The organism is Sphingobium sp. YR768 (assembly GCF_900111125.1).
Taxonomy (GTDB): domain Bacteria; phylum Pseudomonadota; class Alphaproteobacteria; order Sphingomonadales; family Sphingomonadaceae; genus Sphingobium.
The window spans coordinates 56,974-107,589 of sequence record NZ_FOGE01000018.1 but is presented as its reverse complement, the minus strand read 5'-3'; the positions used below and the strand labels follow the sequence as shown (position 1 = coordinate 107,589).

Here is a 50,616-nt window from a genome sequence, read left to right as displayed (position 1 = left end):
CCTTGTCCACGCAAACCACGTCATGGCCAAAGTCCGCAAAACAGGCCCCGGACACAAGCCCAACATAACCCGTGCCGATCATCGTGATTTTCATGTGTAGGTCCGCGTCCTTGCAGGAGGTGAATGACGGTGGTTGCGACGGCTAACAGAGCGCCGCATCATTGTGAAGCGGCTTGCACCCCGGCGATCATCGCCCGCAAATGGGTGCGCCAGTGCGGCGCGGGGCCGCCCAGTGCCGTAAAGGTTTTGCCCTTGTCCAGCACCGAATAGCTGGGCCGCCGGGCCGGCGTCGGATAATCGGCCGTGGCGATCGGCAGGATGCTCACATCCTTGTCCAGCAGGCCCGCCGCGCGCCCTTCCTCATAGATGGCGACGGCGAAGTCGTACCAGCTCGCCGCCCCACTATCGGTATAATGGTGGATGCCCGTAGCGCCCACATCGATCAGCTTCCAGATCGCCGCGGCCAGCGCCGGCGCATAGCTGGGCGTGCCGATCTGATCGGCAACGACGCGGATTTCCGGCCGCTCTTTCATCAGGCGCAGCATCGTATGCACGAAATTGCCGCCAACCGGCGCATAGACCCAGGCGGTGCGCACGATCAGCGCATCCTCACCGGCCAGGCTTTCGCCCGCCAGCTTGGTTTCGCCATAGACGCCCAGCGGGCTGGTCGGCGCATCCGGCGCATAGGGCGTGCCAGCCGTGCCATCGAACACGAAATCGGTCGAAACATGCACGAACCGCGCACCCACGCTGCGCGCCGCATCCGCCAGCGCGCCAACGGCCGTGCCATTGACCGCCATCGCCCGGTCCGCATCGCTCTCCGCCTTGTCGACCGCCGTATAGGCGGCAGCGTTGATGATGACGTCCGGCCGCACGGATGCGACGAAAGGCGCGATCAGATCAGGCTGCGACAGGTCCAGTTCGGCCGATCCGACACAGACTAGAGTGACGCCTTCCGGCGCCGTGGCCTGCAATCCCCGCCCCAACTGCCCGTTGCAGCCGGTGATGAGCGCCTTCATGCGAAGGCCTCGATCTCGTCCAGCGCCTTGCCCTGCTGGTCCTTGCCCGACAGTTGCGGCTCCAGCCCCTCCAGCGGCCATTCGATGCCGACCGCCGGATCATTCCACATCAGCGAATGTTCGGCCGACGGATCATAGGGCGCCGTGCATTTGTAGAGGAAGTCGGTGCCGTCCTCCAGGCTCACAAAGCCATGGGCAAAGCCCGGCGGCACCCAGAACATGCGCTTGTTGGCAGCCGACAGTTCGACGCCTGCCCATTTCCCGAAAGTCGGGCTGGACCGGCGCAGATCGACCGCCACGTCCCACACCCGGCCGGACACGACACGCACCAGCTTGCCCTGCGGATTGGGATTCTGGAAATGCAGCCCGCGCAGCACGCCTTTGGCCGATCGGCTGTGATTATCCTGCACGAAATTCAGGTCCAGCCCCGCCTCGGCAAAGCCCGCCGCATTCCAGCTCTCCATGAAGAAGCCGCGATCGTCACCAAACACGCGCGGTTCGATGATCAGCAGGCCTTCAATGCCCGTCTCGATGATGTTCATGCGAACGCGCCCTTGCCTTCCAGCAGCTTGACCAGATAATTGCCATAGCCGCTCTTCCGCAGCGGCGCCGCCAGCACCTCAAGCTGGGCGTCATCGATAAAGCCCTGTCGCCAGGCGATTTCCTCGGGGCAGCAAATCTTCAGGCCCTGCCGCTCTTCGGTGACGCGCACATAGAGCGACGCATCCAGCAGCGAGCCATGCGTGCCGGTATCGAGCCAGGCATAGCCACGGCCCATGATCTCGACGTTCAGGCTACCCTCTTCCAGATAGAGGCGGTTGAGATCGGTAATTTCCAATTCGCCACGCGGCGAGGGCTTGAGCGAACGCGCCAGTTCGACCGCCCGACCATCGTAGAAATAGAGGCCCGTCACCGCATAGTTGGACTTGGGCTCTTCGGGCTTTTCCTCGATCGTCTCGGCCCGGCCGTCTGCATCGAACGACACCACGCCATAGGCCTTGGGATCATTGACATAATAACCGAATACCGATGCGCCGCTGGTGCGCTGGTCCGCCTTGGTCAAAAGATCGCTCAGACCATGACCGTAGAAGATATTGTCGCCCAGAACGAGGGTCGACGGACTGTCGCCCACGAAGTCCGCGCCAATCAGATAGGCCTGCGCCAGACCACCCGGATCGGGCTGCACCGCATAGGACAGGGACAGGCCCCATTCTTCGCCAGTGCCCAAAAGCGCCTTGAAGGCAGCCGCATCATGCGGCGTCGTGATGATCAATATTTCACGAATGCCCGACAACATCAGCGTTGACAAAGGATAATAGATCATGGGCTTGTCATAAACAGGCATGAGCTGCTTCGACACGCCCTTCGTCAGCGGATAGAGCCTGGTGCCCGATCCCCCGGCCAATATTATACCTTTGCGCAATGTATGCCCTCCTGAATCAAGCGATCTCTAGAGCCAAACTAGATGGACGAAAACTAAGCCCCCGATTTCATCGCCATAGGGCATAGCGGATGGATTTCGCACATGCAAAAACAATCCGGAGGGACCAGCCTTCATTTCGGCGACGCAACACGACGCTTGGTCGCATCCCCCGTCCGCGACGTAAAGCGCGCCCTTCCCTTTCCCTATCAACGCCTTTCGCTTTAGGATGGCGCAAGCCCCGTTCCTGATCGGAGACCATGATTGATGAAAAGACGTGAATTGCTGCACAGCAGGCTCAGCAATGGATCGGTCATGGTCAATGAAGGGCATGGCTTTGCGGCAAAGTTCGCACTTGCCCTCTATCGGCGGCGCGCCATCTATTCCTTCATACCCAAAAATGCCTGCTCGACGATGCGTTTCACCCTGGCGGTCGATAATGGCTTCCTGCGCGCGACGGATTCGATCCAGTGGATTCACGCCAATAATGGCGCCTTCATCGCGCCCCAGCCGGATCTGGCCACGGCCGACTTTACCTTCACCATATTGCGCTGTCCGTTCGACCGACTCGCCAGCGCCTATCTCGACAAGATTGTCGGCATGCATCGCGACGCCTGGGATTTCCGGGAGGAAGGCCATGCCAGCGGCACCGCGATGGACGCCTCCTTCACCGATTTCATCCGCACCATCACCAGCCACAAGAGCAAGCGGCAGAATATCCACTGGCGCCCGCAAAGCGACTTCATGCTCTATGCCGATTATGATCGCTATTATGCTTTCGCTGACATTCCCGCGATGACCCGCGACCTCAAGGCCGTGCTGGATCTCGACATTCTCGACGCCCGTTCGATGACCGGCCATGGCCGCGGCAGTCTGACCAAATTGGACGGCGATTATGCGGATATGCCCGCGCTCGACATCGCCCTGCTCAAACGGGATGGGCAATGCCCGTCGACCCAGTCGCTCTATACGGACGAAACGATCCGGCTGGTCAGCAAATGCTATAAGGACGACATCCGTCTTTACCGCAAGCGCACCGGTCAGCCTTGCCTGTTCATCGACTGACGAGCTTCAGCGCCTTCAACACATCCGCCGTCGTCTCATCCCACCCCCGGCGCACTACCGGAGGCTGGGGGTGATCACAGGGCAACGCCGCCATCAACACCGTCGCCAGGTCCGCCGGGGCATCCGACGGGAAGAAATGCAGGCCGGGCCGCTCCAGTTCGCGGAAAACCGGTAGATCGCGCGCCAGCACCTTTCGCCCCTGATCCAACGCTTCGATGACCGGTAGGCCGAAACCCTCGCCATGGGACGGCACCAGAACCAGCGCGGCCCTGCGGTACAACTCCGTCAGCAATTCGTCGGACACGTCGCTCAGCCAGTGCAGTCGCTCGCTCTTCAGCGGATGCTCCAGCAACCGCTGCTGCAACGCCTCGGTCCGCCAGCCGGGACGACCGGCAATCACCAGCATCGGCGCATCGCCATCGTGCCGCCACAGCCACTCCATCGCATCCAGCGCCTTGTCATGCGCCTTGCGCGGCTCGATCGTGCCGACCATCAGCACCGTCGGAACCGTCGCCATATGATCCAGCAGGGCACGGGCCCGTTCCGCAATGCCCTTGCTTGGCGCGCTGGCCGACAGATCACCGCTCAGCATGATGCGGGCGATCCCGATCTCGCTTGCCCTGCGCCCGCCATGGTCGCCCAGCCAGAGACGAACCTCATCGGCGACATGGGCCGATATGCCGATCAACTGATCGGCGTGGCGCAGCAATATCTTCATCCAGCGCCGAAAATGACGACCGGTGCTGTCGGGAAACCAGCGCGGATGGGTCAGCGGCAACATGTCATAGACGATGATGTGAACCCCCGCCCCCTGACGCTTCCATCCGGCGATTTGCCGCCGGTGTCGCCAGAGGCGATGCGCAGCCAGGTCGAGGCCCAGGAAGATATCGCCCGCCCCTACGCGCACTGGCAGTGGACGATCAGGCATACCCGTGGTCAGAAAATCCGACGCAGCCTCGCAATAGCCACGCTTGACGGTCGCGAATACCGGCACCAGCCGCACGCCGGGCAGATCGGTCGCCAGCAATTGCAGCCAGATCGCCCGCACCACACGCTGGATGCCCGTCCTGGCATCATGCTGGATGATCGTGGAAACATCGACCAGCAATTGCCGATCTTGCGAGCCATCCGCTTGACGGAGGGTGCGCCCGGCAAACAAGCCGCGCACCCACCGCAATGCATCCATCATTCGCTCGCGTGCGCCATGTAAAAGCTATAGGCTTCATCGACATCGTCGAACATAGTCAGTTGCCCGCCAGTCAAAACCCCCGCCTTGTGACAATGCTCGCGTACATAGTTGGCGTCATGCGACACCATGATCATGGCACGATCACCACGCTTTACGTGCAGTTCCTCATGGCAACGGTCACGAAAACGGGCATCACCTACCGCCGTGATTTCATCGATCAGAAAACAGTCGAATTCGATCGCCATCGAAACGGCGAAACCCAGTCGCGCGCGCATGCCGGCAGAGTAGGTCCGAATAGGCTCCCAAAGAAATTTGCCCAATTCGGAAAAGGCTTGAACTTCGTCGACCTTCTCATCCGGATCGACGTCATAAACGCGACAGATGAAGCGCAGATTATCGTAACCCGTCAAAGAATGCTGGAATGCACCAGAAAAAGCGAGCGGCCAGGACACCGTCATATTCCGGGTCACTTTGCCACGTGTCGGGCTCTCGGCGCCGCCAATAATTCGGACCAGAGTCGATTTCCCCGCCCCGTTTCGACCGAGAATGCCCACCTTCTCGCCTTTGGCGATTTGCAGATTTACATCCTTGAAAACCAGATGCCGTCCATAACGGGTCGCGTAGCTTTTCCCTACATCTTCCAGGGCAATCATTGCGGCACCAGATCATTCTCGACTGCCCGGATCTGGATCAAGGCCAAGCCAGTCAACACGGTACACACCACCGCCACATAGCCAAGGTCATAATGGGCCGTGAAATGCGATCCAAAAAAACCATCCCGCACGCACTCAATCCCATGCACCATCGGCAACCAAAGCACAAAAGTCTGCATGCTGGGTGGAAGCGAGTCGACCAGAAAGGCCGCCCCGGAAAGGGGAAAGAGAATGTAGGAACAAGGATGCCAGAATTTGTCGATCAGTTCATGCCGATGCGACACTCCACCCAGGAACATGGCCAATGACACACCGAACCAGGCCAGCATAAGCCAACCCTCGACCACTTTAAGCGGGTCTTCCGGCATCGACAGCCATCCCAAGGCGCCGAAGAAAAGCGTCAACACCACGAAGGACGTCGCGACACCGGACATTTCCAACACTAGGCGCGACAGGAAGATATCTATTACTTTCACGTTGCGATGATACATTAACGACAGATTTGGTTCGATCGAGCCAATCAGGCGCGAAGCCATGTTCCTCCAAACCAGCACGCTGGAATAGCCGGTCACGGCAAAGGCCGTGATCGGCAGATCAGACCCATGAACAGTCTTTGTCAGTGTCCAGAGCGTGGTGACGCCCAACGTAAAAATCATCGGCTCGACGAAAAGCCACAGAAAGCCGATATTATGGCGCCCGTACCGGGTAATCATCTCGCGCCGCACCAGCGCCCAGATCACCCGCTGCTGAACCGCCCAAGCCCGAAGCAGGCTGCGACCGCTTGATCGGCCCTCGATCGCCATCAGTCGTGGTGCTCCCGTACACCTGCGGTCAACATGGTCAGGATGCCCCAAGCAACCAGGCCAAGAACAAAGGTGCTCAAAATGCCGCGCAGCCGCTTGGGCTCATCGGATGAGTCAGGCAGACTGGGCTGGGCGATCCGTTCGATATAGGCACGCTTGCGACGCGCCTCATTGCGCGCGTCCTGATAGGATGCGATCGCGGCGCCCAATTGCTTGTCGGCAACCTCGCTTTCGAGCTGCAAGCGCTGATATTCGGCCGCCGTTGCCGCCAGCGACGTGCGATTGCCGACAACCTGCCCCATTTGCGCATCGATCTCACGACCCAATTCGGCAATGCGTGACGTTAGGACCGGAATTTGGGGATTTTGCGGCGTAAAAGCACGCAACTGCACCAGTTCGGTCTTGGTCGAGATCAATTCGTCCTGCAATTTGGAGATCATCTGCAACTGCGTCGACGCCTGCCGCTCAGGATCCACGACGCCGCTACGGTTCCTGTAATTGGACAAGGCAACAGCCGCGTCACGCGCAACCACCTTTGCCTCCACCAACTCCTTGTTGGCATAATCGATCAGGTCGGTACGCCCACGCAGATTGAGGCGATTCACCATATCCTCGGCGCGTTCCAGAAGACGCTCGTTGATCGCCTCAGCGTCCTTGGGCGTAAATGCCCGGACACGCAAAGTCGTGATCGAAGACGCAGTCTCGTTGGCCACTTCCAGCTTGTTGACATAGAAGCGATACAAACGTTCACCGATCGCCTGCTGCCCCAAAGGGTTGAAGCGATTGAAGATCGATGCGCCGCCACCGGTGGTGTAGGCGCGCGTCACCAGCCCATCCTTGTTCACAGCCGCCAACGCATCACGCGACAGGATATAATCGCGCGTGACAAGAGCTTCGCTATTGTCATTGGAAAAGCCGCTAGCCTTTAGCAGCATCCCCAAGCCCGCAGAACCGCTACCCTTGTCGGGACTCCGGACGACAAAGCGCGATTCGGACATGTAAACATCCGAAGCGAACAGGCCGAAATAGAGGATGGAGAGAAAGGTGGGCACAGCCACCGTGACAAGGAACAGAGGGCTTTTCAGGCCAGCTAATTTTTCGGTGATATTGCTCATCAAGCCCCAGCAAGCCGAGTTGTTTCACAGGGTGGTAAGCGTGCGCTGCAACAAAGTCCAGCGCCCAATCGCTGCGGCTCATCGCAGCAAAGAGGCATTCAACGGCACAAACCCCACAACCAATAAAAAAAGGGCGATTGTTGCAGATGCAACAATCGCCCTTTTTATGCGGATGGAGAATGCGGCACTGACCGCACCCCCTTCTATCAGTCGACAGGTATTTCAGGACCCAGATTGGTCTCGACATTATTGCCCTGAAAGAAGCGGACGAAGCGGTTATAATAATGGACCTGCTTCCGATTGAAGGCATCGAAAGACGCATCATCATAAAGCTGCTGCACGTCCACGCCCTCCTTCAGCAGCTTGCGCGCCGAAACATGGGGAATGCCGGCCTGATTCGCCATTTCGACCGTTCGGGTATCATGCGTCACCAGCATGGCGGGGGTACCGCCCAACAAGGTTGCAATCACGCCGTGAAGACGCGTGCCAATGGCAAAGTCCATGGTCGATGCATAATCGGTCCAGGTGCCAACATCGGTGAAAATCTTCAGGTTGGACTTGAGATAGTCGACGACCGCACCCTTGTCCTCGCTGCCATAGACCTGCGCCAGATAGTCCAGTTCATCCGGCGCCGTCTCAGCCGTCAGTTCGCCACGCGCAAACTGCATATCCAGCCGCTCGGTCTGGGCGACATAATCATAGCCCTTTTCCATCGCCAGACGCATCATCACCAAGCCGATATGCGACTTCGCCTTGGCACTGAACATATTGGGTTCGTCATCATAGCGCGTTCCGCTGATGCTGACCTTCGAGATGGGGCCGCTTTTCTTGTCGATCTGGGGCGGGCCGTCAATGCGCCACAAAAGCGACGGGCATCCGGTGACCGTAACGTTGGTGACGCCCGCGCTGGCAACTACGTCAGCTGTAAACGCGCCGCGAACCGACAGATTCTTGCAACGCTCCGACACCACCTTCAGAAAACGCTGGGTACCGGGCAGCAATTCGGGGATAGCGCTGTCAAAGGACTGCGCACCCAGCCCCAATATAACAGTCGGCAGGTTCGCGCGCTCAATCAGGGCGGCCAGGCCACCCAGATCACGGCGGCCGGTCAGCCAGTTGGCGGCCGGAATGATGATGCCGTCATGATTCTCCCGAACGTAGTTCGGATCAAAACCCATGCCAGCCGAAGGCTTCTCATGCTTCGCGACGCGACGCGACGCGGAAAAGAACATGAGGTTACCGGTATTCAGCCCCGTTTCGGTCAGAATTTCATCGACCGTCTTATCCGCTGCATTTTCAACTGAACCAGGACGCGAGGAAAAATAGGGATTTTTCATTACTATCCACAATCGTTGAGTGGGAGGAGCGGTATCAGTAGCCTGATATAATGTCCTCTAACCGAGCGTTTTATCGCTTGCAACCGCGATACTTTCCCAGCACGATTTTGCAGTGCGGCAAAAATGTCGCATCGAAGCGGCATCATCCCCGACAACGGACAGAAAACCGCGATTTGCCGCCGCACCTCCCGGAGAAGGATATGACAAACCCCAGCCGCGACACAAAACTCCATGGCTTGAGGAATCTTTTCTGCCGTTCGGCTCGAATTCATCTGAGATGGGCGACGATAGGGCAGTAAATGGAGTTCAACCATGATCGCCATTCTGATGAACATGCTCCTGCCCATGGGCGCCCCACCATCCCGCCCCCTTCCCCAACCAACCGCGCCACTCGCCATCACGAGGCTCCTGCCGACCAGCGCATTGTCTTTTCCTGGCCCAGCCAGCGCTGCCCGGACAAGCGCATGCTGCCCGATGCCCCGGTCCGCGCCTTCCCCGTGCCGACGGCCAGATCAGCCTCATCGCGGCTTCCTATGTCAACTGGACCATGACCGGCTCCAGCTTCGACACGCTCAAAACCGATTGCCGATCCGTCTTTGGGCCTGACGATGCCGGCGCCGGCGATCAGGCATGGATCGAAGCCACCTATACGCCCGATGGCCGCACCGTAGGCGCCCTGCTCAGTTGCGAGATTTCCGACGATAAACGTTCCGGCAACTGCATCCCCGCAGCGGGCAACAGCTGCTGGCTGGGCGACATCATCGCCGCACGGTCGGCCGACATGGGACAAAGCTACAGCAAGGGGCCGATCGTCGCGAGCCTTGGCAACAAACGGACCCCCAATGGCAGTCGCTACGGCGCCTTCACCACCAGCAATATCGTGCGCGGGGCCGACGGCTTCTACACGCTCGCCTTCCTCGAATCGAAAGGCGTGGTGCGCGGCAATTGCCTGCTGCGCAGCGCCGATCCGCTTGATCCTGCAAGCTGGCGCGGATGGGATGGGCAGGGTTTCACACTGGCCATGGGCACGCCGGAAAGCGCGCAACGCTGCGCGACGCTCAACAATCTGGATCAGCCGGTCCGTTCGATTGCCTGGATACCCGCCAAAAAGCGGTGGATTGCCGTGTTGGCCGCCAGCCAGCCTGGTAATGGCGCCGGCTTCTATTTCTCCGAAAGCCCCGATCTTCGCCGCTGGAGCGGCCTCAAGCTGATTGCCAAGGCATCCATATCCGGCGGGCCGGGCAACCGCCAGAGGCGCTGGATCTATCCCGTAATTCTCGATCCGGACAGCAAGTCACGCAATTTCGATACGATCGGTCATATGGATGCCCTGCTGATCTACACCGATCATTCCCCCTCACAAGGCAAAGGGCCTGATCGCAAAGACCTTGTCGCGGTAAAGGTTCATATCGACTGATCGGCCTGAACCCGGCCTGTTTGGGCCGGGTCCATAACCATCAAAGTCAACTCGTCGGCGTGAACACCAGCATCGGCGAATAGGCATGTTGTACGGCGCGACTGGTGTACAGATATTCGACCCCGCCGTTAAAGCCGCTTCGCACCATAGCCCGCTCGACGATATCGGCCAGTTCTCCCCAACTCGCCCGCTCATCCTTCAACTGGAAGATGGCTGTGCCGCCCTGCGGCTTCAGCAGGCGCTTCAATTCCCGCGCCATCAGGCCGACGTCACCGGCATCGCTGGCATCCATCCGCACCAGCACCAGATGCAGCCCGCCATCCTTGTTCGGCATCCGCCCCTTTGCATAAAGCTCGGACAGCAGACCATCCATCGTCAGGCGCGGTCCCTGGAACTGCTTGGCCCATACGGCGTCCATCTGACCTTCGATGCCAACCGACAAACAGGGCAAGCGGCGGAACATATAGGCCGATTCACCCAGCCAGCGATACAGCGTCCGGTCATTGCGACCGCTGCCGCAACTGGGGCACTCGGCCGCCTCATTCTTGAACGCCTCGCCGAACCAGTCGCAGATATTGCAATGGAACAGCTTGCCCGCACGGACCGCGTCGAACGTCTCCAGTTCGTCCAGCATGCACGGATGCGCGACCACGACCGTTTCGTCGAACCGCTGCGACAGGCTGGGCCGCGTCTTGTTGAACAGGGCGACGATATTTTCGACCGGCCCCATCTTCCAACCGCAGCTTTCGACATAATAGCTATATTCGACGTCGGTATAGTCGTGCGGCACCGTGTAGGAGAAGCCGCCAATCTCGTCATACATGCTACGCCGCATGCCGAACAGGCCGCCCTGTACATGGCCGAACGGCCGGTCGGGATTGTCGGTTGCGAAATTCTTGTTACGGAATTTGTCGAACAGCCGAATGCCCTTGGGATAATCGGCGCCGGTCAGATAGGTGGGCGATTTCTCGACCGTCCCCGCCAGTCCGACCTTGTCATCATGCTTGAAGGCATGGACGAACGGAATTTCCCAGCCCTGCGAGAAGCTGAAGCCTTCCTTGCCGCAGACATAGATCACGACATCGCTGACACCCTGATCGACGGCGGCGTTGGTGCCGGGACCGACCATCGCGTTCGAGTCATTGTGGATGATCGTCACATTGTCGCTGCGATCCCAAACCGCATCGAGATGATCGGCCACCGCCTCGCGGTTCGACTTATTGTCACAGATGATCAGGTGATAGGGCAGCGACGTATTCTGCTGGATGCGCGCGATGACGCCTTCCAGCTCCGTCAGGCCGTTCCAGCTGACGATAACGATGTCGACCGTCCGGTTTTCCCAGACGCGCGTCAGCACGTCGACGGCGCGGCCGACATCATGCTTCTGCAAAGCCTTCTTCTGCGCCGCCTTGATCATGGCCGCGACCTGATTGTCGGGCATGGTGTAATAGCGACGAATGGCGTCGGCCACGGAATGTGGATCGGGTTCGGCCATGATGCCGGTGATGCCATCCACCACCAGATCGGGGATGCCCGCGATGTTGGTGGTCAGGATCGGCACACCCGCGGCCATGCTTTCGACGATGGAAGTCGGAATCCCGTCCATATCGCCATCGTCCGTCCGCACGGAGGGGCAGGCGAACAGGTCGGCCCGCTGCATCACGGCCGGGATTTCATCATGGCTGAGCTTGCCACAGATGAAGACATTGTCGAGCTTCAGTTCATCGATCAGCGCGCGATATTCCGCCTCGCTGTCGCCATAGCCATAAAGCTCGATCCGCAGCCCCAGGTCACGGATCGCCGGCGCCGCCTTGATCAGCAGGTCCAGCCCCTTCTTGGGCACGAAGCGGTGCACCGCGATGATACGGCGCTGGGTCCGCGCTTCCTTGCCGGGCTGGAATGCCGTGGTGAAACGGCTGGTGTCGACCGCATTGGGGTTGATCACCACCTTCTCGCGCGGGAAGCCACGGCTGGTCACGAAGTCCAGATGGAATTGCGACAGGGTGAACATCCGCACGCACAGCGGCGACCGGCCAATTTCGGCCAGACGGTTCTTCTCGTCGTTCGAATATTTGAAGATGTCCTGCGCGTGCGCCATGAAGGTGAAGGGAATATTCGCCTTCTCGCAAGCCGGCCACACCATGTCGGTGACGGTCGGATAGACGAAATGCGCATGCACGATCGTGCGGCCAGTATCGATCAGCTTCTGCGCCAGATCCTCCATGGAGGCGACACGCTCGTAACGGACCTTGAAGCCCGGATCGAAATCCTTGTGCGGGCTCTGGCGACAGAAGACCATCACGTCATAGCCGCGATCGATCAGTTCCTTCACTTCCGACAGGACGAAGGTTTCCGACGGCACCGGGAAATGCCAGCAGAAATAGGCAATCTTGGGTGCCTCATTGACGGTCTTTAGCGTCGGCAGTTTCGCAGGCTTTACCACCGGCCCGGTCATCGTCGCGTGGCGATTGATCTGTTCGAACACGGTGTCATAGGCGACCCGCATCTGCTCGGCATATTTGCCCAGGCCGAACTTGGCATGCGCACGGGTCCGCCCTGCCTCGCCCATCGACTGGACGAGCGAGGGGTCGTTGCAGAAACGCTCGACATGCTCGACCGCCGCGGCCGGCGTCAGATAGGGGATCAGATGCCCGGTCACGCCATCTTCGACCAGTTCGGGGATCGCACCCCACTCATAAGCGATCACCGGACGCCGCGCCGCCATCGCTTCCAGCACAGTCCGGCCGAAGGATTCGGCGAAGTGCGACAGGCTCATGATCACATTGACCTGCGCCATCGCCTCCGCTGGACTCGCGGCATAGCCGGGGAAAACCACATTTTTGGGCACGGTGCCCTCAGCCTGCCCCGCCTTCAGCGCCTTTACCGCTTCGCTTTCCGGCCCGATGATGACGAATTCCGCCTTCGGACAACGTTTCTCGCACAGGCGGGCGACTTCGACGATGTCGGCCAGCCCCTTCTTGGGAATGTTGCTGCTCACCAGCCCGAAGGAAATCTTGCCGTCCCTGACCGGATTTCCCATCTCCAGTTCTTTAAGGTCGACCGTATTGTAAACGGTGAAGGTCCGCCCCTTCTTCTGGAAGACCTTCGACGTGATTTCCGAATTGCCGATGACCCAGTTGGCGCTCGACCGAATCTCGTCGATGATCTTGTCGCAGGACGATCCGATCACATCCACCAGAGCGGCATCATGATCGATCAATTCACGGACATGGACCATGCTCTGCACATCGCACTGCCGCGCGGCACGCAGGCATTCGCGCAGCATGATCGTGTTGCTGTGCACCACCTTGATGTTCATCGCCCGGATCATCTGGCAGAATTGCTCGACCGCGTCGGGATTGATCACCTCGTCCTTCTTCCACCAGCCATAGGTGAAGGTCGACACATGGACGGCATAGCGCCGCAGCATATTGGTGTAATCCGGCGCGTTGCGCGGCAGGACGACATAGACATTATACCCCAGCGACGCGATGCCGCGCACCATGTCGATAAAGCTGCGTTCGCTGCCGAACAGATGCGGAGCGGCGGCGTGCGCCACGACCATCACATTCGGCTTGGCCGCGTCATAGGCGGCATGACCATGGAATTGCTTGAAGTTCAGCTTCGGCCCACGTTCCGGATCGACCGTCAGCATCGGCGAACGCGCATGTTCACGGGGGGCAGGGGCAGGGGCCGGACTGGGTTGGCTGGGCTTCTTCCATGCCATATCGGCTGCGGGCGCACCCGGCGTTTCCGTCAACAGGATCGTGCCTGCTGCGCCGCCCAGGACAATCGCTGGCTGATCGGCAATACGCACCTGCGGAATGCCGCGGCCTACAAGGGGTCGATCAAACCGGAGAATGAAACCGTGCTTGCCCGATCCCTTGCCTGCCGAAGCCAGATCGTCCCGAGGGACATCGGCAACCACGGAAGCGATGATTTCTCCATCCAGTTCAGCCTCGACTGTAACCGGTACATCGGGGGCATCGGAACGCCATGCCCAACCGGTCACGCCACGCCGTGTCACGACTTCAATATAGCCTTCGACCACCGACGGGTCCGGCTGGGTTGCCGGCGCCGGTCCCCCTGCGCGCTCTTGTTCAAGATCGCGCATCTCCAGCGTGCCGGCAGCACCGCCCAGCACCACGCCCGGCTGCGCCGACAAGCGAATCTGCGGCATGATGTCGCCACCCAGCGGCGCCGGGAATTTCAGCACGAAGCCATAGCTGCCGGTACCCAGCCCGGATTGCAGCAAATCTTCACGCAACAAGTCCGCCGTCGCCGTGCTGATCACTTCACCGTTCAGCACGGCCTCGATCGTCAGTGCCGCTTCGGGCGCATCAGATCGCCAGACCCAACCCGTCGCGCCATGGCGTGTCAGCAATTCAATATAACCCTCGACCAGGGCAGGATCGATCGGCTTCTCGCCCACAGACGGAATTGGCAGGCTGCCTTCGACCAGATGCACCTCGCCAGCCGCACCGCCCAGAATCCGGTCCGGATATTCCACCACACGAATTGTCGGGATCACATCCCCCGCAATCGGCGCGTCGAACCGCAGGGAAAAGCCATAGCGGCCACTCCCTATTCCCGCTGCCGCGACATCTTCGCGCAACAGGTCCGCGGAGGCTGAACCAATCACTGCGCCGTCCAGCACCGCTTCCACCCTCAGGGCAAGATCAGGCGCATCCGACCGCCAGACCCAACCGCTTACACCGTCGCGGGTCAATAGTTCGACATAGCCTTCCACCGGCACAGGCGTCGGCGCATCTTGCGCAGCCATATCGATGATACCATGCGGAGTTAGGGCAATCGATGGACGAACCGCCAGGCGAACCACCGGATTGGAATCCTCCCCGACGAAATCGTCATATGGAAGAATGAAGCCATGGCGCCCGTCTCCCTTGCCAGCGGCCGCAAGATCTTCACGCGGAATATCGGCGAGTGTCGTTCCGATCACTGCGCCATCCAGCACCGCTTCAACAGCCAGCGGCGCATCAGGCGCATCGGCGCTCCATACCCAGCCGGCCGCCCCTTCATGGCTCGTATGTTCGATAAATCCTTCGACATGGGTCGGCACGAAAGCAATGGCTGGCGCCGGTTCCGCAACGTCGGGTTCGGCTGCGGTCGCCAACACGAAAACACCGGTCGCACCGATTGAGATCGATCGCTGATCGGCGAGGCGGACCAGCGGCTCCTCCCCTTCCGTTAGCGGGCGCAGCAATTCCATGACAAAGCCGTGGCGGCCCATACCCTTGCCAGCGGCAGCAAGGTCGCTGCGGGGCAAATCGGCCAGCGCCACACCCACAATCTCGTCTTTCACGACTGCTTCGACACGCAGGGGCACATCGGGAATATTGGCACGCCAGACCCAGCCTGCCACCAGTTGGACGTCCACCAATTCGACAAAGCCTTCGACCGTCGAATATTCCCCGTCCCCGTGACCGACTCGCCGCCAGTGCCGGTCCCAATCCCGCAGCGCCATATTCAATCTACTAACCCCCGCTGACATCCAAATGAAATATAGTCACGAATCAAACAAGATGACGTCCAAGCCCCGCAATCATATATTGAAGGAGCCTATTTAAAAGGCAATCTGCTTCCACGCACTAGGATTTCAGAATGCCTCCTCGTTAGTCTATTGTTCGTTTTAGCCAGCACGCCCATCGAACCAGTTCTGCCATAATCGAAACCTAAAATGTCCGCCCCATTTTGAAAGGGGCCATGGCAACGCTGCGCGAGGCGCAACCGAAAAGTACCGAAAAATTCACTTCCTGCGACTCATCTGAGTGCACTGCACAACAAAATGCAACTGAAACCTATTGCGATGCGGTAACAATTGTCTGTCGATCAAACGCCCGCCCGAAGCGACAGTCCGCATCAGCCATTTTCGGGCCCTTATGCCAACGGTCGCACAACCAAAAACGATGCATGGCAAAAAGGGCGCCACCCCCTGCGGAAGCGCGCCCTGTAAGGTACCGAATCGAAAAGCGCGACCGGGTTAGCCCGCAGGCTTCTCCAGTAAGGTCAAGCTATCGAGATTTTCGATCTGGCCCCAGTGGATTGCTTCCCGCTCCAGGACTACCAAGCCGGCACGATCTGCCAGATGCTCGAAAATCGAATCCGACATGAAATTGCGATTATGCGGATTCTGCGTCCAGACATGGGTCGGATGCGCGCTGTAATTGCTATGATGATAAAGCGCCCGGCCACCGGGCGCGAGGATACGAGCCGTTTCCTTCAAATAGCTCCAGACGTCCAGCATCTCGAAATGCACGACGGCATCATAAGAAAAGAGTGAATCGAAACTGGCATCAGGCAGTTCAGACAAATCAGTGCCGTTATTCACATAATATTGGAATTTGGGCGAATCTCCCATCATCTCGCGGCAGGCCGCGACATTTTCCGCCAGAGCATCGACCAGCACCACTTTTGACGCACGATCCATATACATGGGCACGTGCCGCCCCTTGCCCACAGCCAGTTCGACGATGAAATCACATTTCAGCTTGCGAAACATCCTGAGAAATGCGGAATTTCCTTCCCAAAACAGGGCCACCGCACTCGCCTGCGCTGCATCGTCATAATAGCGGGTGTTTTTATGGACATCCAGGATACCTTGCGTCGCTTGCGACTTCTCCATGGCATCACCTCCTAATTTTATATCAACCACATGAAAAATGTATAAGTCTCAATGACATCCGCTTTGCAACCGATATCAAGATGATCTTGTTGCCGCATTCCCACCGACTGGAAACAACCTCCATCGCGCCAATGCGTGCACCGTTCACCGCAATCTGCCTGATAACCGCAGACAGAAGCCAAGCCCGGCTGAACCACATCCGCCCGCATATATCGGCTTGTTGGCCGGAACGCCCATATAGGGTGTTGGACGCCCTTTGGCGAACAGGGTATCGGGGATCAGAACTTGTCGGTCCGACCGAAGCTTCAAGCCGATCCCCTGCACCATCATTCGCAAATCTCAGCAGCGTACAGAAGGGGTCAGAATACCGAAACGGCTCCTGACCTTCTGCGCCAGCGCGCTGCCCGGGCGATCAACGATATCGAACCGTAAAGGCTCATCACAGGACGGAATACGCCCCATCAATTATATAATTTCAAATGGGCTTCCGCACAGTCCGACTGACGGAGGAAAGAAGGCATGTCCCTGACCAGCGCGTCATAGTCGACCTGCCCCTCGGCAATATCCACGATCAGATTCTGAAGACTCAGACTGTCGCGGGCGCGGAAATTCAGGCCGCCACGCCCCGGCTGCACCTTCTCGGCCATGCCGCCGATATCGGGGCAGATGACCGGACGGCCGAACTTGAACGCTTCCTGGATCACCACGGGGGAATTCTCCCACCATTTCGATCCCATCACCACCCAGTCGACCCCTTCCATCAGGCCGCCTAGTTCCTGGCGTTCATAGGCCCCGTGGAAACGCACCATCCGCTCCGCCTGCTTGTCCGCCTGACGCAGCAGCTCATGCACCTTATTGCGGAAATCTTCCTGCTGATATTCCAGGCTGGAGCCGTAGATGTCGAGCGACACCTGCTTGCGCACTGCCTTGGGCAGGCCCAGAAAGGCTTCCAGGATCAGGTCGATGCCCTTGAAATGGTTGATCTGCCCGAAATAGGCGAAGCGTCCCCGCTGCTTGCCCTCCGGCAAGCGACGCAGCGGCAGGCGATGCCCGTCCTCCAGACCATTTTCGATGACGATCACCTTGTCCGCCGGAAGGCCCCAGGTGACATAGCGATCCTTCAGAAAGTCGCTCGGCGACACGAAGGTATCGACCAGATCGAAGAAGGACTTCACATAGACTTCGCGCAGGAAGATATCCTCCATCGACGTCTGTGGGAAACAGCCATGACAGTCACGCGGACTGGACCGATAGCAAAGCCGCCCGTCGGTCTTGATCATCTGGCCGCTGTTCAGACAGATGCCGATGAACTCGTGCAGCGTCAGCACGATCTTCGCCCGCGGGCAAATCCGCTTGGCGGCATGGATCATCTCCAGCCCCAGGAAGACATAATGGTGGAAATGGATCACGTCGGGATCGATCGTGCGCAGCATGTCGGCAAAATCGCTATCCTCGCCCAGCGCGAGGGTCGCCGACAGACGGGGAATATCGGCATTGCTGCCGATCAGATATTCCCGCGCGTTGAGCGACGCGACCGGACTGCCCAGATGCAGCATCTGCTGCTCGGCGCGGCCAATGAACCAGGCCTCATGACCCGGCAACGCATTGATCCCCTCGAACAGGGAGTAAGCGGCAATTTCGCCGCCACCCTTGCTGAAATCGGGGTGAGCGTGACTGAATATCGCGATACGCATCTGGATTAATTCTCCCACGGGTCCGCGAGTTCGGTGCTGTCGATCTTCTTCTTGTACCGCCAGCCATTATAGAGCGTCAGCATGTGCCGGTAGGACGTGATGCTCTGCAAATTCTGCGACTGGCGTTCCAGATGCCATAGCTTGGGCTTGGCGTTCAGCACCAGCTTCAGCTTGCGCTTGCGCAGCTTCAGGCACAGGTCGCTATCCTCGAAATCGCCGATGATATAGCCTTCGTCCAGACCGCCCAGTTCGCGATAGGTCGCGGTGCGCAGCATCAGGCAGGCCGCCGTCAGCAACGGCACGTCATAGCGGTCGTCCGATCCCCACCAGGGCGCACCCTTGCCCGGATGCACGTTCAGCACGAAGCCGGGGAAATAGGGGTCTTCCTTCGGCCGCATGCCAGCATGCTGCACCGATCCGTCGAAAAACTGGAGCAGCGGGCCGACCGCGCCGACGCCCGGTTCATCCAGCGTCTCCATCATGTCGGTCAGCCAGCCCGGCTTCTGCGGAATGACGTCGGAATTGAGCAGCAACAGCTTGGGCGCAACGGCAAAGAGCGCGCCCATATTATTGGCGCCGGCAAACCCCATATTGCGGTTATACCAGACCACACGGAACGGCAGACCATAGAGGTCATATTGTGCGGCCGCCATTTCCAGCGTCGGGCTCAATATATCCGGATCATCGACGACATAGATCAGGTCAGTCCGCGCGAAATCCGCATCATCCTTGAACTTCGCCATCTGATATTTCAGGAAGTCGTAGCGGCCATAGAGCGGCACGATGACGGTCACGTCCGCCACCTGCGGCAGGGTGCCGAACTGCTTGACCTGCGCCTGCGGCCGGAAGCGGCTGATCTCCGGCGAAATCGCACTGATCGGTTCGCCCAATACCTTGTCGAACAGATCGAACAGCGAATAGCGAATACGGTCGGGCGCGGGGACGAAGGTCAGCACATCCTTCACCAGTTGCAGCGGCGATCCCGCCTCCGCTTCCACGTCGACCAGCAGCCAGGCCTTGCCGCGATCGCCGCAATCGAAGCAGAGCGCATGGACTTCATTGGCGTTCACTTCGCCGTCAACCCGCAGAACGAAGCCCGACATTTCCGTGACCTGCGGGAAGCGGGTCTTAAGATTGGCGGCAACGTCCAGACGCGCGAGACGGAAGAATTTGTCGGTCACGTCGACCGTTCCACCACGCTCGCTATGGAAGCTGACCGACTGGACCGACGCATGCAGGTCCGCCATCCAGCCAAAGACGATCAGGCCGCCTTCGCCCATATGAAACGCCTTGTCGATCGCACAAACGATCGACTGCGAATCCTCGAAATAGCTGGGCAGTCCCAACAGCGGCGGCGCAGCATCCAAGGATCCGAATTCGATCGCCAACGGGAAATCGCGTACCAGGCCTGTTCCGCCAAAATTATGGCAGCGCACATGATATTGGCCGGGCCGCGCATTCTGTACCAGAATCTTGAAACCGCTATTCTCATCGGTCAGATGGGGATGGGCGACCTGCACGTCGGGCCGCGGCTCGCGCGAGACGCGCGCGCGCACGCGCTCGCCATCCCGCAGCACCTCGATCTGGTCGCTGCCGGCCAGCCAGCCCGTCAGCGTGAGGCTACGGTTCAGCAAGGCTATCGTATCGAGATTAACACCCGACAGCATTACACCGGCCTGTTCCACCGTGATCGGCAGCCCTCCAGGCAACAAGGCATCTTCCACCATGATCGGCGGTACGCCGGGCGACGGAGCTTCCTGCCCTTCTTCCTGCGCAGCCTCTGGCCCGCCCTGCTTGTTCAATTTCAGGAAACCCACCATTGATCTGTCTTCCCCCTACCCGACCGCCTTGATGGCGGCTCGGGTCCGATATCGTCGGTTCACAGACGATCGGACATGCGTCCGCACGCCCATGCCGACACAGGCCCGGCCAAGCCGGATGGTCGCTCTGTCGATGCGCTGGAAGCAACGATGGAAAGAAATGGTGCCACACCACCCTCAGGGCAGCGGACAATCAAGTCTTTCCACAGCAGCAAGTCCCAAACCCCGCAAATGGTCTTTAGATTACCGGACGTTCAGCCGATAACGCCGGGCGTGTCAATTCAAAAACCCGAAGCGCACCGCAGGTTGACGGACACTATCGACCAATGGAGCGCTACGGCTCAAGCCTTTGCGTTCACACCGCTCACATGCAGCGCACGGTGCGCCTCCATGATCGTCTTGACCTCCTGCGAGCGACTGCGCGGCAGAACCAGGACCGCTTCTGCCGTGGAAATGATCACCGCATCCGAAATACCCAGCGCACCCACGGGCGGCCCGCCGTCGACGAAGATCAGATTGCCCGACCCGTCTTCCACCGCAGCGGGCCCGGTGACGCTGTTGCCATGCTCGTCCTGGCCCCGGATGGCCCACAGCGCGTCCCAGGAACCGACGTCGGACCAGCCGATATCCACCGACACCACCACCGCCCGCCGCGTCTTCTCCATGACCGCATAGTCGATCGACAAATTGGTCGCCCGGCCGAAGCTGGCGGCATCGGGCCGGGTCAGCCCGCCATCGCAGGCCGCCTCCGCCATCGCCTGTGCAATCGGTTCCGCCACATCGGGAGCCAGCGCCTCCAGCTCCGCCAGAAAGGCTGAGGCGGTGAACAGGAAGATGCCCGCATTCCAGCTATGCCGCCCACCGTCCAGATAGGCCTGCGCCACCGGCAACGACGGCTTCTCAACAAATTCGCTGATCTCGTAAATGTCCGCGTCGCCCGCCAGCTTCTCGCCCTTGGCGATATAGCCATAGCCGGTCGCGGGATGATCCGGCTGCACGCCGAATGTCACCAGCCGCCCGGCCTGCGCCACCGGCAGGGCATCGGCGATACGCTGGTGGAAGGCGGCCAGATCGCCGATCACATGATCGGACGGCATGACCAGCATCATCGCATCGGGATCGCGCGCCGCAATCCATTGCGCCGCCATGGCGCAGGCCGGCGCGGTGTTGCGCCCTTCCGGCTCCACCAATATCGCCGATGCCGCCAGCCCCGTCGCCGCCAGCAGATCGCCCAATATCCCCACATGCCGCTCGCCCGTCACCAATATGGGCGGCGCGAAGCCGGGACGATCGGACACCCGCCGCAGCGTTTCCTCCATCATCGTGCGGTCGGACGTCAGCGGGAGAAATTGCTTGGGCCGGTCGGCGGTGGACAAAGGCCACAGCCGGGTTCCGGAGCCACCGACAAGGATTACGGGATAGATGAGCATGAACAGCCCTTAAAGCGAATGCGTAAATATTGCGCGGTCAATATTGCCGGATGCGGCGCGGGGATCAGCTTGCCAGCAGGCTCAGCCGACCATTGCTGGCGGACCGGAGCGGGAACTCCATCACCCCCTGCCCGATGCGATCAGGCCGGGTCAGCCGGTCGACCGCATTGGTCACCAGCAGTTCCAGCCCCTCGTCGCTCAACAATCCGCCCCGGATCAGGCAGCGGTCGATCAGCACGCGCTTGAACGCGGCATAAAGGCCCATGTCCGGCTGATGCGGCGCCCCCCAGAAAGCATCCAGCCCCGTGCCATGGACCACGCCGGGAATCTTGTAGACGGCATGGCCCAGCACCATCACGGACTTGCCGCTGTTCAGCGCCAGCGTCCCCACCGTGCTGTTGACCGTCACCACGCCCAGCGACTTGTCCACCACTTCGGCAATGTCCCAGTCCGCCAGATAGATGACCCGGTCCGCCACGCCATAATGGCGCGCCAGCCGCCGCGTCAGCCCGTTCCAGCCGACCAGCCCCGGATCGAGCGGATGGCGCTTCACCACCAGCGACACGCCCTCGGGCGCATGCCGGGCAAAGCTCTTGATCACGAAGCGCAACGCCGCCCGCATATTGCCGAAGGGCGAATGGATGCGGATCTGATAATCGGAATTGAGCTGCAACGGCAGCGTAAAATAGGGCTGGTCCTTGACCTTCTCCCATTCCTCGCGCGACCGCCGGTCATAGCTTTTGCGCCGCACCAGCTTCCAGCACCAGGCGACCGATTCCATCAGGAAGCTGTGCGGCCGATGCGTGGTGTAGAAAGGGAAATAGGGCCGCATCATTGCCGATGCCAATCCGTTGCGCATGGTGTTGCGCGCACGGTTGCGAAAGGTGGAGGGCACGCGCGGCAAAGCTTCCTCGCCGCCGTCCGGCAGATCCTGCGCCTGATCCCGATACCATTGGGCATCCAGCGGCAGGGTCGAATTGCCGTTCACCCCGTCATCCTGCAACGTCAGGAAGTCCGGGCGGATATAGCCTTCCTCCACCACATGCACGCGCACGTCGCGCAACCGCGCCATGCCATGCGCCGACGCATGATAGGGGCGACAGTCGCCATAGAGGACCAGATCGGTAACGCCCTGATTGACGACGAAATCGTCGAAGAAGAGCGGCCAGTTGCGAAAGGTGCCGCGATAATCGGTCGCCTCGCCCGGCCAGTCGATCTTGTCGCCGCCATTGATGTTGATGCGCAGCGCCTGATGGCCCCGGTCGCGCAGCGCCTGTGCCAGCATCGCAAAATAGGGGCCATGCGGCCCTTGCAGAAACAGGAATGTCTTGGATGGCATTTCAGCCATGAAGGAACTCGGCGGACAAAGTCATAAATCGGCGCAACTTCCCCTGTAGCATCCGTAGCCGGATCAAAAACGTCACCGGCGGCATCGATCCGTTCGCCAGCCGGTCCACCATGATTTCAGGACCACAGGGCAATCGCGTAACCGGATCGATATAGCGAGGATAGAGAATGAGCGCCGCCGCCACAAGTTGATCCACGGTGAGTTGACGGCCGCGGCGACCAGTCGATTTCGCCAGGTCACGGGTCAGCCCCCATCCTGCATAAAATGGCATGCCATGCACCGTTACGGAACGGCCCCGCATCAGCGCCTCGAACCCGGTCAGGGACGACAGGACATGGACTTCGTCCACCGTCTGCACCAACTCCATCAGCGGCGCGCCGGTGTCGATCGCATCGGCATGGACCAGCACCGCCGCGTCGGGCAAATGCCCCTTGCGATGCCCGGCCTGCACGTCGGGATGCGGGCGATAGACGATCCAGGCATCCGGCTCGGCCCGGCGCACCCGCGCCAGGAAATCCAGATTGCCGTCGACGCCGCCACCGCCCAGCCGCACCGACAGGTCATCATCCACCTGCCCCACCGCCAGCACCGTGCGCCGCCCCTTGGGCAGGCCGATCATCTCGCCCGCCTCCGGCCCATATTTGGTCATCCCCGCCGCGCAGATGCGGGTGCGCAGACGCCGCGCCCGGTCGACCAGCGCCGGCGGGAAATCATGATTGGCCAGCAGGCTTTCCAGATCGCTCGGCCGCCGCGCATTATAATAGATGCCACTGCGGTCGACCACGACCGATCCGGGCGGATGCAGCGCCGCCCCCAGCCCGCGCGACCGCAGGAAACCATCCTCGACCCGCGCGACCGTCACCCCCTGCGCGGCGGCATCCTGCGGCAAGGTCGGCGGCACGCGCGATGGCCAGATCGCCAGCGCCCCGCCCTGTTGTCGCGCCCGCCGCATGCCCCGAACCGGCGACAGAAAAGGCGGCGCGCTTCGCCCGTCCCACAGGAAATGGCGAATCGCCTCGCGTTTCCAGAAGGCCATGCCGCTGGCCGCCACGATGCCGCGATTGCCCTCCATATGCCGTCGCCAGTCGGCCAGCTGCTCGACCGCCTGCGCCGCATCGACCGGCGCGCCGGTAAAGCAATCGCGATACCGCACAGCGCCGATCCGGGTTCCCAGCTCCGCCCGCAGCCTCGCGGGATCGATCGGCTCTCCATCCGGCCCGAATACCGGCGCGTCCAGAAGGCCTGCGATCAGCGCCAGTTCGTCGTCAGGCGCCGCATGAACCGCACGCGCCTGCGCCACCAGCGCCCAGGGATCGCAACCAGCCGGCAGCATCCGCCCCTGCACCGCGCTCCCGGCACCGCCGGGTAGGATACCGATTTCCTGCGGCAGCAATCCTTCCAGCGCATGGCCCGAAACCGGCACGCCTGCGCGCATCAACAATCGCACGCCCGTCGGCCGATCGCCCCAAAAATCGCCGCCAACCCGCGCCTGCGCGATTCGCGCGATCAGCGCATCGTCGACCGGCTCGGCCGCGGCATGGCCATCCGCCGCACTGATCGCCGCCACCGACGGCGCGATACCGGCAAAAGGCGGCGATCGCAGGAAGGGCGCAGCCGTCATGGCTGACCGACGCCTGCCGACAGCGCTGTCCGTCCGCATGACGCGGCGTCGATCATGGTGCCGGATGCAGCCCCTGCACGGGCCATGGCCTTGTCCTCCATCGTCGCCTATCCATGTGACTGTCTCACAGGAAAATCAAGAAACAGAGGCTGTTACTTCTTCGATCAGCTCACTGATAATGTCGAAATAGTCCCGCCATGTCGGCGCGCGCCAGACCGCGATCCGGCCCAGTTGCGCCACCCGCTCGGGTGAATCGGCACAGCTATAGGCCTCGATCGCGCGCATCCAGCCGATACCATCAAGCGGATCGAGATAATCGGGCGCATCACCCCCAACCTCGCGATGGGCGATGATGTCGCTGCAAATCACCGGCACGCCCGCCGTCAGCGCCTCGACCACCGGCATGCCGAACCCTTCGATGAAGGACGGCATCAGCATCGCCCGCGCCTGCGCCACCAGCGCCTGCATCCGGTTGTCGGACACTTCGCCCGCCTCGATCACATGGCCGCGCAGCGCCTCGCCGCGTTCCAGCATGTCGATGACATTTTCATTTTCCCAGCCGCGCCGCCCTACCAGCACCAGCACCGGCGCCGCATCGCCCAGCCGGTCGACCAGCCGCCGCCAGATGTTGAGCAGCAGCAGATGATTTTTCCGCGGCTCGATCGTGGAAATATAGATGAAATAGGGTCGCTCCGGCACATCGTCATGCCGGTTGGAAAAGATGTCCGCCGGGTCCGCGCCGAAATGGGCGACGCGAATCGCCCGCCCGTCCAGCCCGCACCGCATATGCGGCGCCAGCGCGTCGATCGTCGCCTGACTGTTGCCGATGATCCCGCTGGCATAGCGGTCGATCGTGCGCACACGCTTGCGATGCTCGTCCGCCCCCTGTGGCCGGGCGAATTCGGGATGGCTCAGCGGAATGACGTCATGCACCAGCGTCACCAGCTTCGCCCCCTCGGCGCGCAGGATCGCGCCGACCTGCGCCTCATCGTCCAGATGGTGCGGCGACACTTGCAGATAGATGCGCGGCCCCGTCGCGCGCGGCACCGGGCGCGGGCGGGTGGCGAACATGTGGCGGATCACCGCCGCCTTGCCTTCCCCTGCATCGGTCGATCGCGCATTGCGCCATTTCGCCGCCGTGAAGGCCAGGAACTGGCGCACCGCCGCGCTGCTCAGCCGACCATAATAGCCCCCGGCCGGATGCACCGCCGCAAAGGCCAGCCGGTCAGGAATCCGCGCCAGCAATTCGCGAGCATAGACATATTCGACCCGGTCGATCCCGGTCGGAGCGGGATGGAAGGCGCGCGACAGCAGGCGCGACACATCCAATATGACCTCGCTCTCGCCCCGCGCACCGGCAAAGTGCGTGCTGGCGCGCTTGGACAGCAGCGCCAGCCGGGCGCCGGGCGCCTGGAAGGGACGCAAAGCCATGTCAGCGCCTGTCCCACAGATTGTTGGCCCGCAGACTGTTGGCCGACAGGCTATTTTCGAAGGAAAGCGCCATCAGAATTGCGCGCGAATCTCGTCGGCCAGCGCCTGCAAATCATCCTTGTCCGCTTGTGCGCCCACACCATGGGCGGCAAACCCCTTGGGATCGCCCTCCCAGCGCGGCAGGATATGGACATGCAGGTGGAAAATCGTCTGCCCGGCCGGCGCGCCGTTAAACTGGGCGATCTGGATGCCGTCGGGGTTCAGCGCCTTGCGGATGGCGGTGGCGACCTTCTTGGTGGTCGCCATCACCTGACCCAGCGCTTCCTCCTCCATCTCCAGCAGGTTGCGCGCCTTGGACCATTTGGAAATGACCAGCGCATGCCCCCGCGTCTGCGGCATGATGTCGAGGAAGGCGAAGGTCGTGTCATCCTCATAGAGCTTCGTCGACGGGATTTTGCCCTGAAGAATCAGGGCAAAGATATTGGCGTCGTCATACGTGCCGTCGAGGCTCATGGATTGCCCTTAGCTGCTATAATGGGCGGTCGTCTTAGCAGCGACTTCCTCCGCCGTCACGCCCGGCGCCATCTCGATCAGCTTGAACGGACTGTCATGGTCGGGCCGCTGGAATACGCACAGGTCGGTGACGATCATGTCGACCACATTCTTGCCGGTCAGCGGCAGGGTGCATTCCGGAATGAACTTCGCGTCGCCATTTTTCGACGTATGTTCCATCACCACGATGATCTTCTTGACGCCCGCGACCAGATCCATCGCGCCGCCCATGCCCTTGATCATCTTGCCGGGGATCATCCAGTTGGCGATGTCGCCATTTTCGGCAACTTCCATCGCGCCCAGCACGGTCAGGTCGATATGCCCGCCCCGGATCATCGCGAAACTGTCCGCACTGGAGAAATAGGCCGACTGCGGCAATTCGCTGATCGTCTGCTTGCCCGCATTGATCAGGTCGGCATCCTCCTCACCCTCATAGGGGAAGGGGCCGATGCCCAGCATGCCATTTTCCGACTGGAGCGTCACTTCCACGCCATCGGGAATATGGTTCGCCACCAGCGTCGGGATGCCGATGCCCAGATTCACATAGAAACCGTCCTGCAATTCCTTCGCCGCCCGCGCGGCCATCTCGTCACGAGTCCAGGGCATCAGTTCAAACTTCCTTCCTGAATGGTCGTTATTTCACCGACCTGATTGCGCAATTCCGCCGATAATGCGGATACGATCGATTCGAGAGCTTGCCCCTCATCGAGGTCCCATGTCGTGGCATAGGCGCGCGCGGCATGTCGGATCGTATCGGACATCAGATAGCCGAAAAATGTCGGGTCTTCCAAAGTCCGAGCGGAAATCCAGATGCTGCTGCCCGCCCCATTTGTCACCCACACCCGCATGATCTCATGGGACTGATCCGTCAGTATGTCGCCCTTATCCAGCGACAGGGCGTTAGGATGCTCAGCTTGCGGTATCGCTTTCTCTGTCATTTCCCGGCTCCATTGGCGGGCAACTCCCACCTTTTGTCCATCGGAAACACATCGTCATAGCCGCCGACCAGCCCGCTGCCATAAACGGGGTTGGGCAGCACGAACCAGCCATTGCCCCACAGCCCCGCAACCGGCGCCTGCATGGTCATGGCGCGGCGCGGGCCGGGGGCTGGCTTGCCCACATTGAACAGGTCGGAAAAATCGCCCAGCTGGTCGCCGCCCATGGCGATGACGCAATAGCTATCCGAAATGCGCCAGCGTCGTGCATCCTTCATGCCGCCTGTATTGTCGTCGCCTTGCAGATACAGCGTCTGGCCATGCACAGCCTCGCCCAGCCCCGCCGCCCTGATCGCGCGCACCGTCGCGTCGGCATTGGCGGCCGACCGGTTGGTGTTGAAGATCACCGTCACGCCCAGCGCCCGCAACGCCGCGACCCCACGGTCCGCGCCCGGCACCGGCCCGACCGCGCCTTCGCCGGTCTTTTCCCACGCATCCCAGTCGGCCGGATTATAGCCCTTGCCGGTCTTCGCATCATGATATTCGAAGCCGGTGTTCAGCATCACCGTCTCATCCACGTCGAACACGGCCGCGAACGGCTTGTCCCCACAGGGCTCGAATGAAGGCGCGGCCAGACTCGCCCCTTCCGCCAGCACCACGCTATTTGCCGGACGCGCCTTCACCGTCACCGCCGCATAGGCCAGCAGCGCATTCCACGCCTGCACCGAAATCGCGGCCCCCTCCCCCGACCCATAGAGATATTGCATCCCTGCGGGCGGATTGGCGCTCGGCGCAGCGCCCGTTACGGCTGGCGGCGTGGTCGTTGCACAAGCCGCCAAAGGCACCAGCAGCAACAGCGTGCTCCTGCGAAAGCAGGAGCCCAGGGCGCCAGAGCGCGTCGTTCGACCCTGGGCTCCTGCCTTCGCAGGAGCACTGACAGCGGCCTTCTCCTGAAACATCAGGCCGCTTCCCGCGCCCGCGTCGTGCGAAACTCGATCTTCTTGTCATAGGGCGCGCCGATGATCATGCGCTTCACATAAATGCCCGGCAGGTGGATCGCATCGGGATCGAGCGTCCCCGTCGGCACCACTTCCTCGACCTCGGCGATGCAGATCTTCGCGGCCGTCGCCATCGGCGCGTTGAAATTGCGCGCGGTCTTGCGGAAGATCAGATTGCCGCTCTCGTCGGCCTTCCACCCCTTGATGATCGCCACATCGGCAAAGATGCCCCGCTCCAGGATATAATCCTGCCCGTCGAAGCTCTTCACTTCCTTGCCCTCGGCCACCTGCGTCCCCACGCCGGTCTTGGTGTAGAAGCCGGGGATGCCCGCCCCGCCCGCGCGGCATCGCTCCGCGAGAGTCCCCTGCGGACAGAATTCGACTTCCAGCTCGCCCGCCAGAAACTGCCGTTCGAACTCCTTATTCTCGCCGACATAGGAGGAGATCATCTTCTTCACCTGCCGCGTGCGCAGCAGCTTGCCCAGCCCCTCGCCATCGATCCCGGCATTGTTGCTGGCGATGGTCAGATCCTTGACCCCCGAATCGCGGATCGCGTCGATCAGCCGTTCGGGAATGCCGCACAGGCCAAAGCCCCCCGCGCACAGATGCATCCCGTCGAACAGCAATCCGTCCAGCGCAGACGCGGCATCGGGGTAGAGCTTCCTGGCCATCGGCATCCATCCTTCCTGAAATTTCGCGCCACCCTATGCAGGCCGACCAATCAATACCAATGATTTGTTTTTTCGGTTAAACCCAAACGATGTCTATCAATCGCATCGCCTTCTACCATCTCGAAACGCTGCTCTGGATCGCTCGCCTAGGCACTTTCGCGGCGGCGGCGGCGCGGCTCAACACGACCCAGCCCGCCATTTCCGCCCGCGTGCGCGAACTGGAAAATCATCTCGGCACCGCCCTCTTCCGCCGCGACGGGCGGACGATGGCGCTCACCCCCGCCGGGCGCGAACTGGTGCGCGAAAGCGAACCGCTCTGGGCGCGCTTTCAGGGCGTGCTGCTGGGGTGCAGCGATATTGCGGGCGCGACCGGCATCATCCGCATCGGCGCGGGCGAAATCGCGGCGGCCAGTTGCCTGCCCGGCTTCGTCGCCCAGCTTGGCCGCGACCTGCCGCAGGTCAGCCTGGAAGTGGACATCGCCCTGACCGCAGACCTGATCCAGCAACTCGCCTCCGGCCATGCCGACATCGCCTTCGCCGCCGGCCGCATCGCCCATCCGATGCTGCGCACCACGCCGATCGGCAGCGTCGACCTGCTCTGGCTCGCCAGCCCCGCGACCGTCGCGACGATGGCCGCCACTCGCCCGCCAATCTGGTCGCTCACCAACCTGTCGCCGCTCTACCGCATCATGAAGGACGCGATCGCCGCATCGGACCTCGCCGATTGTCCGCTCAACCTGTGCAACAATGTCCGCACCATGATCGACATCGTGCAGGAAGGCGGCGGCATCGGCATCTTCCCCCGCCCCATGGCGCGCCAGCAACTGGCCGACGGCACGCTCCTCCCGGTCCCCGGCGCCCCCGCCATGCCCCCCGTGGATTTCCACGCCGCCATCCGCGCCGCCGAAGCCGACCCGCTGGTCCTTGCGATCTTCGAACGCGCCAGCCGACTGGAATTGCGGGGTGAGAGGGGGGCGTGAGGGGCGACAAAAAAGCCCCTACCTTTCAAGGGAGGGGTTGGGGTGGGTGCGAGCGAAGCGAGCCTCCGACCTCTCGACGGCGGAACGCCGCTGCGCGGCGTACCCACCCCCGTCCCCTCCCTAAAAGGGAGGGGAGAAAAAGACCGCTCCCGGTCGGTCATGAGCACCCAACCTGTCCTACTCGCCCAAGCTCTGATCTACTCCGGCGATGGACCCCGATCGCCACCTTTCACCTCCACGCAACGCAAGCGCGCCACGAACGCGCGACAGGCGCCTAACGCACGCCCACCCGTCGCGTGACCATGCCCCAACACGTGCGCAACAGCCGCTCCACAGACGCGCGACCTCTGCCCCCATCGACGCGTCAGTGACGCTTCGCAGGCGCGTCGCGAGCGCTTCACAGGCGCGTTTGCCCCAAAAAGCCCGACAACAGTGTGAACTTCGTAGGAGAATCCCGTCGCCGCGCCTTCATCCAAACGGCAACAGCGCCCCGGCTTCAGATCAGTCCAGCCAGCGGACTCGAAGGATCGGCATACATGCGCTTGCCCATCCGCCCGGCGCGATAGGCCATGCGCCCCGCCTCGACGCCCGCCTTCATCGCGGCGGCCATCAGCACCGGGTCTTTCGCCTCGGCGATGGCAGTGTTCATCAGCACGCCGGTACAGCCCAGCTCCATCGCCACCGTCGCTTCGGACGCCGTACCCACACCCGCATCCACCAGCACCGGCAGCTTCGTGCCCTCCACGATCAAGCGGATCGTCACCCTGTTCTGGATGCCCAGACCCGACCCGATCGGCGCGCCCAGAGGCATGATCGCCACCGCGCCCGCATCCTCCAGCCGCTTGGCCGCGATCGGATCGTCCACGCAATAGACCATCGGCTTGAAGCCTTCCTTGGCCAGAACTTCCGTGGCGCGCAGAGTCTCGACCATATCCGGATACAGCGTCCGCGCCTCGCCCAGCACTTCCAGCTTCACCAGATCCCATCCGCCTGCTTCCCGCGCCAATCGCAGGGTGCGGATCGCATCCTCGCCGGTGAAGCAACCGGCCGTATTGGGCAGATAGGTGATCTTCTTGGGATCGATAAAGTCGGTCAGCATCGGCGCCTTGGGGTCGCTCACATTGACCCGGCGCACCGCCACGGTCACGATCTCCGCGCCGGAAGCGGCAACCGCCGCCGCATTCTGCTCGAAGCTCTTATATTTGCCGGTGCCCACGATCAGGCGCGATCGGAAAATCTTGCCCGCCACGCTCCAGCTATCGTCATCCACGCCGGTCACGTCGCCGCCACCCACAAAATGCACGATCTCCAGTTCGTCGCCATCCTCGACCTTGATCTGCGCCAGCGTCGAACGCGGCACCACCTCCAGATTGCGCTCCACCGCCACCTTTTCCGGCACGAAACCCAGTTCGCTTGCCAGTTCGGCCAGCGTCAGGCCCTCGCGGATGCGGCGATGCTCGCCATTGATATGGATGGAGATGGTGCCGTCTATGCTCACTGCGCTGTCCCGGACAAGAAGGAGTCTCGACTAGGCGAGACGGGAAGGGCTAAGGATTGGCCCGCATATAGAGGCGGCCTTGCCCGCCAAGCAACATCAGAAGGGTTCGCCATGGCCGACACGCGCAAAATCTATGTTCTCAACGGCCCGAACCTCAACATGCTGGGCACCCGCGAGCCGGAGATTTACGGCTATGACACGCTGGACGACATTGCCGAACGCATGGAGGATGTCGCTGGCCGCGCCCATGTGGAGATCGTCTTCCGCCAGTCCAACCATGAAGGCTATCTGGTCGACTGGTTGCAGGAAGCCCATGTGGAAGGCGCCCATGCCGTCATCATCAATCCCGGCGCCTATACACACACATCGATCGCCCTGCATGACGCGATCAAGAGCATAACCGTGCCCGTGATCGAAATCCACCTCTCCAACCCGCACAAGCGCGAGGCTTTCCGCCACAAATCCTATGTCGGCATGGCGGCCAAGGGCACGATCGCGGGCTTCGGCCCCATGTCCTACATGCTGGCGCTGGAGGCCGCGCTGGAATTGTAACGCATCGCATTTGGGCGCACGAAAGTTGCGCTTTGCCGTAAATGCGCATAGGCGCGGGCACCAGAAACGATATTCACCGGCCAGGGACTTCACATGACCGATAAACAAGAAAAGGGCGCAATGCAGGTGGACGTACAGCTGGTGCGCGATCTCGCTGCGCTGCTGGACGACACCAACCTCACCGAAATCGAGGTTGAGGACGGCGACCGCAAGATCCGCGTCGCGCGCAAGGCTGCGTCCGCCGCCGCGCCCGTCTACGCCGCCGCGCCTGCTGCCGCACCCGTCGCCGCGGCCCCCGTGGCCGCCGCAGCGCCTGTTGCGCCGGCCGCCGATTCCGCCCTGCCTTCGGGCACGGTGGTCAAATCGCCGATCGTCGGCACCGCCTATCTCTCGGCCGAACCCGGCTCTCCCCCCTTTGCCCGTGTCGGGTCGCAGGTCGCCGCCGGCGAAACCATCCTGATCGTCGAAGCCATGAAGGTCATGAACGCGATCGCCGCCCCCGTCGCCGGCACGGTCAAGGCCGTGCTGGTCGATAACGGTCAGCCGGTCGAATATGACCAGCCGCTGATCGTCATCGAATAAGGCCCGGACCGCTTATGGCCATCGAGAAACTGCTGATCGCCAATCGCGGCGAGATCGCGCTTCGCATCCACCGCGCCTGCCATGAAATGGGCATCAAGACCGTTGCGGTGCACTCCACCGCCGACGCCGACGCCATGCATGTGCGCCTTGCCGACGAAGCGATCTGCATCGGGCCGCCCGCGGCCAAGGACAGCTATCTGAACATCGCCGCCATTATTTCGGCGGCGGAAATCAGTGGCGCGGACGCGATCCATCCCGGTTACGGCTTCCTGTCGGAGAACGCCAAGTTCGCCGAAATCGTGGAAGCGCACGGGCTGGCCTTTGTCGGTCCCAAGCCCGAACATATCCGCACCATGGGCGACAAGATCGAAGCCAAGCGCACTGCCGGTGCGCTCGGCCTGCCGCTCGTCCCCGGTTCGGACGGCGCGGTCAGCGATGTCGAGGAAGCCAAGATCATTGCCGAAGCCGCCGGCTATCCGGTGATCATCAAGGCCGCTTCGGGCGGCGGCGGTCGCGGCATGAAGGTGTGCACCTCGCCCGACCAGCTCGAAACGCTGATGCAGCAGGCGGGTTCGGAAGCAAAGGCCGCCTTCGGCGACGCGACCGTCTATATCGAAAAATATCTCGGTAATCCCCGCCATATCGAAATTCAGGTATTCGGCGACGGCAATGGCAACGCCATTCACCTTGGCGAACGCGATTGCTCGCTCCAGCGTCGTCATCAGAAGGTGCTGGAAGAAGCCCCCTCCCCCGTCCTGTCGCAGGCCGAGCGTGAGCGGATCGGCGGTATCTGCGCCAGCGCGATGGCCGATATGGGCTATCGCGGCGCGGGCACGATCGAATTCCTGTGGGAAAATGGCGAATTCTACTTCATCGAGATGAACACCCGTCTTCAGGTGGAACATCCCGTGACGGAAATGATCACCGGCCTCGACCTGGTGCGCGAACAAATCCGCGTCGCGGAAGGCAAGCCGCTGTCGGTGTCTCAGGAAGATATTCGCTTCACCGGTCATGCGATCGAATGCCGCATCAACGCCGAAGATCCCAAGACCTTCGCGCCGTCGCCCGGCACCGTCACCAGCTATCACGTCCCGGGCGGCATGCACGTCCGCGTCGATAGCGGCCTGTATCAGGGCTATAAGGTGCCGCCTTATTATGACTCCATGATCGGCAAGCTGATCGTCTATGGCCGCACCCGCGAAGGCGCGATCATGCGTCTGCGACGCGCGCTGGAGGAATATGTGATCGAGGGGATGAAGACCACCATCCCGTTGCATCAGGCGCTGCTACACGATCCGGAATTTCTGGACGGCGCCTATACCATCAAGTGGCTTGAGGAATGGCTTGCAAAGCAGGACGGCCAGTGAAAGCCACCATCTGGCATAATCCCAAATGCGGGACGTCGCGCAAGACGCTGGCGATCCTTGAGGAAACGCCCGGCGTCGAAGTGGAGGTGGTCGAATATTTGAAGACCCCCTTCACCCGCGACAAGCTGGTTCAGTTGTTCGCCGACGCCGGGCTGACCCCGGCCGAAGCGCTCCGCAAGATGGGCACCGATGCCGAAGAACGCGGCCTGCCGGACATGACGGCGGACGCGATCCTGGACGCAATGGCCGCCAACCCGGCCTATGTGAACCGTCCTTTCGTCGAAACCGAGAAAGGCGTCCGCTTCTGCCGCCCGCAGGACAAGGTTCTTGAAATCCTGTGATTATCCAGCCTCTTGTCACGCCAGCGTAACAAGAGGCTGATTTGAGGCCTTGCTTTGACGGCGGGAAGCCGTAGCTTCCCCTTCATGGCAAAGGAACCGGCATTGGCGACCATCGCCGTCTACAGCCTCAAGGGCGGCGTGGGTAAGACCACCTTCGCGATCAATCTGGCCTGGGCGTCGGCCTGCATCTCGAAACGGCGGACGCTACTCTGGGATCTCGACCCGCAAGGCGCGTCGAGCTGGCTGATCCAGACCGACCAGACCAGCCGCGACGCCGCACAGGCGATCTTCAGCAAGGATGTCGACATCCGCAAGCTGATCCAGCCATCCACCGTGCCAGGGCTGGACCTGATCGCCGCCGACACGTCGCTGCGCGGCCTTGATCATCTGTTCCGCGAAATGGACAAGAAGAAGCGGCTCGCCAAGCTGATCGACAGTCTGGGCAAGGATTATGACCGCATCATCCTCGACTGCCCGCCCGGTCTCACAGAAACCAGCGAACAGGTGCTGCGCGCCGCCGACCTGATCGTCATCCCGGTCATCCCCTCCCCCTTGTCGCAACGCGCCATGGGGGAAGTTGCCCGCTATCTCGTGCAACGCGGCGGCAGCCATGCGCCGATCATGCCCGTCTATTCGATGGTCGATCGCCGCCGCAGCCTGCACCGCGCGGCGCTTGAGAGCCAGTCCGGCTGGCACGCCATTCCCATGGCCAGCACGATCGAGCAAATGACGGTGCGCCGCAAACCGCTTGGCGCCTTCGCCCCGGCATCGCCCCCGGCAAAGGCCTTCGCCACGCTCTGGACCTTGGTCGAGCGCCAGCTTCAGGCCGGATAGGACTACCGCCCGATGGCCCGCTGCGGCGCTGCTGGGAACAGCCGCGACGCGTCCTTGGCGTGCATCGGCCGCCCGAAATAATAGCCCTGCACCTTCTTGCAGCCCAGCCGCCGCACCATCTGCAACTCGGCTTCCGTCTCCACACCCTCGGCCGTCGTCGCCATATCCAGGCTATCCGCCAGCGTAACCACCGCGCGTATGATCGCCAGACTCTCGGCGGTATTCTTCGACGCGCCGACCACGAAGCTGCGGTCGATCTTGATCGTGTTGAAGCGCGTGCGGCTGAGATAGCCGAGCGAACTATAGCCGGTGCCAAAATCGTCCAGCGACAATTGGATGCCCAGCGCCAGCAACTGGTCCAGCACCTTCAACGCACCGGCATCCTCGTTCATGAAGACACTCTCGGTCACCTCCAATTCCAGCCTGCGCGCATCCAGTCCGCTCTGCGCCAGCGCCGAAACAACCGCCGTGACGAAGCTGGAATGGGTCAGTTGTTCCGGCGAGACATTGACGGCGATGCGCACATCTTCCGGCCAGTTCGCGGCCTCCAGACAGGCCGTCCGCAACACCCATTCACCGATCGGCGCAATCAGCCTTGCCTCTTCCGCCACCGGCACGAACTTCGCCGGAGAGATCGGGCCCAGTTCAGGATGGGTCCAGCGCGCCAGCGCCTCAAAGCCGACGACCGTTCCCTGCCCCGCATCCACCACCGGCTGATACAGGACATGAAGCTGGTCTTTCTCCAGCGCCACGCGCAACGCCTGCTCCAATTGGCGACGCTCCTCGGCCTGCGCATGCAACTGTGGCTCATAGGCGCAATGCAACCCGCCGCCCTCACCCTTCGCGCGATAGAGCGCCAGGTCGGCGCTGCGGGTCAGCGCTTCGGCTTCGTTACCGTCCGACGGGGACATGGCAGACCCTACCGACGCGCCCACATAGAGCGTATGTTCGTTAACCTGATAGGGCGCCGACAGCGCCCCGATAATCGCCGACGCCAGCCTGGGGATCGCCGCGCTGTCGCGAATATGCGGCAGCACGACGGCAAATTCGTCCCCGCCGATCCGCCCACACACCTCATTTTCGCCGCATACCTGCAACAGGCGCAGGGCCACCTGGCTCAGCAGCTTGTCGCCCGTCTGGTGCCCCAGCGTATCGTTGATCGCCTTGAAGCGATCGAGATCGATCATCAGGAACCCGCAACCGGGCGATCGTCCCCGCGCGGCATCCAGCGCCTTGTCCAGCGCCTCCCGCAAATGGTTGCGATTGGGCAGGCCCGTCAGCGGATCGAATCGCGCCAGCTGGGCGATCTTGTCTGCCGATTCGCGCTGTGCCGTCACATCCGATCCGACGCCGCGAAAGCCCATGAAGACGCCATTTTCGTCATAGCGGGGCGATGCGGACAATTCCCACCAGCGCCAGCGCCCCTGCACCTCAACCGGCAGGACCAGATTGCTGAAACTCTCGCGATGTTTGAAATGATCGGCCAGACTGTGCAGCCCGGCGGCGAAGCGACCGCTGTCCCAGCCGCTGCCGGCCAATATCTGTACCAGCGGCGCGCCTTCCAACTGGTCCGGCGCCATGCCCAGCATTTCGGCGAAGCGCGTGGACACGCCATTGATCCGGCGCATGGCATCGATCTGCCACAGCCAGTCGGAGCCGCCCGCCTCATACTCGCGCAGCAGCAGGCTGACCACTTCGCTCTTCTCCGCAAGCTGGGCCGTCGTGCCATGCTGGCGGGCGAAGGTGCGGGCATAGATGAAACAGCCGACCAGCAGCGACAGGGCATAGCTGGTCGCCAGCGCCCGCAGCGGCAGTTGGCCGCCGCCGTGGAACATGCCGAACAATCCGGCAATGCAGGGCAGCAGGAAAGCCGCCGCCGCCAGCGGGGTCGCCGCATAGCTGATGGCACCACATACCATGACGCAACTGACCAGCGTCCACAGCGCCACCAGCTGCTCCATATGCCCGGATTGCGACAGCAGCGCCATGCAGGCGGCCCAGACCAGCCCCTGCAACAGCGCGCCCAGCGCGTGGCGGCGCAGGTCGACGGCGGTCAGGCCGATATTGTCCGCCCGGCGGCGCTGGCGATCCAGCAAGGCGCCGATGACGATGGCGCCGACCAGAGCGACGGTCCAGCCAATCAGCACCGTCGGCGGGCAGCAACGGGAAAAGACCTGCCACAGGAACAGCAAGCCACAAAGGCTCATGCCATAGCGCAACACGGCCACGCTATCGGCGGAGTGTAGCTGCGCCTTCAGCACGCGGCTGCCGACCGGGCCGGAAACCGGCGACAGGCCCATCATGGCCCGCAACGATGTGCGCGCCTGACGATCCGGATCGGCGACCTGTTTCTCTTTGCTACCCACGCAGCTGCGGTAACAGCTACGGGTTATCAATCAGTAACCTGCCGATAGCGAAACGCTTTTTCGTTTCGCCAGCCCGTCAGGCGGCGATGTCGTAGGGGCGGATTTCGCCGGTCAGATAGAGATTGCGCGCCTTGGAGCGGCTCAATTTGCCCGAAGAGGTGCGCGGCAGGGTGCGTGGCGGCACCAGTTCCACGACGCAGTTCATGCCGGTGATGGCGCGAACCCGCTCGCGAATCTGGTCGCGCAGACGCGACCGCTCCTCATTGTCGGACGTGCGGCAATGCACCAGCACGGCGGGGGCTTCCTCGCCACCGGGCGTGGTGATCGCGAAGGCGGCGATATCGCCCTGCTTGAAGCCCGGGAGTTGCTCCACCGCCCATTCGATATCCTGCGGCCAGTGATTCTTGCCGTTGATGATGATCATGTCCTTGGCGCGGCCGACAATGTAGAGATAGCCGTCGGACAGATAGCCCATGTCGCCGGTGTCCAGCCAGCCGTCAGCCATGCAGGCGTCGGTCGCTTCCTGATCGCGGAAATAGCCGACCATCAGGCTCGGCCCGGTGGTCCACACCTTGCCGATCTGACGCTCGTTCATCAGGCCGCCATCCTCGTCGCGGATTTCCACGATCATGTCCTTGGCCGGCTTGCCGCAATTGACGATCGAACGGAAACGCTGCGGACGGCCTTCGGGCGCGGCGCCACCGGACAGGTCGGTTTCCTCGACCAGTTCCACGATGATGCCCTCGCCCGGCGGCATGATGGTGACGGCCAGCGTCGCTTCGGCAAGGCCGTAGCTGGGCAGGAACGCCTTGGGGCTGAAGCCCGCATCGGCAAAGGCGTCGACGAAGCTTTGCATCACGTCGGGGCGGATCATGTCGGCGCCGTTACCGGCCAAACGCCAGCGGGACAGGTCGAAGCGATCCTGCGCCTTGGTCTGGCTGGACATGCGGCGGGCGCAGATATCGTAACCGAAGGTCGGCGAATAGCTGATCGAGGTGCCGGTATTCCGGCTGATCAGATCCAGCCAGGCCAGCGGACGGCGGGCGAAATCCTCGGTCTTCATATAGTCGGCCGACACCTGATTGGCGACGGGCGACAGGAAGCAGCCGACCAGACCCATATCATGATACCAGGGCAGCCAGCTGATGCAGCGATCGCTTTCCACCACTTCCATGCCATGGCTGTGCGCCGACAGGTTGCTGAGCAGCGCATGATGCGTCACCGCGACGCCATGAGGGAAGCGGGTCGAACCGCTCGAATATTGCAGATAGGCGATTTCGTGCGGCTGCGCCTGCGGCAGGTCGACGGGGATCGCCTCACGCGCCAGAAAATCCTCGAACGCGATGCTTTCGACCGCTTTCTGGCGGCCCGATTCGCCAGCCATCTCTTCCAGTTCCTTGGGGAAGAGGAACAGCATCGGATCACAGCTGGAAAGCTGGACATTGAGCTGATCGATATAGCTTTCCTTGCCGCCGAAGCTGGTCGGCAGCGGCAGCGGCACCGGCCATGCGCCGGCATAGACGATGCCGAAGAACAAGGTCGCAAAGTCCGGGCCGGTTTCGGCGACCAGCGCAACGCGATCCTGCGGCTTGACGCCATGGGCGATCAGGCGGTGCGCGCAGGCAACGGCATCGTCGCGCAACTCGCTGAACGGATAAGGCCGCGCCAGATTGCCGCGCGCGTCATGGAAATTAAGGCCACGTTTGCCCTGCGCCGCATAGTCCAGCGCTTCGCCCAGCGTCTCGAAATCCGAGAAGCGGCGTGGCAGATTATCGGTCGTCGGCGTTGGTGCCATCATCTCTTGCGAACCCGTCATATTGGTTGACCCAATGTCTTCAAAATCGTGAAACCGCGGCCGCTAGCAGCTTTGCGCGCCAGTTGCACCGCCTATTCCATTCCAGTTTCGCTTATTAGCCGACAAGGCGCGGTAAAATTCCGGCCCGACTGTGGCATAAAGATGGCGCGTCCGCCATTAAGAGGCAATATGACCGGCAAACGCCTCCCCCCGCCGCTGGATGAAGCCATATTGCGCGACATGGCGCTGCGCCATGTCGCCCGTTTCGCCACCAGCCGAAGCAAGCTGTTGGCCTATCTGATCCGCAAGATCCGGGAACGCGGCTGGGGCGGCGAACAGCCCGCCGATCCGGAAGGACTGGCCGACCGCTTCGTGGACCTCGGCTATATCGACGATGCCGGCTATGCCGTGATGAAGAGCGCGGCGCTGGCCCGGCGCGGCTATGGCGCACGGCGGATCGACGAGACGCTGCGGGCGGCGGGCATAGCGGAAAGCGACCGCGAACAGGCCGATGCGCAGACCGCGTCCGAAGCCTGGACGGCGGCCGAGCGCTTCGCCCGGCGCAAGCGGATCGGCCCCTATGCGACCGCCCCGCTCGACCCCAAGCAGCGCGAAAAGGCGATCGCCGCCTTCCTGCGGGCGGGCCATGGCTATGCGATCGCCCGCCGCTGGGTGGATGCCGCGCCGGGGGAGGAACTGGCGGAAGAATAGGGCGGCACCATGCGGCAAAGGGTCACATCAGGGTCATAGTTGCGAAGTTCACACTGTCGCTGGCCGAATTTTTCGGGCCAGATGCGGCCTCCATGCGTCGGCCAGGCGCCATCGAAGCGGCAGTCGGGTTACTGAAAGCATCCTGTCGGATCAGAAGGACGCGCCGCCTTCGCATCAGCGACGCGCCTGTTGGGTCCCTATTGTCGGGGCGCCGGCGAAGGGATCGGCCAGACTTTGCGCATAGAGCGCCAGCGCCCGCCCCCATGCCCGGTCAAACGGCGTGCCGACGAGCCGACGGCGCAGGCGATGCGCACTGGCCGCCGACATGCCGACAGCGCGCGCCGCATGGGTGACATTGCCGGTGGCGAGCAGGCTGGCGAGAAAAAGCCGCTGCCGCTCCGGCGTCCAGCGGTTTCGGTCAGCCGGGAGGGTCGCGCCGGGCGCGGGCGGATTGAGGGAGAAGGTCTGTTCCATCCATCAGGATAGATCAGAGGAAATCCTATTAGGAAAGGGCGTTCTGAGGAGACGATAGCCGCATCATTCCCGCATCGCCATCCCCGCGTGGGCGGGGCGAGGAAGAGGCACGCGACTCTGCCTCGACATCTCCCGCCTTTTTACCCCGCAGACAGGTTGGGAGATGGGTTCCCGCGTTCGCGGGAATGACGGAGAGGGGTGGATTTGCGACGGTCTGCTTTTGGGGCGATGACCGGCGATAGCTGACCTTGTGCGAAATAGATCGTTCGGCAGCAATCGCCCCCTTGCGGACGTTGGCATCTCGGTCGTTCCGTGCCAAATGGCTTTGATGGTGGACACCAGCGCCCTCTTCCGTATCGGTGACGCCGCTGAAGAGGCAGGCAATTTCGCACACGCTCGCAAGGCTTTCGAGCGTGGTGCCGCTCTCGGCGACGCGGACTGTCTTTGTCGGTTGGCTTACTTGTTCGACACCGGCACCGGCGTTGAAGCCGACAAAGCTAAAGCGATGCGGTTATACCAGCGCGCTTGGCGACAGGAGCGGAACATTACGGCAGGATCGAACATCGCAATACTTTATCGCGAGCGTAAGGACTGGAGGACCATGTTTCGTTGGTTTCAGCGGGTAGCGGAGACTGGAGACGGAAGCTCGCAGCTTGACATGGCTAAGTGCTACCTAAGAGGGCGTGGAGTGAAGCGCGACTTACAGGCTGCACTCCGTTGCTTGGCAGCTGCCGAAAGTTCGATCTTCATTTCCGAATACGAACGAGGCTTAGCCCGGCGGCTGCTATGGAAGCTACGCATTCGGTCCACATAGAGCCTTTTGGTAAAGTCCGCCTATGTCGACTTCCCACTAAGATTTCGTCATTCAGCCTTCTACGTGCCTCCTGAATGAATGGCGGGTTTCAAGGATCAAGATTATCTAGCGGACTAACCAAAAATAGTCGTTTGCCGATAGACAGCTTATCCTTCGAAAATCGACATGACGAGCAAAATGCCTACGGTCCCGATCCATGTTAGGAATGCTGCACACGCATAAGACCGAATGCTGCCGCCAAACCTGCTCCTCCAGTAGGCGAAGCTAAATACCCCGCCCCAAAGCACAGCAGCGCCCAGCATTATTCCTGCCCAAGTCATCATCGATCCATAGGCTCGAATGTCCGCTTTTGAGAAGCCCTTTGGCGTTTTCCAATGGCAACAAATGGTCGTCTTTCACCCGTCATGCCAGCGAATGCTGGCATCTCAGGCGGTGGCGCGAAACAGTTGAGTGTGGCGCTTGTTCAAGCCTTTCGCGCCATCGCCGGAGACCCCAGCTTCCGCTGGGGTGACGGAAGGAGGAACGGCAACGCACCGCAAGCAATCCCGCCCCTTCCCCAACCCCGTCTCGCCATTACCCGCGAATCGCATTAGGCATCGCATCATGATCCGCTTCCCCGCCCTCCTCGCGCTCGGCCTCCTTGCCGCCTGTTCAAGCCCGCCTTCCGCCGCCGACAAGGACGCACCGGCGCAGGCCGAGGCCACGACTCTGCCGGTCGTCATCCGCGCCGCCTACGGCACCCACCGCTTCGACGTGGAGGTCGCCCGAACCCCGCTGGAGCAGGAAAAGGGCCTGATGTTCCGCAAGGAACTGGGCGCGGATGGCGGGATGCTGTTTCCGATGGAGCCGCCGCGCACCGCCAGTTTCTGGATGAAGGACACGCTGATCCCGCTCGACATGCTCTTCATCCATACCGACGGGACGATCGCCTTTCTGAAGGCCAGCGCCGAACCCTATTCGCGCATCCCCGTATCGGCCGGGGTGCCGGTGGCCGCCGTGCTGGAACTGCGCGGCGGGCGCGCGGCGGAACTGGGCATCGCGGAGGGCGACCGCGTGCAGTGGGGCGGTTGCGCCCTCCCCGGCGGCAAGGTGACTACCGACCTGAATTTCTGCCCAACAACGTAACCTAAAGTTACATCCTCCTTGCCCGCGCCCGTCACAGCGGCTAAGCGCTGGCGCATGGGAATCCTGGCTAACGTCTTCACCTGGTGGAATGGCGCCACCTTCGGCACCTGGCTCTTCACGGCCCGCAAGGGCAAGAAAGTGGGCGAGGACCATCAAGGCAATGTCTATTATGAGGGCGGCACCGACCCCAATGGACTGACGCGCCGCTGGGTGATCTATAACGGGTCCAATGACGCCAGTCGCGTGCCGGCCGAATGGCATGGCTGGCTGCATCACTCGATCGAGGGTGCGCCCGAAAGCTTCCTGCCGCCGCCGCGCATCTGGGAAAAGGAATCGAGCGTCAACCTGACCGGCACGGCCAACGCCTATCGCCCGTCGGGTGCGCTCGAAAAGGGCGGCCAGCGCCAGAAGGCGACCGGCGACTATGAAGCCTGGAGCCCCGACGCGGCATGACCCGGCGTCCGGCGGGGATTTGCCCGCCGATCCTGCATAAGGCGATTCCCGCCCTGTCCTGCGCGCTGGCGCTGGCGGGGTGTGGAAAGAGCGAGGCACCGGCCGCGAATCAGTCCGGCCCGGTGAAGGTCGAAGGCAGCCCGATCCAGACCGCCGGCAAGAATGCCGCGCCCGGCACGCCGATGGCGCAGCGGACCGCCGTGATCGGCCTGCTCAACAAGCGCAACGGCCTGACCCGCGACCTGACGATGAAGCCGGGCGAAGCGCTGCGCGTGGGCGATGCGATCGTCCGCCTTCAGGCCTGCGAAACCACCGCCCCCTGGGAAAATGTGCAGGATACCGGCGCCTTCGTGCAGCTGGACGTGCGCTCCAGCGCGGACGGCAAGTGGCGGCGCGCCTTTTCCGGCTGGATCTTCCGCGAACGGCCCGACCGCAATGTCGTGCAGCACCCGGTCTATGACGTGTGGGTCAGAAGCTGTGCGATGGAATGGCCCGAAACCGGCCCGGACACGGTCAAGATCGGTGGCAAGGGCGATGCGGCGGCCCCGGCCAGCGGCGCGAATGCCAGCTCCGCCGCCGCGCCGGAGCCGGACAGCACCGCCCCCGCGCCCAGCGCCACGCCGCCCACGGCCCCACCCAGCAACTGAAGATAGTCGCGCTGGCTGATCTCCACCGCGCCCATGCTGCGCAGATGATCGGTCATGAACTGGCAATCCAGCAGGGTGAAGCCGCCAAAGCGCATCCGCGCCACCAGCCAGGCCAGCGCCACCTTTGACGCATCGGTCCGGCGCGACACCATCGATTCGCCGAAAAAGGCCCGGCCCAGCGCCACGCCATAGAGGCCGCCGACCAGCTCCTCCCCGTCCCACACCTCGACCGAATGGGCGAAGCCGGTTTCGTGGAGATGGCGATAGGCCTGCTCGATCGCGTGATTGATCCAGGTCGATGGCCGATCATCCGCCGATTCGGCGCATAGCGCCAGGATGCGGGCGAAGGCGCGGTTGGCGGTGACGCGGAAACGATCGCGCCGGATCACCTTGGACAGCGAATGCGACAGGTGGAAACCATCGAGCGGCAGGATCGCCCTACGCTTCGGCTCGACCCAATAGACCTCCTCCGCGTCGCGATCGTCAGCCATGGGGAAGACCCCGATGGAATAGGCCTGAAGCAGGACGAGCGGATCGATCATCATTCGACGGTCAGGATTAAAGCATCGCGCGGCAAAACGGGAACCGGTTTTTGAAAAAAATCGCACGGCGCGGGTCGGGGGAGCGGGAGCGCCGCCGCCCTTTCTTGCGCCTGCCATAACCTGGGGTATCACACAGGGGGCGATTGGCGGGAGAAAAGCCTGTCGGCAGATTGACTTGACCGGTCGTCGCCCTAGCTTCCGGGCCCATGAAAACTCTCCCTCTGGCGCTGCTGCCGCTCCTCCTCGCCGCCTCGTCTGCCCATGCCGCCGACGCTGATCCCTATGCCGCCCGGATCGCGAAGGTCCTCAAGGCCACGCCGCTGATCGACGGCCATAATGACTGGCCCGAAGCGCTGACCGACAAGATGAAGGACGCGCGCTGGACCATGGACCTGCGCCATCTGGACCCAGGCCAGTTCCACACCGATATCGAACGGCTGCGCGCGGGGCAGGTCGGCGGGCAATTCTGGTCGGTCTGGGTATCGGCCGATCTGCCCGAACTGCAACAGGTGCAGGATACGCTGGAGCAGATCGACCTCGCCCACAGTTTCGCGCGCCGCTATCCCAACGACTTCGCCTTCGTCGCCACCGCTGCGCAGGCCCGCGCCGCGCACAAGGCGGGGCGCATCGCGTCGATGATCGGGGTCGAGGGCGGCGGCCAGATCGACGGCAGCCTGGCCGTGCTGCGCGCCTATAAAGACCTTGGCGCCTCCTATTTGACGCTGACCCACAGCCGCACCATCGGCTGGGCGGACAGCGCGACCGACAATCCCCAGCATGACGGGCTGACCCCGTTCGGCGAAAGCGTCGTGACGGAGTTGAACCGGCTGGGCATGCTGGTCGACCTCAGCCATGTGAGCGAAGGCACGATGCTGGACGCGCTGCGGGTGAGCAAGGCGCCGGTCATCTTCTCTCACTCCAGCGCGCGGGCGATCTGCAATACGCCGCGCAACGTCTCGGACGCGGTGCTGAAACAGGTCGCGGCCAATGGCGGCGTCGTCATGGTCAATTACGCCCCGCAATATGTGTCCGAAGCGCGCCGCATCTGGAGCGCGAACCGCAGCGCGGAGATGGCCCGTTATAATGCGCCGCCCTTTGGCGGCCTCTATATCGGCGATCCTGAAGGCGCGAAGAAGGCGCTCGCCGAATGGGAGAAGGCCAATCCCGAACCTGTCGTGACGCTGAGCCAAGTCGCCGACCATATCGACCATATCGCCAAGGTGGCGGGCGTCGACCATGTCGGGCTGGGCAGCGATTTCGACGGTGTCGGCTCCCTGCCGCAGGGCCTGTCGGGCGTGCAGACCTATCCCGCGCTGCTGGCCGAACTGATGCGGCGCGGCTGGAGCGACAAGGATATCGCCAAGCTGGCGGGCGAAAATGTGCTGCGCGTGATGGCCACGGCCGAAAAGGTCGCCGCGCAGATGCAGGCGACGCATGCCGGTTAAAGCTTACATCGTCATTGCGAGCGAAGCGAAGCAATCCACTGGAGCGACCATGGATTGCTTCGCTTCGCTCGCAATGACGTCAGGGTAAGCGCCCCTCCCCGATCAGCCATCGGCAAAGCCGAAGGGCGCGCGGGTCCGGCGATAATCGTCGGGCAGCATGTCGCGCCCGATCGGCGGGGCGGACCGGGCCATGCACTGGGCGCGATGGCATAGGCGACAGGTGACGCCGATCGGCGTCGGCTCCGCTGGCGGCGCATCCTGCGTGTAGATCAGCCGATGGGCATGTTCGGCCGCGCAGCATAGGGCAATGGCGCGCTCCGCCCGTGGCGCGCCCCAGCCGCCGCCGCCGGCCGTCACGGTGCGCGCGATCGAGAAATAACGCTGGCCATCGGGCAGCTCCAGCCATTGCGTCACCACCTCGCGCGGCGTTTCAAACACCCGGTGCACCGACCAGAGCGGACAGGAACCGCCATGGCGCGCAAAAGGGAATCCCGCCCCGTCCAGCCGCTTGCTGACATTGCCCGCCGGGTCGACCCGCAGGAAGAAGAACGGCACCCGCTCCTGCCCCGGTTTTTGCAGCGTGGTCAGCCGATGTGCGGTCTGTTCGAAACTCGCGCCAAACTGGCGCGCCAGCGCCTCCACATCATAGCGCTTCGCCTCAACCGCCTTGGCAAAGGCGGTATAGGGCATCAGGATCGCCGCCGCGCCATAGCTGGCCAGTGCCCGCCGGGCGAGGCGCTGGCCACTCGTCCCGCCGAACTGCCCGTCCTTCAGCAAGGCGTCGAACGGCTTGCGCATCTCCAGATAGGCGATCTGGAGCGCCAGTTGGAACTGCGCGCTGGCCGCGTCTAAAGTATCATCCAGCAGCACCGCATCGCGATGCCGGTCCAGCCGCCGCATCGATCCCGCCATCACGTCGGTCGGCAGCCGTCGCACGCGCAGATTATGCCGCACCTTCAGCCAGCCGGACAGCCCGCCTTCCGCCTCTGCTTGCGCCGCGAGCTTCTCCGCCGCATCGTCCAGCAACGGGAAGCTGTTGCGGCGTGCAGCCAAAAAGCGGCGCGATTCGGCGACGGGATCGGCGACATCCTCTTGCCTGTCCGGCCCCGCCCCACGATCGGCCAGCGCCAGATGCTCCTCGCGATAGCTGGTGTAGAGGCGCAGCAGCGCTTCGGTGATGCCGGGGTAATTGACCGCGACGTCGCCTGTCGCGAGCGCGGGCAGGTCTATATCGGCGAACATCGGGTCTTTCAGCACCGCCTGCAACCGCGCCGTCTGTTCCGCGCCGCCGTCCCCCGCCACTTCCGCCATGTCGAGTTTATAGGTACGCGCCAACCGCAGCAGCATGTCGGCGGTCAGCGGCCGCTGATTGCGCTCCAGCAGCGCGACATAGGAGGCGCTGATTTCCAGATCGGCCGCCATGTCAGCCTGGGTCAGGCCCAGTTCGCGCCGCAACCGCCGCAGACGCGGCCCCATATAGACGGGACGATCCTTGGCCATGAAATCCGACTCCTGTGCAGGCTTTACAACTTTACAGCAGATTTTTGTAAAGATCGACAACTGAACTTCAGGAGGACTGCCGCACTGCAAAGGACGGGCCTAGGTCGAGCGCAACAGCTCACCCTCTCCAAAGGACAAGGCCATGACGACCTATCAGGACAGCATCGCAAAGGCGCAGAGCCTCATCGGCAGCCACCCCGGCACATGGGATGGCATCAACGCCGAATCCGTCGCCCGCATGAAGTTGCAGAACCGTTTCAACACCGGCCTCGACATCGCCAAGTACACCGCTGGCATCATGCGCCGCGACATGGCCGCCTATGATCTGGACCCGGCCAACTACACCCAGTCGCTGGGTTGCTGGCACGGCTTCATCGGCCAGCAGAAGCTGATCGCGATCAAGAAGCATTTCGGCACGACGAAGCGGAAATATCTGTATCTGTCCGGCTGGATGGTCGCCGCGCTGCGCAGCGATTTCGGCCCGCTGCCCGACCAGTCGATGCATGAAAAGACCAGCGTCGCCGCGCTGATCGAGGAACTTTACACCTTCCTGAAGCAGGCCGACGCCCGCGAACTGGGGATGATGTTCCGCGATCTCGACAAGGCGCGCGAAACCGGAAACGAAGTCGAGGCCCAGCGCCTGACCCACGCCATCGACAATTATGAAACCCATGTCGTTCCGATCATCGCGGATATCGACGCGGGCTTCGGCAATGCGGAGGCGACCTATCTGCTCGCCAAGAAGATGATCGAGGCGGGCGCCTGCGCGCTCCAGATCGAAAATCAGGTTTCGGACGAAAAGCAGTGCGGCCATCAGGACGGCAAGGTCACGGTGCCGCATGAGGACTTCCTGGCGAAGGTCCGCGCCTGCCGCTACGCCTTCCTGGAACTGGGCGTCGATGATGGCATCATCGTCACGCGGACGGACTCGCTGGGCGCGGGCCTGACCAAGCAGATCGCTTACTCCAAGGAGCCGGGCGACATTGGCGACCAGTATAACAGCTTCCTCGACTGCGAAGAGATTAGCGACATTGCGCAGGCCAATGGCGACGTGATCATCAATCGCGGCGGCAAGCTGCTGAAGCCCAAGCGCCTGCCCAGCAACCTGTTCCAGTTCCGCGAAGGCACTGGCGCGGACCGCTGCGTGCTCGACTGCATCACCTCGCTCCAGAATGGTGCGGACCTGCTGTGGATCGAGACGGAAAAGCCGCATATCGAGCAGATCGCATCGATGGTCGATCGCATCCGTGAGGTCATCCCCAACGCCAAGCTGGTCTACAACAACTCGCCCAGCTTCAACTGGACGCTGAACTTCCGTCAGCAGGTGTATGACGCCTGGGAAGCGGCGAGCAAGGATGTCAGCGCCTATGACCGGGCGAAGCTGATGAGCGCGGACTATGATGCGACCGATCTGGGTCTGGAAGCTGACGAGAAGATCCGCACCTTCCAGAAGGATGCGGCGGCGCGGGCCGGCATCTTCCATCATCTCATCACCCTGCCGACCTATCATACGGCGGCGCTCAGCACCGATAACCTCGCCAAGGAATATTTCGGCGCGGCGGGCATGCTGGGCTATGTCGAGGGCGTGCAGCGCAAGGAAATCCGTCAGGGCATCGCCTGCGTGAAGCATCAGAATATGTCGGGCAGCGACATTGGCGACGATCACAAGGATTATTTCGCCGGTGAAGCCGCACTGAAGGCTGGCGGCGCGCACAATACGATGAACCAGTTTGCGGCCTGAAGGCCGCAGGGGAATCAATTCGCGGCTTGAAGATCGAGGCTGTTCCCCGGCGCAGGCCGGGGTCCAGTTGGCACCGTTGGACTGGGCCCCGGCCTGCGCCGGGGAACGATATATTCAAGCTACGGCCTTCCGCTGAATGCAGAGCCAAAGCGCGGGGACTTCGACCGTCTTATTGAGGGATTTGGCCCTTCGCGCCTTTGGGTGGAAGAAACTGGACGACCCGGCGGCGCACCGCCGGGTCGTTTTTTGTTGAACGCTGAGACGACGGAGGGTTCAGGCGATCCCCGCGCGCTGGCGCACCGCCTGCTTCAATATGTCGAGCGGCATCGCGCCCAGCGTCAGCACATCGTGAAACGCCTTGAGGTCGAACTTGGCGCCCTGCTTGGCCTTCACCTCGTCGCGCAATTGCGTCCAGACGGTGTGGCCGATCTTGTAGCTGCACGCCTGACCCGGCCAGACGGTGTAGCGGTCGATCTCGCCCTGGCTGCGGCCGCGCGCGATGCCGGTGGTGGCGATCAGATAATCGGTCGCCTTCTCGCGGCTCCACCGCTTGGCGTGCATGCCGCTGTCCACCACCAGACGGGTGGCGCGGAACAGCAGCGACTGGAGATAGCCGACCTGCCCCAGCGGATCGCCTTCATACATGCCCATTTCGTCGGCCAGTTGCTCCGAATAGAGCGCCCAGCCCTCCGAATAGCCGCTGTAGAAGCCGCGACGGCGGATCATCGGGATGGAGTCGGATTCCAGCGCCACCGATACCTGCAAATGATGCCCCGGCACCGCTTCATGATAGCTGAGCGTCGCCAGACCGAATTTCGGCCGGTCGAACGTGTCGCGCAGGTTGATGAAGTAGATGGCAGGCCGCGACCCGTCGAGCGAGGCATTCTGATAATAGCCGCCCGGCGCGCCCGCCTGAATCGTCACCGGCACGCGGCGAACCTCCACCGGCGCCTTGGGCACGGTGTTGAAGCTCTCGCCCAATCGCTTCTGCATGGCGATGATCTGGCTGTTGAGTTGCGCCAGCAGCGCCTCGCGGCCCGGATCGGTGTTCGGGTAAAGCTGGTCGGGCCGCTTGTTGAGTTCAACCAGACGGTCGCCCACGCTGCCCTGGCTCATCCCCTGCCCCTTCAGGATCGCGTCGATCCGGCCGGAGATGTCGGCCACCTGATCCAGACCCATCTGGTGGATTTCATCGCCGGTCAGCCGGGTCGTGGTCGCGGCCTCAGCGGCGGCCGCATAAAAGGCTTCGCCGTCGGGCAGGCGCCAGCAACCCGCGTCATGGCTGGCCTTGGCCCGCAGTTGCGCCACCAGTTCACGCTGGCGATCGACGGCGGGGAAAATCTTCTCGGCGACGATCTTTTCCGCTTGGCGCGCCCGTTCGGGCGGCAGGCCGGCGGCGGCCAGCTTCTTGACGAAGGAGGCGACCAGCACGGTCTGCGCGGCGGGCTGGTCGCGCAGCGCGGCCTGCATCTTCATCGTCGTGTCGAGAATATAGTCGGGCGCGAACACGCCCCTGGCCGCGTCCGCCTTCTGCCGGGCCAGTTCGCCATCCATCGCGGCAGGGAAGGCTTCGAGGCGCGACAGATAGGCGTCGGCGTCGGCCGCATCCTTCACCCGATGCTGCGAATCGAGGAAATCGGGCACTTCGCGATAGCTGCCGGTCAGCTGGCTGAGGATATAGGGGGCGT

General features: G+C 62.3%; 43 protein-coding genes and 1 pseudogene (1 of these 44 only partly in view). 15 read left to right on the top strand and 29 right to left on the bottom strand.

What is annotated here, in order from left to right; all coding sequences use genetic code 11:
* From BMX92_RS18645 to rfbA, 4 genes are all read right to left on the bottom strand, one after another.
* On the bottom strand, positions 1-94 hold a 94-nt coding region (locus tag BMX92_RS18645; RefSeq protein ID WP_143066723.1), incomplete at its 3' end, for a hypothetical protein.
* A 64-nt stretch (positions 95-158) separates the two neighbouring features.
* A complete protein-coding gene (gene rfbD, locus BMX92_RS18640) occupies positions 159-1,019 on the bottom strand; it encodes a dTDP-4-dehydrorhamnose reductase (RefSeq protein ID WP_093019270.1) in 861 nt (286 codons plus the stop codon).
* Complete coding sequence (gene rfbC / locus BMX92_RS18635) at positions 1,016-1,561, bottom strand: dTDP-4-dehydrorhamnose 3,5-epimerase (protein WP_093019268.1); 546 nt, start codon at positions 1,559-1,561, stop codon at positions 1,016-1,018. Before rfbC ends, rfbD begins: the two co-directional genes overlap by 4 nt.
* A complete protein-coding gene (rfbA, locus tag BMX92_RS18630; RefSeq protein ID WP_093019266.1) occupies positions 1,558-2,442 on the bottom strand; it encodes a glucose-1-phosphate thymidylyltransferase RfbA in 885 nt (294 codons plus the stop codon). The genes rfbC and rfbA overlap by 4 nt, the downstream gene beginning before the upstream one ends.
* A gap of 264 nt (positions 2,443-2,706) precedes the next feature.
* On the opposite strand from rfbA, the gene BMX92_RS18625 reads away from it, so the two are divergent.
* The gene (locus BMX92_RS18625; protein WP_093019264.1) at positions 2,707-3,504 is read left to right on the top strand and encodes a sulfotransferase family 2 domain-containing protein; all 798 of its coding nucleotides are present in this window, start codon (positions 2,707-2,709) and stop codon (positions 3,502-3,504) included.
* On the opposite strand, the gene BMX92_RS18620 is transcribed toward BMX92_RS18625, so the two are convergent.
* The 5 genes from BMX92_RS18620 to BMX92_RS18600 all read right to left on the bottom strand — a co-directional run bounded on the left by BMX92_RS18620 (position 3,494) and on the right by BMX92_RS18600 (position 8,496).
* Positions 3,494-4,693 (bottom strand): glycosyltransferase family 4 protein, encoded by a 1,200-nt coding sequence (locus BMX92_RS18620; RefSeq protein ID WP_093019262.1) that lies wholly within the window; start codon positions 4,691-4,693, stop codon positions 3,494-3,496. The two genes, BMX92_RS18625 and BMX92_RS18620, sit on opposite strands and share 11 nt — an antisense overlap.
* The gene (locus BMX92_RS18615) at positions 4,690-5,346 is read right to left on the bottom strand and encodes an ABC transporter ATP-binding protein (protein ID WP_093019260.1); all 657 of its coding nucleotides are present in this window, start codon (positions 5,344-5,346) and stop codon (positions 4,690-4,692) included. Before BMX92_RS18615 ends, BMX92_RS18620 begins: the two co-directional genes overlap by 4 nt.
* On the bottom strand, positions 5,343-6,149 hold the full coding sequence (locus BMX92_RS18610) for an ABC transporter permease (protein ID WP_093019258.1): 807 nt from the start codon (positions 6,147-6,149) through the stop codon (positions 5,343-5,345). The genes BMX92_RS18615 and BMX92_RS18610 overlap by 4 nt, the downstream gene beginning before the upstream one ends.
* Positions 6,149-6,976 (bottom strand): hypothetical protein, encoded by an 828-nt coding sequence (locus BMX92_RS18605; protein WP_256213500.1) that lies wholly within the window; start codon positions 6,974-6,976, stop codon positions 6,149-6,151. Before BMX92_RS18605 ends, BMX92_RS18610 begins: the two co-directional genes overlap by 1 nt.
* Positions 6,977-7,470: 494 nt before the next feature.
* A complete protein-coding gene (locus tag BMX92_RS18600) occupies positions 7,471-8,496 on the bottom strand; it encodes a polysaccharide pyruvyl transferase family protein (protein ID WP_371262474.1) in 1,026 nt (341 codons plus the stop codon).
* A gap of 652 nt (positions 8,497-9,148) precedes the next feature.
* On the opposite strand from BMX92_RS18600, the gene BMX92_RS18595 reads away from it, so the two are divergent.
* Entirely contained in the window at positions 9,149-10,018 is an 870-nt protein-coding gene (locus BMX92_RS18595) for a hypothetical protein (protein ID WP_093019252.1), read from the top strand.
* Positions 10,019-10,064: 46 nt separating this feature from the next.
* On the opposite strand, the gene BMX92_RS18590 is transcribed toward BMX92_RS18595, so the two are convergent.
* The 13 genes from BMX92_RS18590 to BMX92_RS18530 form a co-directional block, all read right to left on the bottom strand.
* Positions 10,065-15,503: a glycosyltransferase gene (locus BMX92_RS18590; RefSeq protein WP_177185132.1), complete on the bottom strand. Its 5,439-nt coding sequence runs from the start codon at positions 15,501-15,503 to the stop codon at positions 10,065-10,067.
* Between the two features lie 516 nt (positions 15,504-16,019).
* Entirely contained in the window at positions 16,020-16,691 is a 672-nt protein-coding gene (locus BMX92_RS18585) for a class I SAM-dependent methyltransferase (RefSeq protein WP_143066825.1), read from the bottom strand.
* Positions 16,692-17,122: 431 nt separating this feature from the next.
* Entirely contained in the window at positions 17,123-18,355 is a 1,233-nt protein-coding gene (locus tag BMX92_RS18580) for a glycosyltransferase family 4 protein (protein WP_093019246.1), read from the bottom strand.
* Positions 18,356-18,360: 5 nt separating this feature from the next.
* Entirely contained in the window at positions 18,361-20,175 is a 1,815-nt protein-coding gene (locus tag BMX92_RS18575; RefSeq protein WP_093019244.1) for a glycosyltransferase family 2 protein, read from the bottom strand.
* 341 nt (positions 20,176-20,516) lie between these two features.
* A complete protein-coding gene (locus tag BMX92_RS18570) occupies positions 20,517-21,605 on the bottom strand; it encodes a mannose-1-phosphate guanylyltransferase/mannose-6-phosphate isomerase (protein ID WP_093019242.1) in 1,089 nt (362 codons plus the stop codon).
* 64 nt (positions 21,606-21,669) lie between these two features.
* Positions 21,670-22,953, bottom strand: coding sequence for a capsule biosynthesis protein (locus BMX92_RS18565; protein ID WP_093019240.1), 1,284 nt, complete (start codon positions 22,951-22,953; stop codon positions 21,670-21,672).
* Positions 22,946-24,574, bottom strand: a complete 1,629-nt coding sequence (locus BMX92_RS18560) for a capsular polysaccharide export protein, LipB/KpsS family (RefSeq protein ID WP_093019238.1) — start codon at positions 24,572-24,574, stop codon at positions 22,946-22,948. Before BMX92_RS18560 ends, BMX92_RS18565 begins: the two co-directional genes overlap by 8 nt.
* A 135-nt stretch (positions 24,575-24,709) precedes the next feature.
* On the bottom strand, positions 24,710-26,005 hold the full coding sequence (locus tag BMX92_RS18555) for a glycosyltransferase family 4 protein (RefSeq protein WP_093019236.1): 1,296 nt from the start codon (positions 26,003-26,005) through the stop codon (positions 24,710-24,712).
* A 72-nt stretch (positions 26,006-26,077) separates the two neighbouring features.
* Entirely contained in the window at positions 26,078-26,518 is a 441-nt protein-coding gene (locus tag BMX92_RS18550) for an HIT family protein (RefSeq protein WP_093019234.1), read from the bottom strand.
* Between the two features lie 9 nt (positions 26,519-26,527).
* Positions 26,528-27,163, bottom strand: a complete 636-nt coding sequence (locus BMX92_RS18545) for a CoA transferase subunit B (RefSeq protein WP_093019232.1) — start codon at positions 27,161-27,163, stop codon at positions 26,528-26,530.
* Positions 27,163-27,525: a DUF5076 domain-containing protein gene (locus BMX92_RS18540; RefSeq protein ID WP_143066824.1), complete on the bottom strand. Its 363-nt coding sequence runs from the start codon at positions 27,523-27,525 to the stop codon at positions 27,163-27,165. Before BMX92_RS18540 ends, BMX92_RS18545 begins: the two co-directional genes overlap by 1 nt.
* Positions 27,492-28,346 (bottom strand): 5'-nucleotidase, lipoprotein e(P4) family, encoded by an 855-nt coding sequence (locus tag BMX92_RS18535; RefSeq protein ID WP_256213499.1) that lies wholly within the window; start codon positions 28,344-28,346, stop codon positions 27,492-27,494. The genes BMX92_RS18540 and BMX92_RS18535 overlap by 34 nt, the downstream gene beginning before the upstream one ends.
* A 104-nt stretch (positions 28,347-28,450) precedes the next feature.
* The gene (locus tag BMX92_RS18530; RefSeq protein ID WP_093019288.1) at positions 28,451-29,161 is read right to left on the bottom strand and encodes a CoA transferase subunit A; all 711 of its coding nucleotides are present in this window, start codon (positions 29,159-29,161) and stop codon (positions 28,451-28,453) included.
* 89 nt (positions 29,162-29,250) lie between these two features.
* On the opposite strand from BMX92_RS18530, the gene BMX92_RS18525 reads away from it, so the two are divergent.
* Positions 29,251-30,141: a LysR family transcriptional regulator gene (locus tag BMX92_RS18525; protein ID WP_093019226.1), complete on the top strand. Its 891-nt coding sequence runs from the start codon at positions 29,251-29,253 to the stop codon at positions 30,139-30,141.
* A gap of 496 nt (positions 30,142-30,637) precedes the next feature.
* Here BMX92_RS18525 and thiS read toward each other — a convergent pair whose 3' ends face one another.
* Positions 30,638-31,639, bottom strand: a complete 1,002-nt coding sequence (gene thiS, locus BMX92_RS18520) for a sulfur carrier protein ThiS (RefSeq protein ID WP_093019224.1) — start codon at positions 31,637-31,639, stop codon at positions 30,638-30,640.
* Positions 31,640-31,750: 111 nt separating this feature from the next.
* Between thiS and aroQ the strand changes: the two genes are divergently transcribed.
* From aroQ to BMX92_RS18495, 5 genes are all read left to right on the top strand, one after another.
* Positions 31,751-32,191 carry a type II 3-dehydroquinate dehydratase gene (gene aroQ, locus BMX92_RS18515; protein ID WP_093019222.1) on the top strand — a complete coding sequence of 147 codons (441 nt, stop codon included), beginning with the start codon at positions 31,751-31,753 and terminating at the stop codon, positions 32,189-32,191.
* 93 nt (positions 32,192-32,284) lie between these two features.
* Positions 32,285-32,773: an acetyl-CoA carboxylase biotin carboxyl carrier protein gene (gene accB / locus BMX92_RS18510; RefSeq protein WP_093019220.1), complete on the top strand. Its 489-nt coding sequence runs from the start codon at positions 32,285-32,287 to the stop codon at positions 32,771-32,773.
* 14 nt (positions 32,774-32,787) lie between these two features.
* Complete coding sequence (accC, locus tag BMX92_RS18505; RefSeq protein ID WP_093019218.1) at positions 32,788-34,140, top strand: acetyl-CoA carboxylase biotin carboxylase subunit; 1,353 nt, start codon at positions 32,788-32,790, stop codon at positions 34,138-34,140.
* Positions 34,137-34,481 carry an arsenate reductase family protein gene (locus BMX92_RS18500; protein WP_093019216.1) on the top strand — a complete coding sequence of 115 codons (345 nt, stop codon included), beginning with the start codon at positions 34,137-34,139 and terminating at the stop codon, positions 34,479-34,481. Before accC ends, BMX92_RS18500 begins: the two co-directional genes overlap by 4 nt.
* Before the next feature lie 84 nt (positions 34,482-34,565).
* Positions 34,566-35,315 carry a ParA family protein gene (locus BMX92_RS18495; RefSeq protein WP_093019214.1) on the top strand — a complete coding sequence of 250 codons (750 nt, stop codon included), beginning with the start codon at positions 34,566-34,568 and terminating at the stop codon, positions 35,313-35,315.
* Positions 35,316-35,317: 2 nt separating this feature from the next.
* Here the strand turns inward: BMX92_RS18495 and BMX92_RS18490 are convergent, their stop codons facing one another.
* Positions 35,318-37,618 carry a putative bifunctional diguanylate cyclase/phosphodiesterase gene (locus BMX92_RS18490; RefSeq protein WP_093019286.1) on the bottom strand — a complete coding sequence of 767 codons (2,301 nt, stop codon included), beginning with the start codon at positions 37,616-37,618 and terminating at the stop codon, positions 35,318-35,320.
* A 139-nt stretch (positions 37,619-37,757) separates the two neighbouring features.
* Entirely contained in the window at positions 37,758-39,479 is a 1,722-nt protein-coding gene (locus BMX92_RS18485) for a fatty acyl-AMP ligase (RefSeq protein WP_093019212.1), read from the bottom strand.
* Positions 39,480-39,665: 186 nt separating this feature from the next.
* On the opposite strand from BMX92_RS18485, the gene BMX92_RS18480 reads away from it, so the two are divergent.
* Positions 39,666-40,187 (top strand): regulatory protein RecX, encoded by a 522-nt coding sequence (locus tag BMX92_RS18480; RefSeq protein WP_093019210.1) that lies wholly within the window; start codon positions 39,666-39,668, stop codon positions 40,185-40,187.
* Positions 40,188-40,361: 174 nt separating this feature from the next.
* Here BMX92_RS18480 and BMX92_RS18475 read toward each other — a convergent pair whose 3' ends face one another.
* Complete coding sequence (locus tag BMX92_RS18475) at positions 40,362-40,661, bottom strand: LysR family transcriptional regulator (protein ID WP_093019208.1); 300 nt, start codon at positions 40,659-40,661, stop codon at positions 40,362-40,364.
* A 319-nt stretch (positions 40,662-40,980) separates the two neighbouring features.
* On the opposite strand from BMX92_RS18475, the gene BMX92_RS28420 reads away from it, so the two are divergent.
* The 4 genes and pseudogenes from BMX92_RS28420 to BMX92_RS28415 all read left to right on the top strand — a co-directional run.
* The gene (locus tag BMX92_RS28420; RefSeq protein ID WP_093019206.1) at positions 40,981-41,475 is read left to right on the top strand and encodes a tetratricopeptide repeat protein; all 495 of its coding nucleotides are present in this window, start codon (positions 40,981-40,983) and stop codon (positions 41,473-41,475) included.
* A 603-nt stretch (positions 41,476-42,078) separates the two neighbouring features.
* On the top strand, positions 42,079-42,600 hold the full coding sequence (locus BMX92_RS18465) for a DUF192 domain-containing protein (protein ID WP_093019205.1): 522 nt from the start codon (positions 42,079-42,081) through the stop codon (positions 42,598-42,600).
* A 54-nt stretch (positions 42,601-42,654) separates the two neighbouring features.
* Positions 42,655-43,053 (top strand): NADH:ubiquinone oxidoreductase subunit NDUFA12, encoded by a 399-nt coding sequence (locus tag BMX92_RS18460; RefSeq protein WP_093019203.1) that lies wholly within the window; start codon positions 42,655-42,657, stop codon positions 43,051-43,053.
* Positions 43,050-43,472, top strand: a pseudogene (locus BMX92_RS28415) (DUF2155 domain-containing protein); the annotation flags it as partial. The gene BMX92_RS18460 and the pseudogene BMX92_RS28415, both read left to right, overlap by 4 nt.
* Positions 43,473-43,507: 35 nt before the next feature.
* On the opposite strand, the gene aat reads toward BMX92_RS28415, so the two are convergent.
* On the bottom strand, positions 43,508-44,245 hold the full coding sequence (gene aat, locus BMX92_RS18450) for a leucyl/phenylalanyl-tRNA--protein transferase (protein ID WP_093019201.1): 738 nt from the start codon (positions 44,243-44,245) through the stop codon (positions 43,508-43,510).
* Positions 44,246-44,448: 203 nt separating this feature from the next.
* On the opposite strand from aat, the gene BMX92_RS18445 reads away from it, so the two are divergent.
* Positions 44,449-45,687: a dipeptidase gene (locus tag BMX92_RS18445; RefSeq protein WP_093019199.1), complete on the top strand. Its 1,239-nt coding sequence runs from the start codon at positions 44,449-44,451 to the stop codon at positions 45,685-45,687.
* A 102-nt stretch (positions 45,688-45,789) separates the two neighbouring features.
* On the opposite strand, the gene BMX92_RS18440 is transcribed toward BMX92_RS18445, so the two are convergent.
* On the bottom strand, positions 45,790-47,187 hold the full coding sequence (locus tag BMX92_RS18440; RefSeq protein WP_093019197.1) for a helix-turn-helix domain-containing protein: 1,398 nt from the start codon (positions 47,185-47,187) through the stop codon (positions 45,790-45,792).
* A 142-nt stretch (positions 47,188-47,329) separates the two neighbouring features.
* Between BMX92_RS18440 and BMX92_RS18435 the strand changes: the two genes are divergently transcribed.
* Positions 47,330-48,928, top strand: a complete 1,599-nt coding sequence (locus tag BMX92_RS18435) for an isocitrate lyase (RefSeq protein WP_093019196.1) — start codon at positions 47,330-47,332, stop codon at positions 48,926-48,928.
* Between the two features lie 273 nt (positions 48,929-49,201).
* On the opposite strand, the gene BMX92_RS18430 is transcribed toward BMX92_RS18435, so the two are convergent.
* Positions 49,202-50,616 carry the 3' portion of a DUF885 domain-containing protein gene (locus tag BMX92_RS18430; protein ID WP_093019194.1) on the bottom strand. It continues 394 nt past the right edge of the window, so the window shows 1,415 of its 1,809 coding nt (coding positions 395-1,809); its start codon lies off the right edge, out of view — the gene reads right to left on this strand; its stop codon occupies positions 49,202-49,204.

Bases quoted from the DNA above. Each gene is read 5' to 3' on its own strand.
- BMX92_RS18555 (WP_093019236.1), bottom strand. From the start codon at position 26,005: ATGGCTTTGCGTCCCTTCCAGGCGCCCGGCGCCCGGCTGGCGCTGCTG.
- BMX92_RS18465 (WP_093019205.1), top strand. From the start codon at position 42,079: ATGATCCGCTTCCCCGCCCTCCTCGCGCTCGGCCTCCTTGCCGCCTGT.
- BMX92_RS18435 (WP_093019196.1), top strand. From the start codon at position 47,330: ATGACGACCTATCAGGACAGCATCGCAAAGGCGCAGAGCCTCATCGGC.
- BMX92_RS18545 (WP_093019232.1), bottom strand. From the start codon at position 27,163: ATGCCCTGGACTCGTGACGAGATGGCCGCGCGGGCGGCGAAGGAATTG.
- BMX92_RS18615 (WP_093019260.1), bottom strand. From the start codon at position 5,346: ATGATTGCCCTGGAAGATGTAGGGAAAAGCTACGCGACCCGTTATGGA.
- aat (WP_093019201.1), bottom strand. From the start codon at position 44,245: ATGATGATCGATCCGCTCGTCCTGCTTCAGGCCTATTCCATCGGGGTC.
- BMX92_RS18600 (WP_371262474.1), bottom strand. From the start codon at position 8,496: ATGTTCTTTTCCGCGTCGCGTCGCGTCGCGAAGCATGAGAAGCCTTCG.
- BMX92_RS18590 (WP_177185132.1), bottom strand. From the start codon at position 15,503: ATGGCGCTGCGGGATTGGGACCGGCACTGGCGGCGAGTCGGTCACGGG.
- BMX92_RS18610 (WP_093019258.1), bottom strand. From the start codon at position 6,149: ATGGCGATCGAGGGCCGATCAAGCGGTCGCAGCCTGCTTCGGGCTTGG.
- aroQ (WP_093019222.1), top strand. From the start codon at position 31,751: ATGGCCGACACGCGCAAAATCTATGTTCTCAACGGCCCGAACCTCAAC.
- BMX92_RS18485 (WP_093019212.1), bottom strand. From the start codon at position 39,479: ATGATGGCACCAACGCCGACGACCGATAATCTGCCACGCCGCTTCTCG.
- BMX92_RS18625 (WP_093019264.1), top strand. From the start codon at position 2,707: ATGAAAAGACGTGAATTGCTGCACAGCAGGCTCAGCAATGGATCGGTC.
- BMX92_RS18440 (WP_093019197.1), bottom strand. From the start codon at position 47,187: ATGGCCAAGGATCGTCCCGTCTATATGGGGCCGCGTCTGCGGCGGTTG.
- BMX92_RS18525 (WP_093019226.1), top strand. From the start codon at position 29,251: ATGTCTATCAATCGCATCGCCTTCTACCATCTCGAAACGCTGCTCTGG.
- BMX92_RS18475 (WP_093019208.1), bottom strand. From the start codon at position 40,661: ATGGAACAGACCTTCTCCCTCAATCCGCCCGCGCCCGGCGCGACCCTC.
- accC (WP_093019218.1), top strand. From the start codon at position 32,788: ATGGCCATCGAGAAACTGCTGATCGCCAATCGCGGCGAGATCGCGCTT.
- accB (WP_093019220.1), top strand. From the start codon at position 32,285: ATGACCGATAAACAAGAAAAGGGCGCAATGCAGGTGGACGTACAGCTG.
- BMX92_RS18595 (WP_093019252.1), top strand. From the start codon at position 9,149: ATGACCGGCTCCAGCTTCGACACGCTCAAAACCGATTGCCGATCCGTC.
- BMX92_RS18560 (WP_093019238.1), bottom strand. From the start codon at position 24,574: ATGACGGCTGCGCCCTTCCTGCGATCGCCGCCTTTTGCCGGTATCGCG.
- BMX92_RS18570 (WP_093019242.1), bottom strand. From the start codon at position 21,605: ATGCTCATCTATCCCGTAATCCTTGTCGGTGGCTCCGGAACCCGGCTG.
- BMX92_RS18495 (WP_093019214.1), top strand. From the start codon at position 34,566: ATGGCAAAGGAACCGGCATTGGCGACCATCGCCGTCTACAGCCTCAAG.
- BMX92_RS28420 (WP_093019206.1), top strand. From the start codon at position 40,981: ATGGCTTTGATGGTGGACACCAGCGCCCTCTTCCGTATCGGTGACGCC.
- BMX92_RS18620 (WP_093019262.1), bottom strand. From the start codon at position 4,693: ATGATGGATGCATTGCGGTGGGTGCGCGGCTTGTTTGCCGGGCGCACC.
- BMX92_RS18460 (WP_093019203.1), top strand. From the start codon at position 42,655: ATGGGAATCCTGGCTAACGTCTTCACCTGGTGGAATGGCGCCACCTTC.
- BMX92_RS18550 (WP_093019234.1), bottom strand. From the start codon at position 26,518: ATGAGCCTCGACGGCACGTATGACGACGCCAATATCTTTGCCCTGATT.
- BMX92_RS18530 (WP_093019288.1), bottom strand. From the start codon at position 29,161: ATGGCCAGGAAGCTCTACCCCGATGCCGCGTCTGCGCTGGACGGATTG.
- BMX92_RS18575 (WP_093019244.1), bottom strand. From the start codon at position 20,175: ATGGTGGGTTTCCTGAAATTGAACAAGCAGGGCGGGCCAGAGGCTGCG.
- BMX92_RS18445 (WP_093019199.1), top strand. From the start codon at position 44,449: ATGAAAACTCTCCCTCTGGCGCTGCTGCCGCTCCTCCTCGCCGCCTCG.
- BMX92_RS18565 (WP_093019240.1), bottom strand. From the start codon at position 22,953: ATGGCTGAAATGCCATCCAAGACATTCCTGTTTCTGCAAGGGCCGCAT.
- BMX92_RS18580 (WP_093019246.1), bottom strand. From the start codon at position 18,355: ATGCGTATCGCGATATTCAGTCACGCTCACCCCGATTTCAGCAAGGGT.
- rfbD (WP_093019270.1), bottom strand. From the start codon at position 1,019: ATGAAGGCGCTCATCACCGGCTGCAACGGGCAGTTGGGGCGGGGATTG.
- BMX92_RS18480 (WP_093019210.1), top strand. From the start codon at position 39,666: ATGACCGGCAAACGCCTCCCCCCGCCGCTGGATGAAGCCATATTGCGC.
- rfbC (WP_093019268.1), bottom strand. From the start codon at position 1,561: ATGAACATCATCGAGACGGGCATTGAAGGCCTGCTGATCATCGAACCG.
- BMX92_RS18490 (WP_093019286.1), bottom strand. From the start codon at position 37,618: ATGATGGGCCTGTCGCCGGTTTCCGGCCCGGTCGGCAGCCGCGTGCTG.